Annotated in this window: 34 protein-coding genes and 1 pseudogene; 15 read left to right on the top strand and 20 right to left on the bottom strand. The window is 43.0% G+C overall.

All coding sequences use genetic code 11. The annotated features are described in order from the left end of the window. Nucleotides 1-200 precede the first annotated feature (200 nt). Both AB6E08_RS13930 and AB6E08_RS13925 read right to left on the bottom strand, forming a co-directional pair. The gene (locus AB6E08_RS13930; RefSeq protein ID WP_012600670.1) at nucleotides 201-695 is read right to left on the bottom strand and encodes a DUF1097 domain-containing protein; all 495 of its coding nucleotides are present in this window, start codon (nucleotides 693-695) and stop codon (nucleotides 201-203) included. Between the two features lie 467 nt (nucleotides 696-1,162). Then, complete coding sequence (locus AB6E08_RS13925; RefSeq protein WP_009845304.1) at nucleotides 1,163-2,068, bottom strand: LysR substrate-binding domain-containing protein; 906 nt, start codon at nucleotides 2,066-2,068, stop codon at nucleotides 1,163-1,165. A 272-nt stretch (nucleotides 2,069-2,340) separates the two neighbouring features. On the opposite strand from AB6E08_RS13925, the gene focA reads away from it, so the two are divergent. Then, entirely contained in the window at nucleotides 2,341-3,792 is a 1,452-nt protein-coding gene (focA, locus tag AB6E08_RS13920) for a formate transporter FocA (protein WP_009845303.1), read from the top strand. 351 nt (nucleotides 3,793-4,143) lie between these two features. Here the strand turns inward: focA and AB6E08_RS13915 are convergent, their stop codons facing one another. The 3 genes from AB6E08_RS13915 to AB6E08_RS13905 form a co-directional block, all read right to left on the bottom strand. After that, on the bottom strand, nucleotides 4,144-4,713 hold the full coding sequence (locus tag AB6E08_RS13915) for a YceI family protein (RefSeq protein WP_029222775.1): 570 nt from the start codon (nucleotides 4,711-4,713) through the stop codon (nucleotides 4,144-4,146). Beyond that, nucleotides 4,710-5,249, bottom strand: a complete 540-nt coding sequence (locus AB6E08_RS13910; RefSeq protein ID WP_017100530.1) for a cytochrome b — start codon at nucleotides 5,247-5,249, stop codon at nucleotides 4,710-4,712. The genes AB6E08_RS13915 and AB6E08_RS13910 overlap by 4 nt, the downstream gene beginning before the upstream one ends. 184 nt (nucleotides 5,250-5,433) lie before the next feature. Beyond that, nucleotides 5,434-5,679, bottom strand: a complete 246-nt coding sequence (locus tag AB6E08_RS13905; RefSeq protein WP_017059821.1) for a DUF2164 domain-containing protein — start codon at nucleotides 5,677-5,679, stop codon at nucleotides 5,434-5,436. 289 nt (nucleotides 5,680-5,968) lie between these two features. Between AB6E08_RS13905 and AB6E08_RS13900 the strand changes: the two genes are divergently transcribed. Further along, nucleotides 5,969-6,604, top strand: a complete 636-nt coding sequence (locus tag AB6E08_RS13900; protein ID WP_009845296.1) for a hypothetical protein — start codon at nucleotides 5,969-5,971, stop codon at nucleotides 6,602-6,604. A gap of 570 nt (nucleotides 6,605-7,174) precedes the next feature. Beyond that, nucleotides 7,175-7,912 (top strand): EAL domain-containing protein, encoded by a 738-nt coding sequence (locus tag AB6E08_RS13895; protein WP_122047319.1) that lies wholly within the window; start codon nucleotides 7,175-7,177, stop codon nucleotides 7,910-7,912. A 223-nt stretch (nucleotides 7,913-8,135) separates the two neighbouring features. On the opposite strand, the gene AB6E08_RS13890 is transcribed toward AB6E08_RS13895, so the two are convergent. Genes AB6E08_RS13890 through AB6E08_RS13880 form a run of 3 tightly spaced genes read right to left on the bottom strand, consistent with a single transcriptional unit; the run spans nucleotide 8,136 to nucleotide 13,335 of the window. Further along, nucleotides 8,136-11,195 (bottom strand): efflux RND transporter permease subunit, encoded by a 3,060-nt coding sequence (locus tag AB6E08_RS13890; RefSeq protein WP_372065399.1) that lies wholly within the window; start codon nucleotides 11,193-11,195, stop codon nucleotides 8,136-8,138. Then, complete coding sequence (locus AB6E08_RS13885) at nucleotides 11,192-12,247, bottom strand: efflux RND transporter periplasmic adaptor subunit (protein ID WP_371726702.1); 1,056 nt, start codon at nucleotides 12,245-12,247, stop codon at nucleotides 11,192-11,194. The genes AB6E08_RS13890 and AB6E08_RS13885 overlap by 4 nt, the downstream gene beginning before the upstream one ends. Further along, a complete protein-coding gene (locus tag AB6E08_RS13880) occupies nucleotides 12,247-13,335 on the bottom strand; it encodes an efflux RND transporter periplasmic adaptor subunit (protein ID WP_372065396.1) in 1,089 nt (362 codons plus the stop codon). The genes AB6E08_RS13885 and AB6E08_RS13880 overlap by 1 nt, the downstream gene beginning before the upstream one ends. Before the next feature lie 149 nt (nucleotides 13,336-13,484). Between AB6E08_RS13880 and AB6E08_RS13875 the strand changes: the two genes are divergently transcribed. Next, a complete protein-coding gene (locus tag AB6E08_RS13875; RefSeq protein ID WP_009845253.1) occupies nucleotides 13,485-14,216 on the top strand; it encodes a TetR/AcrR family transcriptional regulator in 732 nt (243 codons plus the stop codon). Between the two features lie 168 nt (nucleotides 14,217-14,384). On the opposite strand, the gene AB6E08_RS13870 is transcribed toward AB6E08_RS13875, so the two are convergent. From AB6E08_RS13870 to AB6E08_RS13860, 3 genes are all read right to left on the bottom strand, one after another. Next, entirely contained in the window at nucleotides 14,385-15,656 is a 1,272-nt protein-coding gene (locus AB6E08_RS13870; RefSeq protein ID WP_371707568.1) for a DEAD/DEAH box helicase, read from the bottom strand. Nucleotides 15,657-15,713: 57 nt separating this feature from the next. Next, on the bottom strand, nucleotides 15,714-16,325 hold the full coding sequence (locus AB6E08_RS13865) for an ACP phosphodiesterase (RefSeq protein ID WP_065678988.1): 612 nt from the start codon (nucleotides 16,323-16,325) through the stop codon (nucleotides 15,714-15,716). Between the two features lie 194 nt (nucleotides 16,326-16,519). Next, nucleotides 16,520-16,648 (bottom strand): hypothetical protein, encoded by a 129-nt coding sequence (locus AB6E08_RS13860; protein WP_017059831.1) that lies wholly within the window; start codon nucleotides 16,646-16,648, stop codon nucleotides 16,520-16,522. Between the two features lie 447 nt (nucleotides 16,649-17,095). On the opposite strand from AB6E08_RS13860, the gene AB6E08_RS13855 reads away from it, so the two are divergent. Then, nucleotides 17,096-18,319, top strand: a complete 1,224-nt coding sequence (locus AB6E08_RS13855) for an aromatic amino acid transport family protein (protein WP_017100524.1) — start codon at nucleotides 17,096-17,098, stop codon at nucleotides 18,317-18,319. Nucleotides 18,320-18,467: 148 nt separating this feature from the next. Continuing rightward, nucleotides 18,468-19,892, top strand: a complete 1,425-nt coding sequence (locus AB6E08_RS13850; protein WP_017100523.1) for a methyl-accepting chemotaxis protein — start codon at nucleotides 18,468-18,470, stop codon at nucleotides 19,890-19,892. A 448-nt stretch (nucleotides 19,893-20,340) separates the two neighbouring features. On the opposite strand, the gene AB6E08_RS13845 is transcribed toward AB6E08_RS13850, so the two are convergent. From AB6E08_RS13845 to AB6E08_RS13835, 3 genes are all read right to left on the bottom strand, one after another. Further along, a complete protein-coding gene (locus AB6E08_RS13845) occupies nucleotides 20,341-21,069 on the bottom strand; it encodes an HAD-IA family hydrolase (RefSeq protein WP_029222776.1) in 729 nt (242 codons plus the stop codon). A gap of 208 nt (nucleotides 21,070-21,277) precedes the next feature. Beyond that, nucleotides 21,278-23,086, bottom strand: a complete 1,809-nt coding sequence (locus tag AB6E08_RS13840; protein WP_017097955.1) for an HD domain-containing phosphohydrolase — start codon at nucleotides 23,084-23,086, stop codon at nucleotides 21,278-21,280. Between the two features lie 60 nt (nucleotides 23,087-23,146). Next, the gene (locus tag AB6E08_RS13835) at nucleotides 23,147-23,641 is read right to left on the bottom strand and encodes a hypothetical protein (protein ID WP_372065391.1); all 495 of its coding nucleotides are present in this window, start codon (nucleotides 23,639-23,641) and stop codon (nucleotides 23,147-23,149) included. 248 nt (nucleotides 23,642-23,889) lie between these two features. Here AB6E08_RS13835 and AB6E08_RS13830 point away from each other — a divergent pair, with 248 nt between their 5' ends. From AB6E08_RS13830 to AB6E08_RS13815, 4 genes are all read left to right on the top strand, one after another. Continuing rightward, a complete protein-coding gene (locus AB6E08_RS13830) occupies nucleotides 23,890-24,366 on the top strand; it encodes a CreA family protein (protein WP_017097956.1) in 477 nt (158 codons plus the stop codon). Between the two features lie 143 nt (nucleotides 24,367-24,509). Continuing rightward, a complete protein-coding gene (locus tag AB6E08_RS13825; protein ID WP_017097957.1) occupies nucleotides 24,510-25,814 on the top strand; it encodes an inosine/guanosine kinase in 1,305 nt (434 codons plus the stop codon). A 294-nt stretch (nucleotides 25,815-26,108) separates the two neighbouring features. Continuing rightward, nucleotides 26,109-27,857, top strand: coding sequence for a formate--tetrahydrofolate ligase (locus AB6E08_RS13820; RefSeq protein WP_017100522.1), 1,749 nt, complete (start codon nucleotides 26,109-26,111; stop codon nucleotides 27,855-27,857). Nucleotides 27,858-28,097: 240 nt separating this feature from the next. Next, nucleotides 28,098-30,002: a diguanylate cyclase gene (locus tag AB6E08_RS13815; protein WP_065678984.1), complete on the top strand. Its 1,905-nt coding sequence runs from the start codon at nucleotides 28,098-28,100 to the stop codon at nucleotides 30,000-30,002. Nucleotides 30,003-30,070: 68 nt separating this feature from the next. Here AB6E08_RS13815 and AB6E08_RS13810 read toward each other — a convergent pair whose 3' ends face one another. Beyond that, nucleotides 30,071-30,676: a beta-phosphoglucomutase family hydrolase gene (locus AB6E08_RS13810; protein ID WP_009845180.1), complete on the bottom strand. Its 606-nt coding sequence runs from the start codon at nucleotides 30,674-30,676 to the stop codon at nucleotides 30,071-30,073. Nucleotides 30,677-30,763: 87 nt separating this feature from the next. Here AB6E08_RS13810 and arfB point away from each other — a divergent pair, with 87 nt between their 5' ends. Further along, entirely contained in the window at nucleotides 30,764-31,174 is a 411-nt protein-coding gene (arfB, locus tag AB6E08_RS13805) for an alternative ribosome rescue aminoacyl-tRNA hydrolase ArfB (protein ID WP_372065386.1), read from the top strand. A gap of 176 nt (nucleotides 31,175-31,350) precedes the next feature. On the opposite strand, the gene AB6E08_RS13800 is transcribed toward arfB, so the two are convergent. Then, nucleotides 31,351-31,668: a helix-turn-helix domain-containing protein gene (locus AB6E08_RS13800; protein WP_009845174.1), complete on the bottom strand. Its 318-nt coding sequence runs from the start codon at nucleotides 31,666-31,668 to the stop codon at nucleotides 31,351-31,353. Nucleotides 31,669-31,866: 198 nt separating this feature from the next. Between AB6E08_RS13800 and AB6E08_RS13795 the strand changes: the two genes are divergently transcribed. Then, nucleotides 31,867-32,205: a hypothetical protein gene (locus tag AB6E08_RS13795; RefSeq protein ID WP_009845170.1), complete on the top strand. Its 339-nt coding sequence runs from the start codon at nucleotides 31,867-31,869 to the stop codon at nucleotides 32,203-32,205. Nucleotides 32,206-32,345: 140 nt separating this feature from the next. On the opposite strand, the gene AB6E08_RS13790 is transcribed toward AB6E08_RS13795, so the two are convergent. The 3 genes from AB6E08_RS13790 to AB6E08_RS13780 all read right to left on the bottom strand — a co-directional run bounded on the left by AB6E08_RS13790 (nucleotide 32,346) and on the right by AB6E08_RS13780 (nucleotide 36,044). Beyond that, nucleotides 32,346-33,503 (bottom strand): trypsin-like serine protease, encoded by a 1,158-nt coding sequence (locus AB6E08_RS13790; protein ID WP_017097961.1) that lies wholly within the window; start codon nucleotides 33,501-33,503, stop codon nucleotides 32,346-32,348. 313 nt (nucleotides 33,504-33,816) lie between these two features. Beyond that, nucleotides 33,817-34,950 carry a glycine cleavage system aminomethyltransferase GcvT gene (gene gcvT / locus AB6E08_RS13785; RefSeq protein ID WP_029222778.1) on the bottom strand — a complete coding sequence of 378 codons (1,134 nt, stop codon included), beginning with the start codon at nucleotides 34,948-34,950 and terminating at the stop codon, nucleotides 33,817-33,819. Nucleotides 34,951-35,420: 470 nt separating this feature from the next. Beyond that, on the bottom strand, nucleotides 35,421-36,044 hold the full coding sequence (locus AB6E08_RS13780) for a helix-turn-helix domain-containing protein (RefSeq protein WP_017097963.1): 624 nt from the start codon (nucleotides 36,042-36,044) through the stop codon (nucleotides 35,421-35,423). Between the two features lie 440 nt (nucleotides 36,045-36,484). Here AB6E08_RS13780 and AB6E08_RS13775 point away from each other — a divergent pair, with 440 nt between their 5' ends. From AB6E08_RS13775 to gcvP, 3 genes are all read left to right on the top strand, one after another. Then, nucleotides 36,485-37,777 carry a serine hydroxymethyltransferase gene (locus tag AB6E08_RS13775; protein WP_017097964.1) on the top strand — a complete coding sequence of 431 codons (1,293 nt, stop codon included), beginning with the start codon at nucleotides 36,485-36,487 and terminating at the stop codon, nucleotides 37,775-37,777. Nucleotides 37,778-37,828: 51 nt separating this feature from the next. After that, nucleotides 37,829-38,209, top strand: coding sequence for a glycine cleavage system protein GcvH (gene gcvH / locus AB6E08_RS13770; RefSeq protein ID WP_009845137.1), 381 nt, complete (start codon nucleotides 37,829-37,831; stop codon nucleotides 38,207-38,209). 89 nt (nucleotides 38,210-38,298) lie between these two features. After that, nucleotides 38,299-41,178: an aminomethyl-transferring glycine dehydrogenase gene (gene gcvP / locus AB6E08_RS13765; RefSeq protein ID WP_017102169.1), complete on the top strand. Its 2,880-nt coding sequence runs from the start codon at nucleotides 38,299-38,301 to the stop codon at nucleotides 41,176-41,178. Nucleotides 41,179-41,538: 360 nt separating this feature from the next. Here gcvP and AB6E08_RS13760 read toward each other — a convergent pair. Then, nucleotides 41,539-42,000, bottom strand: a pseudogene (locus AB6E08_RS13760) (hypothetical protein); the annotation flags it as partial.

Genomic DNA, 42,000 nt, shown 5'->3' with positions numbered 1-42,000 from the left:
AGCTGATCAGATCGTAGGTTCTTGATTTAGTTCCATTGAATTACGCAACAAAGCCCCAAAAAAGGCACACCAAGTGGTGTGCCTGTATAAATCGATATACAAATTAATTGGGGGTTATCTTGCAAGAGTTCACAGTGACTAAACTAAGGTTAGGTTAACGAATTAAGGTTAGGTTAACGAATTAAGGTTAGGTTAACGAATTAAGCCTTGGCTTGTTTAGCGTGTTGTTCAACCGCTTCCGAAGATTGAGTCGATTTTTCGTGAAGCCAAAGCCCCGTTGCTTTCATCAAGTATCCAAAGACACCACCAAGCAGTAAAGATGGCACGACAAGTTGCCAATCGCCGCCTGCTGCAAACGTCGCGCAGCAACCAATGAAGGTTCCTGGGATATAACCTAGCCACGCTTGTTTGGCTTGAATACACATAAAGAAAGCGACAACAGCGGTAATCATATAGCCTAATATCTCTAACCCTGCGAAGGTTGAGCTTTCGATAATCACCATTGCCCAGAATACACCTGTCATGTTGGTCAGTAAGCTGCCTGCTAGTCCTTTAACACCGCCCGTTGGCGAAGCAAAATAACTTGTGCAACCTAAGAAACCGGCCCATGACAGCAAGCCGAAAGAGATAGCTATCCATCCCCATAGACCTGACAAAATACCTGTTGTTAATGAAATCGCGACTAATGTACTCATACTATTTCTAAAGCCTAATTACGAAATTCATCGCACCGGATTTAGCCTCACTTAAAATCAAGTAAGCATATTATGGGAAGAACGCCTTCTTTTAGCCGATCGTGATCACATTAATAATGTACACGAATGTGCATTTATCACCAGATAGAGACCGGAATCGCTTATTCAACACATTGGGTTATAAGGGGCTGTTAACCTTTCGAGCTTTATTTTGCAGCTCTTGTGGGAAATTTATACAAGGCAGAGGCTTTGATGTGTAGTTAGCCTACATGAAAAGGCGATAACGCAGTAGAAATGAACCACAAGGACTGCCCGAAGGGTTCGGTTAAAATCGCTTTATGCTTTGTTGAAGAATATTTGCTTAAAATGACTAGGCTACATACTCTTCGCCGCGCCTAAAACGATTTTACCTCGAACAAAACTTAACCACGAAAGGTCAACAGCCCCTAGCCTTTATCAAATTACCGCTATAGAACCGACGGCTTACCTTTCATCATGCGCTTGCCTTCTCGCTTAATACATTCAGCAAGTGGGTTTTCTGCCATATCCGCACGCCAAATAAACGAAAGCGTACGTTCCATTTCAAGCTCAGGAACATTCAAAGTAACGAGCTGGCCAGATTCAACAAACTGCTCGACATCGAGATAAGGTAAACACGTTAAATATGGGCCGTTTGCTACCAAACTTCTTAAAACAGGAACGTGTTCATATTCTCGCCAAACATCAAGATCACCAATTAAATGATGAATAGAGCTATCAAAAACTTTGCGAGTACCTGAGCCATGTTCACGCAATACCCACTTCGCTTGTTCTAGTTGCGCCAAACTGACACGTTCACGCTTTGCAAATGGGTGATGAGCCGATGCAACCACCGTTAAATGGTCGGTACACCACACTTCTTGATGAACTCGGTTATCGTCGCAGCGACCTTCGATAACGCCAAGGTCATATTGGTAATCTAATACGCCATCTATAACCGCATCGGTACTTTGTACACCAAGCGAGATTCGCATCTCAGGAAAGTCGTTATCAATAATACTGATGAGGTCTGGAACCAGGTGTTCTGCCGGGGTTTGGCTCGCACCGAGTTTGAGCTCTCCACTCAATAAATGCTGCTCGTAAAACCCCATTTCAATTTGCTGTGCATCTTGCAGTAAACGCTTCGCTTTTGGCCTAAGCCACATGCCCCAATGAGTGAGCGCCATTTGCTTGCCCTGCCTTTCAAACAAAGGCCTGCCGAGCATTTTTTCCAACTGTGCAAGAGACATACTTGTCGCCGACTGAGTCAATGCAAGCCTATCAGCTGCCTGACTTACGCTTCCCGAATCTGCTACCGCGTCAAAGACGGCGAGCTGCTTTAATGAATAACGCAAAATCTATCCTTAATTCTTTTAATAACTTATGTCCTGCTGCTCGTTTTTGTTAAGCCGATGAGCAATCAATTTCATTCTACGCCTAACCAAATCTATATCAATATTTTTGATGTGGTTTCTAAAAATTATCAATTTTACCTCTACCCCTCAACCCCCTAATCTGGAATGGCAGGACACAACGAGCCCTGCAAAACATTACTGATTAACCATTACGGATTAACCAAGTCATTAACACTAGGAATTACACATGACGGATTGTTCAAGGGGGGGATATGGCAACCAGCACTTCTGAAAATCAGCAACTGTTCTCGCCAACAGAAATGATGGCGGAAGCCGAGAAATTTGCATTAAGCAAAGCAAATAAAACCAGCAGCATGACATTGAGTTTGGCAATCATGGCTGGCGCATTCATCGGGCTTGCTTTTTTATTCTACATCACGGTGACCACAGGTAGCGCTGATGCAGGATGGGGATTAAGTCGCTTAGCCGGTGGTCTTGCATTCAGCATGGGGTTAATCCTGATTGTTATTTGTGGTGGCGAGCTATTTACCAGTTCGGTGTTATCAAGCATTTCATGGGCTAATAAGCAGATAACCTTCACCAAGATGTTGTCTATCTGGGGCAAGGTATATGTAGGCAACTTTATCGGTGCCATGTTCCTACTGGCTTTGGTAAGTGCAGCAGGCTTATATCAACTGGATGGTGGGCAATGGGGCTTAAACGCTCTAAACATTGCTCAACACAAGCTACACCACAGCCCTGTTCAAGCTTTCGCTTTGGGTGTGCTTTGTAACTTACTAGTGTGTTTAGCAATTTGGTTAACGTTCAGCTCAGCTAACGCCATGACTAAAGCAATGATGACCGTATTACCCGTTGCAATGTTCGTTAGCTCAGGCTTTGAACACTGTGTGGCGAATATGTTCATGGTTCCATTAGGCATCACAATTCAAGCATTCGCACCAGAGAGTTTTTGGATGCAAATTGGCGCAACATCAGCCCAGTATGCAGACCTGAACATCATGAAATTTGTCACTGCAAACTTAATACCAGTGACATTCGGCAACATTGTAGGTGGTGCGGTATTGGTCGGCTTAGCCAATTGGAGTATCTACCGTCGCCCGCAGCTTAAAGCGGCAAAAATTACAGCAATAACTCAAACAACAGAAATTACGTCAGTTAAGGAAACCACTATGAACACTACAACTACTATCAAGCAAATCATGAACACTCAACCAATTACACTGAGCGTAGAAATGCCTACTTCAGTGGCGATTGATTCACTTTTAGATGCTCAACTTGTTAGCGCTCCTGTTTGCGATGTTGAAGGCCGCCTAGTAGGTATCCTCTCTGTTCACGACGTAATGGTTGACCTTTGGTGCCAAGACTACATTCCGACTAAAGGTCAGAAAGTGGTAGACCTAATGAGCCGTGACGTAGTGGCTATTGATGCAAACGACAAACTGGTCGATGTTGCTGAGTTCCTATGTATCGATAAAGAACAACTGTACCCGACAACAAGCATGGGCTATGCCACTCGCCTGACCTCTCTTTCTTTAGAAGAGCGTGCAAAAGCGATGAAAGTAAGCCAACCACATATGCTTCCAGTGCTAGAAAATGGCGTAATGGTCGGTGTGATGACTCGTACTGAAGTTATGCAAGCACTACGTCCAATCTATGGCGACCGCCTAAACGTGGTTCCAAAGGCTGAACTAGAAACGGCTTAACTAGCGACTGTTTACAAAGCAAGCGTTTCATTAGAAACAAAGTAACGAATCGTAGGCTGAACTATTAGGGATTAGTCGTTCAGCTAGATAACTCAGTCATTGCAACGTTGACTGGCAGAGGTAAATGGTGGCTTAAGACGCAGTAAAAGGTTTGACACAAAACAGACCTAAACGCGTGGCCATTTACCTCAATAAAAAAGGCGCAAAGTGAAAACTTTGCGCCTTTCTCTATATTCTAGCTGCTTTGCTACTTTCCATATTACTAAATAACCGGCTAACGCTGCCCTATCTCGTATCGACTAGGATTTTGATCTTTCTAAAATATGTTGATAGCGATTATTGATAGCTAGATTACTTCTTTACACCTTCGACATGCAGATCCATGTCTACATAGCTTGAAGCGCCCATTACTGGGATATTGAAGTCAGCAAGCTCTAGACGAGTTGTACCAACGAAACCAGCACGCTCACCGCCCCATGGGTCTTGACCAGCACCGATGAATTCAGCTTCGATAACGATAGGCTTAGTTACACCGTGAAGTTTAAGGTCACCCATAACTTCAAGTTTGCCGTCGCCTTTATCAACCACTTTTGTGCTGTTGAATGTCGCATCAGAAAACTTACCAGCATTGATGAAATCACCGCTACGGATGTGCTTATCACGCTCTGCGTGGTTTGAGTCAAGGCTAGTTGTATCAACCGTTACGTTGATTTTAGACGCTTCAACGTTGCTCTCATCAAATGAGAAGTCACCTGAGAATGTGTTAAAACGACCTTGGATAAAGCTGTAACCTAGGTGGCTAACTTTGAAGTTAACTGAAGCATGCGCACCTTTTGTATCAATCACGTAATCAGCGGCGTTCGCAGCGAAAGGCATTGCCATAGCAAATGCTAATCCTGTAGCGATAATTGACTTTTTCATTTTGAAGCTCCTATCATTTTTCGTAGCGTATCGTCTTTGTCGATAACGTGGTGTTTTATCGCCGCTAAGGCGTGCACTGATGCCATAATGATCAGTACCCATGCAGCATAGTAGTGAACCGTTCCTGCGAGATCAGATTGGTTTACAAATAGTTCACCCATACTTGGTACAGTGAACCAATTGAATACCTCGATCCCACGGCCATCTGATGTCGAAATCAAATAACCTGAAATAAATAAAACCGCTAAGTTAATGTACATAAATCCATGAGCGATCTTCGCCGCTACAATTTCATAGCTTTTACCTTCCACATTAGGTGACGCGGTAACTAGCTTCCAAAGCAAGCGGATAATGGTAACGGCAGCCAAAAGAATTCCTACCGAACGGTGGTAGTCTGGTGCTGTTTTGTACCACTCACTGTAGTAAGAAAGATCAACCATCCATAGGCCTACACCAAATAGGCCAAATATTGCGAGTGCTGAGATCCAATGCATTGCTCTTGCTAAAGGATTGTAATTTTTGACGTTGTTGTTCATGCATCTCTTCCGAATGTTAACGTGTCGTGTAGTTTTGAAAAGCGTACCCTACACTAAGTTTGCGTAACATATTATTTACCAAGTTTTACATTAGTTACATCATTTCAAATTAAACGAGTTATTCAAAAATTTTGAACAAGTTGCTTTATGGACAAATTTCTTTGTCGAACAATCGCTTGCTGAGTTATATTTCAACGATTTGTTCAATTTCATAGAGCTCATCTGATATGTCTAACATCTTACGTTCCATCACTTTTTGAGCGTCTTCTATCCCCTTGTTGTAATACACGGCTCCAAACTTTTTACTGATGAAGTCGACTAAGAATTCAGTGTCGAACTGACCAAGCTCTACATCGAGCTCATCTTGTAGGTACTTTTGAAGTGTATGAGTGAGTTCGGATTTTTGCTTTGAATCTAATTGAATGGTCATGGGTGTTTCCAAATAAAGAGTATGTAGAACAATTGTGATTAGCCGACTAAGCTATAATTTCGTTAGCTCACTGCAACTCTGCCAATCAGTTCAAGTTTTCTAACTAGCTATAATTCCTCATAATTTAGTTTACAGACCAGTAGAGTGCCAGTGCTATCCATAAAATCGCTCAGTAATGGTTAATTTTGATAGAGGGATCAAGAACTCGCACTTTGACAATAGGTAATGGCGCCGAAATTACCGTACTATTGCCCATCAATAAGATAGCAACCGTGTATAAGAGGCTTCATTGTTATTAGATCTGGTGATTAAAAGCGTCAATCAGTTTCAAGACGATTGCTTGAAACTTTGTGAGCGTCATTACCCTACCGTACACAATCAAGGGATCAGTGAACATCACATAGGCAAAGCGTTTGCGAGACGAATGGAGCACACTTTCGTTAGCTTCAATCATGCAAGCAACGTAAGCCCACTAGAAATGCTCTCTTCTGGTGAAACGCCACGACACTTCCGAATCTCTTCTGAAATTGGTACCGTTTGGATGATTAGCCACCATATGGTGAGCGCAGGAAAGACTTGTCGTAAAAAGTTGATGCTGGACATTCATAACTGGCAGCAAGAGTACGGATTTGCCATTCAACCCAATGACCTATTGATTATTGTCTCCGACCATTGGATAAGTCGAAGCAAAAACAGTGGTGAACTCTTGCATTGGTGGATGGGGGAACTCCCAGACCAGATTAGCGACTACAGCCTACAAGGTATCACGCTAAGAGAGAGTGATACTCAATTCGCAGATGATTTAAATAGTAACTTCAAAATCAGTCCGTGTTTTATCCGATTCGCTCACCCGCTAAAACGCTCTGGAAATCAACAACTAGTTCGTAAATACCTGCAACTTTATGCGGTAATACAATGGCAGTAAAATACAAGCCAATTTTCAATTTGATATATAACGTAAATAATTATACCAACACTATTATTTTATAAAATAACACCTATATTCCACTCATTTATTATCCTGATTCTCCAGTTTACTAATTAATAACTTAACAACCTCAATATTAATTTTGAGAGACAGACATCATTTTTATGTAACCACAAAGATCTATTTATTTTATTATTTTGATACTCCCCCAGAATGTAAGCCTTTAACCATATTTATTTTAGGTGTATACGTGTTAAGGCTTTATATTGATAGGGTTGATGTGATACAGGTTACTCAGACATCAAATTCACTGAACCTATTAAACAAGCTAATCAATATATATCCTTGATACATAATGACCTTTATCATCCTGATTTTTCGCTGACTTTAATTATTTAGATGTTACCGTGACAAATTAATTTTTATTAATTGACAATTTATCAACACCTGTCAATATTATGACAACTGTGATGTATATTCTCGTCACTGAATAAACACCTTTTATTAGCGATTATGATTTTGTCAGACAGAAGTGAATTTATTAGTTGTATATCTGTGGATGCCGATATGCAGTTTATTGCGAAATACCAAGACTTAACACTTACAAGTGTCTACCAACCTATATTTGATTCTTCTTTTACTCAGATAGGCGTAGAGGCTTTGGTTCGTATTTCCAATTGTAAAGGTGATGTCGTTCGCCCAGATCACTTCTTCCATTCAGACGAAACCTCATACACAGACAAAATCAACGTAGAGAGACTGAGCCGAGCCATTCACATCCGTAACTTCGCACAATCGACGGTCCGTCACTTAAACCTTTTTTTGAACGTACTTCCAAACGTTGGTGAGTTGTTTGCATCAGAAAAAGTAAAAGACACTCTGTTAGCTAAACGTCTTCACGAGCTTAACTTATCGTGCGAACAAATCGTCATGGAGTTGGTCGAACTTAATGTAGAGAGTGAAGAACGCTTAAAAAACGCGGCCCACTCACTTGCAGATAATGGTTTTCAAATCGCGGTTGATGACTTTGGAGCACAGGCGTCAACAGAGCAACGTGTTCGCCATATCACTCCTCATATCATCAAAATCGATCGCTCTGTGATGTTGGATTTTGAAAACGGTGATACTCAAAAAATGGAGTTAGTAGTTAAGCTTGCCAACCAAATCGGTGCAAAGACGGTCATCGAAGGGATAGAAACCCAACAGCAACTGACTGCGATGCAAAGTTTAGGCTTCGATATGTATCAAGGCTATCACTTAGCCATGCCAAAGCCGATTGAGTTGGATATCCGCCTAGCAATCTAGAATCTAGCCCCTATTCTCTATTATACCGGAAGCCGCTTTACCATTGGCTAACGACTCTATAAATACCTATCTTTTAAAACGATCCTTGTTAAGGCACGCATTGCTATCGCAACGTCCTCTTAGTTCGGACCTATCTTCGTCTTGTTTTATCAAATCATATCCGTAAAAAAGCCCAATCAAAATTGACTGGGCTGGCTTAAAAGAATCTTTTTTATATCAATCCCTAATAACCCGCAGTGGACGGTTTGATTCTATATAGAATGGCGAACATCACTGGTACTACTATTAGCGTTAGTACTGTAGCAAAGCCTAAGCCTGCCATGATGGTAATCGCCATCGAGCCGAAAAATGCATCGAATACCAAGGGAATCATGCCCAAGATAGTCGTTAGTGCTGCCATAGATACCGGTCGTACACGACTGATCGCGCTGTCGACAACCGCTAAATATGGGTCTTTACCTGTTTGTAGCTCACTGTTGATCTGGTCAAGCAGTACGATACCGTTCTTCAAAATCATGCCACTTAGACTCAATAGACCTAAGAACGCAGTGAAGCTAAATGGCATATTAGTGCCTAACAGACCAATCGAAACGCCAATGATAGAGAGTGGCACCGTAAACCAAATTACAAGTGGCTTACGAACCGAGTTGAACAGAAGCATAGTGATGATAAACATCAACAAATAACCCATTGGCAGTGAACCAAATAGAGATTCTTGTGCATCTTTAGAACTCTCGTACTCACCGCCCCAACTGATGCTGTAACCTTCTGGTAGAGCCAATGCTTCTACTTGTGGTTTTACGCGAGCAAACAAGCTAGCTGGTGTTTCATCACCCAATACATCGTGATCAGCCAGAACCGTTAACGTACGCTTTCTGTCACGACGTTGAATCAGTGGCTCAGACCATTGAAGCTCAACCCCATCGATCACTTGTTCTACAGGAATGTAGGTTTGCAGTGATGGGCTCCAGATCTTCACATTGTTCAGTGATTCAAAGTCAAAACGCTCTTCTTCAGGCAGGCGTGCCACGATAGGTAACATGTGCGTACCATCGCGCAGTAAACCGATGTTGTAGCCACCAAACGCCATCTGTAATGTCTCAGACAGATCCGTCTTTGAAATACCAAGGCGACGTGCCTTTGATTCGTTAAACAGTGGCACGAGCTCTTTGGTGCGTTCACGCCAGTCGTGACGCACATTTCGAGAACCAGGATCCGCCAACAAGATATCTTCTACCTCAACAGCTATGCTGCGAAGGATCTGCGGGTCTGCACCGCTAATACGAGCTTCGATTTTTGACGCTGGCGACGGGCCAAACTCAATCAATTTAAATTGGAACGTAGGTTGTTCAAATTTATTGGCCAAGTCCTTGTCTAGCCCTTCTAAGACTTTAAACATGGTGTCTCGGTCAGTCGTTCGTACCTGCAGTTGACTGTACGCTTCGTAACTTTTCTCGGGTTGGTATGTCAGCGCAAAACGTTGCATGCCTTGGCCAACTGTTGTAGTTACAAACTCAACGTCGTCTTGCTGGCGAATGTAGCTTTCAACTTTTTCTGTCTGCTTAATCGTTTCACGTACATCGGTACCTTCCGGCATCCACATATCGACGTAAAACATTGGCGTATTTGATGGCGGGAAGAACTGCTGCTTCACCATACCAAAACCAACAACAGAAACTGCTAATAGCGCGACCATACTTACTACGGTAAGCCACCTAAATCGAAGTGCTACTTTCAGACACGCGCCGAATACAACGAACAGAATACCTTTGTATGGGTCTTCGTTCTCATCGACCTTGTCTTCTTCTTTCAGCATCATTTCTGCAAGGAGCGGAGTCAGCGTTAGCGCTGTAACCCAGCTCAAGAACAATGAAAAACACAAAACCCAGAACAGTGAGCCCATGAATTCACCTGTCGCGTCTTTCGACAAACCGATTGGTGCAAAGGCCGTGATAGCAATAATGGTCGCACCCAATAGTGGCCATTGTGTTTGTGTCACGATGTCCTTCGCTGCTTGAAGCTTGGTTTTGCCTTTCTTCAAGCCAACCAGAATACCTTCAACGACAACAATCGCATTATCCACCAGCATACCGAGAGCGATGATAAGTGCACCCAGTGAGATACGGTGCAGTTCGACATCGTTGTAATCCATCAGGATGAAGGTTCCAAATACCGTCAATAGAAACACTAGACCGATGATCAAACCACTGCGTAAACCCATTGCAAAAAGCAGTACGATGATAACAATAGCAACGGCTTCTACTAGGCTGATTAAAAAGTCAGCCACTGATTTGTCTACTTCTTGCGCTTGGTTGTAGAAGTAGTTCAGCTCTACACCGGCAGGCTTAATGCTTTCTAAACGATCCAGTTCGGCATCTAACGCGTTACCAATTTCGACGACGTTTACGCCTGAAGAGAACGCAATACCAAGGTTGATTGCTGGTTTGCCGTTGTACGTTAATACATTGCCCGGTTTTTCTTGGATACCGCGAGTAACCTCAGCGACATCTTTCAAGCGAATCAAATTGCCTGTGTCACGACCATGAATGATCAGGTTTTCTAGCTCTTCAACCGTGCTCAATGTTCCGTTAGGTTTGATTGTTAGGCTTTGGCCATTCAACATTACCTCGCCTGCCGATACCACACTGTTTTGTTGTGCTAACAGTGACGTTACCATCGACATATCTAGGTTTAGCGCCGCTAAACGCTCAAGTGACATCTCAACAAACAATTGCTCTTGTTGGTCACCCGCAATACTTACTTTGCCAACACCGTCAACCAATTCGATTTCACGCGTTAGGTAATCTGCGTACTGTTTTAGCTCGACATAATCGTAGCCATCACCGGTCAGCATGATCATCACACCAAATACGTCACCAAAATCATCAATGATCTGAACTGAGTTAACACCACTGGGTAGTGTTGGCTGTAGATCGTTGATTTTACGACGCATTTCATCCCAGATTTGGGGCAACTCGTCTGGACCGTAGTCCATCTTCATGCTGACCATAATTTGAGACATACCATTCGACGACGTTGAAGTAATCTTGTCGATATAAGGCAGCTGTCGTATCTCTTTTTCAAGTGGATACGTTAACTCTTCTTCAACTTCCATAGACGTAGCGCCGGGGTAAGTTGAAATAATCATTGCATCTTTAATGGTAAAAGCTGGGTCTTCTAAACGGGATAGGTTGCCAAAAGACGACACACCGCCAATGGCCAAAATGACTAGAAACAGCCAGCTGATTACTTTGTTTTTTATTGAATATTCTGCGATGTTCATTCTGCTTTTCCTGACAATTCGATTCCGTCACGGAGTTTTCTTAGATTCGAGTTTACGAGTCGATCACCTTGCTCAACACCATGAGCGATTAATGCGCCTTGGCCACTGATTTTGTCGACTTCTACTTCGCTTTTGAATGCTTGTCCGTCTTCCATTTTCCACACATAGAACTGATTAGCTTCAGAGCCCGCTACTAGCGTTGTCATTGGTAACTGGTAACCTTGAACATCACTCAGACCCGCTTTCGCCATATCCACATTGACCGTGACGCTCGTGCCCGGCAGAATTTCACTTTCAGGCTGCTGCATCTGCATCCAAAACTCGTAGGTACGTGATTGTGGGTGCAATTCGCTAGTGTGCTCTAGATACGTCAGTGGATATTGCCCTGTGTGACCGCCAAAGGTCGCCTCAGGACGATAGCTATTTGAACGCATGTCTGGACTGATCGATGCCAAGATCGAATCTGATACTTGAATTCGTACATACACCTTATCGTTCTGGTACACGCTTAATAGTGTTTCACCCGGTGTCGTGTTTTCGAAACGTTGCTTGTCCACCGTAGAAACTGTCCCGGAAAATGGCGCTAAAAGCTCTGTGTAACTTAGCTTGCGTTTTGCAGCCGCCAAATTCGCCGATGCCAGCTTATAGTTAGCCGTTAGTTGGTCTAACTCTGACTGCGACAACATCTTGCTACCAAACATCTCCGTACCACGGGCCAACTGCTTGCTCGCCAGTTTGAATTGAGAGTTAGCATCAGTCAGATCTTGAAGGTACGTCGCGTTGTCTAAGGTCGCAAGTAACTGGCCTTTTTCGACGTTGTCACCGGCTTCTACCAAGACTTGTTGGATTTCGCCTGCGAGCTTAAATGCCAAGGGGGTCAATTCAGCGGGCATTACCTGTCCATTAAAACTTCTGAACTGATCAGTCAGCGGCGCGCCAACGTCAAAGGTAGAAACCAATAAAGGCGGTTGTTCACGGTGTACAGCTTCATTGTTACAGGCTTGAAGTAACAAAACCGACGCGACAACAACTGATAATTTTAAAAGGTTCATTAAATACCCCCCTCACGAAGCCAAGCTTTTACTTGCTGTCCGCCAGATAACACATCCACACCTGCTTCAACGATAAGATCACCAGAAGAAAGACCTTCTATAACTTTACCTTGCTCATCAAGCAGGACTTGTACTTTAGAAATCGATCGAGAGTCTGGGTTATAGCGCCATAGCTCGCCATGGTCAGCTTGTTTGGTTAGCCAAGCTGAATCAACAATGCCAATACCGTAGTCTGACTTACTCTTCTGAACTTCAACTTGCGCTGTCATTCCAGAAAGTAGATTGATGCCTACCGGCTTGTCGATAGATACAACCGCTTGGTAGCTGTTGGTGTCTTCATCTGGTTGTGTAGAGATCTCTCTAAAACGCGTTGGGATACGAATACCGCGGTGGCTATCCATTACAACCCACATGTTTGAGCTCGTTAGGTCTTGAATAGAACGGTCTTCAAGCTTAGATACCGGAATAGAGAACGTCACATCCATTTCACTGTGATTCAAAATATTAAGAACTGGCTGCTTTTCAGCAATTAACTGATATTGCTTACCAAACACCATCGATACCACGCCATCGAATGGAGCAACTAATGTGGTGTAACCAAGGTTTGTTTTTGCTTGTTCCAACTCAACGTCAGCGGCAGTAAAGGTGTTGACGGCTTGGTCGTAGTAATCGGTACTGACTAACTTTTTCGAATACAACTCAGAAGCTTGCTTGTATTGGCTGTTCGCCAAGTCAAATTTAGCTTGAGCTGCATCAACGGCAATACGGTAATCCGTCGCGTCTAATACGGCTAGCACCTGACCTTTCTTAACTTCTTGTCCCATACGAACATCGAAAGCTTCGATATCGCCACCCACTTGAAATGAAAGCGCAGCACGGTCGGTTGCATCCACTTTTGCGATAAAACTATCAAGCTCGATATCTGCCTGCAGAGGAATCTCAAATAACTTTACAGGCTTGATTACCTGCTCATTTTCCTCTGATTGCACTTTGTTACATCCAGTTAGAGAGCCTGCGAGCAATAGTGCGGCAATAACCGCGCCCGCACGCTTGGTCGGTATCGCTTTGATAGACAAATTGGATTGCATGATGCTTCTCCATCTAATTATTATGATTTATTACACAGATGGGCAGTATATTTATTATTAAAGAATCCTCAAGCTTTACTTTCCACCTGTGCAGTATTTTTTATTTCAAGAAAAACAGTGTAGAATGTGGTAATCCGGTAAATGTAGAAATGAAGATGACTGAAAAGAAACAAGGCAGAAGAAGCGCGAAAGACGCTGAAGAGACGAGATTTTTGATCATGGGTGTAGCTGCGGATATGTTCTGTGAGCATGGTTATGACAGTGTTTCTCTTCGTAACATCAGTGAGAAAGCAGGCGTATCTCATAGCCTTATTCGCCACCATTTTGGTAGCAAAGAGAAAATCTGGCATGCTATAAGTGATTGTTTACATGATTATTTTCAGTCATACATTGCTAAAATCGTAGAAGAGTTACCAAAAGGCGTCGCGCCAAATATTACTATCTATTTGTTCAGTATGCGCCTCTTTAGCAACATGATTCACTCACGCAAACCGATGCAACTTATCACCGACTCTGTTCGCCAAAAAGACAACTTGGTCGATTACTTTATCGACAATGTTGGTGATATCGAAAAACAAATTAATATGTTGGCAGATGAATATAATGATGCGAATCCAGATAATTTGATCAACATTTATGAAATTAAATGGCAAATGATCATGTATGCGCACGGAGCGGTATGCCTTACTCCTTTCATGGAAAGCACATGGAATGAAGGCGACATGCAATCGACACCTGAAGAAGCATTGTTAAATCATTGGCAATTGTTCAACAAGCAAATGATCAGTACGTTCAATATCAGTGATGAATGGGTATTGAATACGAGTTCGATTGAAGAGCTTATTTATGAAGTCCCTTGTGTGTGGAAATGCGAACACTAGCAAAACAAACACTAAAATCGCGGCTTTAAGTTTCATGCTTAGTGCTTAAAACGAAAACGAAAACGAAAATGCCCCGCTACTGAATATATCAGTAGCGGGGCATTTTTATGTCTGAGCAAGTCTGCTTATGTTTTTACAGTATCACAAACGATGCAACCGCCAGCAAGTTTAGCGACGTGCTTTACCGCGGTTTTGGTGAATCTTAAGTTTCGCTTTCATCTTACGTTTTTCTGATGAACGACTTTTACTGCGACCACCTCGATCGGGGGCTAGATCTTTTTCTAGGCTTGGTTCAAAACCCTCTAGCCACTCTTGAGGCAAGCGCGTATCCAGCAATCGTTCAATGTCACCCAGTAGGTAAGCTTCATCCTGGCTCATCAAAGAGATCGCTAAACCACTGTTGCCAGCACGGCCAGTACGACCAATACGGTGAACGTAGTCTTCCGCTTTAAATGGCATATCGTAATTCACAACTTGTTCTAGCTGCTGGATATCAATACCTCGAGCTGCCACGTCGGTTGCAATTAACGCGCGTACTTTGCCTGACTTGAAATCGTCTAATGCTTTTTGGCGCGCACCTTGGCTCTTATCACCATTGATTGATGCCGCTTTAATGCCATCTAGCTTAAGCTCTTTAACGAGAGCATCGGTGCCCTGCTTAGTCTTAGTAAACACCAACACTTGTTGCCAGTTCTTTGAGCCAATCAAATAAGCCAATAATTCACTCTTGCGCGATTTATCAACGGGATAAACCATCTGGGTAACGGTGTCAGCGGTACTGTTTTTTGGCGTCACTTGAATTTCGCTTGGCGACTGCATCATTCGATGTGCCAGAGCTTTAATTTTGTTATCAAACGTCGCAGAGAAGAACAGAGTCTGTCGCACCTCATTCATACGAGAAAGAATGCGTTTGATATCAGGCATGAAACCCATGTCTAGCATGCGGTCTGCTTCATCCAGTACCAACACTTCAGTGTGGCTCAACATGATGTTCTTAGTGAACATATGGTCGATAAGACGGCCCGGAGTCGCGACAAGAATATCAGCTCCCCCGCGTAGGTTTTCAGTTTGAACCTTCATACTAACGCCGCCGTAAGCCACCACGACTTTGATGTCGGTGCCCTTTGCGTAGCTGGTTACGTTATCGAAAACCTGTTGCGCTAGTTCACGTGTTGGTACCAACACAAGCACACGAACTAGCTTCGGGTTTGGAATAACGTTATCTTTTGTCTCGATTAATCTTTGGATAATTGGCAAACCAAATGCGGCCGTTTTACCTGTACCCGTTTGAGCACCAGCCAATACATCTTTGCCTTCTAATACCAATGGAATCGCTTGCTCTTGAACACTGGTAGGAGCCGTAAAGTTAAGCTCTGACAACGTAGCAAGAAGATGCTCAGATAATCCTAGTTGGTTAAAAGATTTTGTAGATTCAGACATAGTATGATGCTCAAAGATTAAATAGGCGCGGATTGTAGCAAACCTGCATTACGCTGTTTACCTTTCCTTTTGATTTTTCTTCATTTGAAGCGAATTAAACTGCTTCGCTTCTTCTAAAACACTAGGATAAAGCTCATTAAAGTGACACTGCAACGTGTTGTAGTGCTGTTCTAGGTCGTGATAGCAAGACTTAAGCATCCCAAGCTTTGGCCGTCTCAAAGCCATGCGTTGCAATACCACCTCAATGGAAGACATGTCTTGATAACTTAGCAACCAACGTTGTTCTGCCATTTTCTGGTGAACAGTAATGAAGTGCTCAGGCCAATGAGGCTCTTGGTGTTCAAAGATCTGTTGATGGCTGTCTACGCAAAAGCGCTCAAGTGATTGCGTTGAGAACTGAGCCCAATGATTGGCTAAGCAGTGATCCCAAAATACATCGAGTGCGATAGGTGCAAAGCGTCGTGTTTGGTGTGAGAAAAGCGATTTTGCAGAACGAGACACATCATGAAGATCAGTATAGCTATCAACGAATCGATGAAGTCTTATTCCGTCTGAAAGTGAGTTTGAATAGTATTTACTAGGGTCGCCTTTAACGAAGTCACCTAACAGATTACCCGCTAAGTTACTTTTACAATGCTTGGCGATGTGGAGGTGTGCGAGAAAGTTCATTGAACCTCATTAAAGTATCGAGAACTAAGTAACATGGTAAACGTACTCGTTTATCTTCGCGAACTTTAATGAGGATAGTTTTGTTATGACGTGTGAGCTAATGAGATTTGCTCAGTTTAAGAATTGTTTAATTTGAGAACGTTGAACTACAGAAACCTTTAGCTCAGTAAAACCTAATTAAAGATTTTAAAAACTTAGTTCGAAGACTTGAAAAGCTCTTCTGCTAATTGTTTAACCGTCTGTTCATAGTCAGATAAATCGATACCAATTTCCATAGCATCTAACAACTCTAGACTTTCGTCATTATAAGATTGGTCACTCATAGTGCCCCCTCTATTCCTTGGTGTGGACATGTTGTCCGATTAACTAGTGCACCATCTTGGACTTATATTATGTCACTTTGATGAACGCACTCTACTCTACCCATTCCATATTTATAGCTTGAAGCTACTCGCGATCATTAACGCTTGTTTACGCTAAAGGGGCATACGCGAACGACATATGTACTGTCACCTTACACCAATTACAACAAATTACCCTATAAATTTTGATGCAAATCACACTCAAACGTTTGCTTAAGCATTTTTAGTTCCTTACGCACCAACCACTGTACATATTAATATACAGTGGATATTTTTAATTACATTAAACATTGCATTTGGAATTAAACTCAATCAAGATACTTGAAAATCGAGATATTCTTTGGGTTTATTCTCTTAGACCAGAAGAAACACAACGAAAACCCACCCTAACGTAAAGAATTATATACAATGAATAAATCAAAGGTTTTTGGTAGTACTTTGATCATTGCAGGCACAACCATTGGTGCCGGCATGCTCGCTCTTCCACTCGCATCTGCAGGAATTGGCTTTTCAACCTCACTATTTCTAATGCTTGGCTTATGGGCTCTCATGGCCTTCACCGCATTATTAATGGTAGAGCTTCATCAATTCGCTGAATCGGACGCAACTCTACACACGTTAGCTCACACGATTTTGGGAACGAAAGGAAAGTGGATCGCAAGCTTCGCCGTGATGTTTCTTTTCTACGCTTTGTGTGCCGCATACATTGCAGGTGGCGGTGCGCAGTTTAACCAACGTATCTCGGATATCGCAGGGATTGAACTCAATGGCCAAGTCACTACACTCCTATTTACACTGTTAGTTGCGGGAGTTGTGACGATTGGTACACACAGTGTTGATAAAGTTAACCGCGTTTTATTCGGACTTAAACTGATTGCGATGGTACTGGTACTCAGTTTCCTTGCACCAAACATCACCTCTCAATACCTAATGAGCATGCCTTTGCATCAAGGCCTGATTGTTGCTGCGATACCGGTTGTGTTTACCTCTTTTGGTTTCCACGGCAGCATCCCTTCAATTGTTCGATACCTGGATGGTGACGTTCGCTCTTTACGTAAGGTCATGATTATTGGCTCTGCACTGCCTTTGGTCATCTATGTTTTCTGGCAGAGTGTTACGTTGGGTGTGGTTAGCCAAGAGCAATTATTGTCTGATACTAGCTTGGGTGCGCTTCTAGTCTCACTATCGCAAACTGTTCATCAATCAAACTTAAGCTTGATCGTGGGTGTATTTGCTGACCTTGCACTTCTTACTTCTTTTATTGGCGTGAGCTTGGGGTTATTTGAATTCATGGGGGACTCTCTAAGCAAGAAACTAGGCAATGCCAAACGCGTTAAGACGGCCGCTATCACTTTTTTACCACCATTAGGTTTTGCCTTGTTCTACCCACAAGGTTTTATCATGGCTTTGGGTTACGCTGCCATTGCACTTTCAGTGCTCGCAATTCTGCTGCCGACAGTAATGGTATACAAAGTTCGTTACACAGATTTAATAGTAAAACCTCACGCTACAGAATCAACTTACCAAGTGTTAGGTGGAAGCAAAGCGCTGTTTTTAGCGGGTAGCGTTGGCGTGTTTATCATTGCAATTCAAATCCTTATTTCAGTAGGGTTATTACCATCATTAGGCTAATAAACCCATCGAGAGCAAAAATACTTGATTGATGTCTCATGAACGATATATTGCTATCATTAACTTTCATAATTAGTCGATCGAAATCACATTTTTATTGAGGTCGGTTATTTAGAGTCCACGGTAAAGGATTTACCGTGGAGTTTTTATGAAAGAAGTACAATTTAGAACGATAGACAAACTGTTTATTAAAATGTCTATTAACGACAAGTTTTGGGTCATTTTCTTGATCTTTTTTGCCGCTGTGGCAAGCCTCGCTGGCCTCAACTACGTCAACAATATGGAACAAATTGACGCGAGTGCAAAACAGCAGGTTGAATATCAGTTGCAAGGCATTTTATCAGCGTCAGATTCCCCAGCTTCGGTTCGTTCTATTAGCCAACAAACACGCCTTCAAGAAACCACTATTTCAAACACGGGTTCGGTGACTGCTACGGCACTGGCACAAGATGGCAACTACTACTCTCTTACCGTTTCAACTACTGATACACAGAACCAAAAGCAGCAAGCTCTGTACACATTATTACTCAGTCTTTTATGGTGTTTGCCTTTTGGTCTTTTCTGTTACTGGGTTGCAACCTTCCTAGGTGGCGCACTTTGGGTTCTTTACTCAACCACTCAAAAGATTGGTGATGGTGATTTAACATCTCGCCTTGGCTTCCATCCGGGCCGAGATGAGTTTGGTACGATTGGTTGCGCCCTTGACCGTTCAATGGATACGCTAAGTGAACTAGTCAATAACGTAAACCAAAACGCAGCGACACTGAGTGAAACGTCAGCTTCTTTCGAAAAAGAGATGAAGCGCAGTGAAACACAGATTATGAGCCAGAATTCATCTCTAGACTCTGTTGCAACGGCAATGGATCAAATGACGGCATCAGCGAATGAAGTATCTAATATCTCTGCGCGCTCTACAGAGCAAGCAGAGCAAGATGCTCAACAAATCAATGATAGCCATGCTATGGTTCAGCAAGCAATCTCAGAGATAACCACCCTTTCTTCTTTGATTGAGCAAACCTCGTCTTCTGTTACGAGCTTGAATGTAAATACAAGCCAAATCAACGAAGTCATCACCACGATCAACGCAATTTCAGAGCAAACCAACTTACTTGCGCTAAATGCCGCGATTGAAGCAGCTCGTGCGGGTGAACAAGGTCGTGGTTTCGCCGTTGTTGCTGATGAAGTGAGAACGCTTGCTAGCAGAACTCAATCCGCTACAGTTGAGATCCAAACGATGATTGAACGCTTACAGCAAGAGAGTCAAAATATTGCTAAGATCACGGTGCAAACGGTTGATCAAGCGCAAACCAGTAGCCAACTCATTTCACATATCGGTGATGACGTAAACTCGATTGCAGATTCCGCACAAGCGCTAATTGACATGAGTCTACAAATAGCAACGTCAGCTGATGAACAAAGCAACGTAGCGAATACCATCGCTGCTGAGCTTAATGATATACGAGGCCAATCAGACGTAATCAAAGATGTCGCTCAAAACTCTTCAAAGGGCGTATCTAAGCTGACTGAAGCATCGGTTTCTCTGTCTCAAACTTTGGCAAGATACCGCACTTAGCACTTGGCAAATAACTATCAACTATCAACTATCAACTATTTGCACTTAATGCTTAATGCTTAATGCTTAATGCTCAGAATTAAGAACAAACCTAAGAAGGACTCATATAGAGTCCTTTTTTATTGGTGCTGATTAATAACTATGGTAAAACCATACTCCTCAGTTATTAACATGAAGTAAGTCGCAAAGGAGGGATTAAGAGGAGCCAAAACTGTCTAATAATCGAGCTTAGGGGTAATCTATTTGAACGGGTCTTATTTTCGCTTACCCTTTTGCTGCAGGTGACACATAATGAATAAAACAGATGCACCATACACCGACGACATCACATGCCCTTTATGCCAACATGACGAATATCTACTTTCAGAAAGTGGAGAGAAGTTCACTTGTGCTGCATGTGGTTTCCACACAACACAATTAAGCAAACTAGTCAGCCTTCAATTAGGCTTTACCCCACCAAAGCTCCAGAGTGCGGTATACCACCACTTGAGCAGCGCTTGCCATTAATCCAAATCGATATTTCTTCCAAACTGTAAATATCCTGAGCCGCTAGCTCTGCTATGTCGGCTTCGGTATTATCACTCAATGAACCTTCAAACGTTGGTCGCAATCTAAAAGATTGAATACCCGCACGAACCCCTGCTTCAATGCCTTTCACCGTGTCATCAACATAAATACATTCGTTTGGTAAAAAGCCCATATTCATTGCGGTATACATGATCAGGTCGGGCTCCGGTTTCCAGCTATTGGCATCAAAAGCTGAAAATACTTTGCCTTTGAAGTCGTCGAGCATTCCTGTCATTGCCAATGAGGATTCAACTCGATATTTAGGCGCATTGGAAGCGATACAAAACTCAATGTCTTGTTGCTTGAGGAATTCAATAAGCTCAATAGCACCATCCATCGGCTTTAAATGGCGTTGGAACAAGGCTTCTAATTCAGTGCGATAAAGCGGCTCGAGTGTATCGATGGAGATAGATAGCCCTAAACGTGCTTGCGTATCCATTAAGATGTCAGCTAGCTTCCCACCTTGAAAGTGCACATAGCAGTCATTAACGCTTAACTTAGCCCCAAAGCCAGAAAACACATTCACTAAGGCTTGGCAACACAGCTTCTCGCTATCGATGAGTGTTCCATCACAATCGAAAATTACACATTTAGTTTGTTCTAACCGCATAGCTCTCTCACTCGCATTGAATTCAAGTTTTATCCTATAGTGTTCTTTCAATACGCGTGATGATTAAGGTAACACTTTACCTATCGCCCCTTATTTCTCTACGCGAAATATGCAGTGGATCACTTTATGCTTAACCATAAGCAACAGCACTCATTAAATTAATATACTTTGAGCGTCACCAATCACGACTTTATTTGCCAATAAACCGTTAATTCACGGCCAATTCTTCAATAACAATAGGTTTATCCGTTAATTCAATGCGACATTCAGCGGTGATGGTATCTGGATACGAATCACGGATAGCAACAAACTCGGGTAAGTGGCTCAGTAGTAACTGAGTAAGCTCAGGGTCGAACTGACAGCCGCATTCTCTCTCGAACAAATCGATAACCATCTCTAATGGCCACGGCTCTTTGTAACAACGGGCACTGAGTAGTGCATCAAACACATCCGCGACGGCCGTAATACGGGCAAACAAGTGAATTTCGTCACCCACTTTGCCATTAGGATATCCAGCCCCATCCCAACGTTCATGATGCTCGTTGGCAATGATAGCAGCCAGATTGGTAATATCACCGGCTCCACTCTTCAGTAAGTTATAGCCTGCCGTTGTGTGAAGCTTCATCACTTCCCACTCTTGCTCGGTCAATTTACCTGGTTTATCCAAGATTGATTCTGGGACTGAAATCTTACCCACATCATGCATCGGACTGATGATCTCTATCATCTCGACCTCGCGATGGCTCAAGCCACGATACTTAGCAAGCAACGCAGACAACTTGGCGACACGTTTAACGTGATTACCGGTTTCGCCAGAGCGAGTTTCAATCGCCTCTCCGAGAACATGAATCATATCTTTTTGAATATTCAGTGTTTGTTTCTGGAGTTTTAAGATTCGTTTGCTCTTTTTAGCCAGTTCTTTCTTTTGGCGTAGAGTGACAAATTGCATCAAAATAATCAGGCTCAAACCTGCAATGACCATCGACAATCCCAATAGCAACTGAAAGTTTTTACGAATAAAGGATGAAGGCTCATTAATGAATACAGCCTCATCAGGTAGCGCACTCTCACGGATACCGAAATTTGTCATCGCTGGATAATTGAAAACAAAACGTTTGTTCTCACCTGGAGTTAAAGGTTCGTCGAAACCAAGAGGTAGGTACTTATCGAGCGCCTTAACCGTCTCTTCACCCATGCTTTGAGAGTGATTCACATAGCCACCAAGTACATCTCCCGAAATATAGAACTGCCACAAAGCAAACACTGGAGCAGCACTTGCTTTAGACAAAGTATCCGAAACCTCTTGATAAGTATGATACACGCCTCGATTCAATTCGGTATTGTAATGACTGAGCAAAACCGCGTCATCAGCAGAGATACCTTCCAAAAACTGACGGGTACGCACTAACGATAAATCGCGTATTTCAACCAATGTGATATTAGGGAACTCAGTCATCACGCGATTCATCTCTTTGCGAATTAACTCAGAAGTGACACTGTAATCATTGATGAAATACAGTATTTTTAGGTTAGGTCTTAACTTCGAAATTAGATCAATATTGACGTCTATCTGATCGTTCTCATAAAGCACGGTTGCTCTATCAGACACCGAATACATGTCGGTACTGAAATCGTTAATACCGGCAGCAACGACAGGTGTGGAGCGATCGATCAAACTAGGCAGAGATTCAAGGAAGTTAGCCGCGTTGTCGTCAGTCGCGATTACACCATCAAACTTATAATCTGCATATTTGGTACGTAAGTAGTTTGCGATAGAATCGTAGTACTCAGGGCTATGGACGCGCTTTGAATCCAAATACTCGATTGAGAGTTTAACTTCGGCTTGAGATTGGCTGAACGCACTGTCTATCCCTTTTTGGAAGTCAGCGGTCCACTGATAAGAAGGTTCGTATGAGTGTAAAACTAGGATGCGTTTGATATCCCAGTCATTAGCAAAACTGAGTGAAGAATAAGCGCTAACACACAATACAGCGATTGAGAACAATAGCTTGTACATACAATACCCTTTAAATAAGAAGGGGTATTTTACTTAGATTAACGCTTTCTCAAAGAACCTTTAGTTCTCGACCCACACTTTATCGCGAGAAGCATGATCTTGTGCCCAAAAATCAAGGATCTGCTTAGCAAAAGCGTTGATACTTTGACCACTTCCAACCACAACGTCTGAGATTAGCAGAGAATCCTCCGCTTCTGTAACGATAGCGCTCGCTGCTACATCACCATTTTGAGTCCCTATGTATAAGACATGTTCGTCAGATAACATAATCTGACTCAAAAACTCTAACATGTACGCCCTTTCGGTTTCATCTTGGTAAACGCTGGCTTGGTTAAGTGAAAAAAGTACGGTCAGTTTATGGAAGTCGACTTTATGCAGTTCATCAATTTGGGAAGGTGTTTGATCTTGGGTGAGGAGTTGGTATGTCTTGGACGGGAGTTTGCTTTGATAAAGTTCTCGGCCTAGCAGGCTCTCTTTTGCGGGGTAGGCAATATCGAGTTGACTAAACAGCCATTGGTTTTTCTTCTGTACAATTTCAGGTATTTCGTTATTCATTCTTTTAGTACCTACGGTTAGTATCCCCAAATGTCACAGCTATTTGGAAGACATATATTCGACTGAGGTGCCGAGCTACAAGCACAGAGCATACAGAGCATGACCAAGGCCAACAAGTACTTTAAATGCTTCATATTTTCCATTATCCAACAACATCCTTTAAGAACTTAACGAAAAGCTCTACACTCGTATTCAAGCTTTCAATATCCTTATAGTAAACAGAACTCTATAAATAAAAAGGACTTCTTATGAAAAAAGCCTTAATAGCAGCGGGTATCATCACAATGTTGGCTGGCTGTTCGGACAACGAGGTTGGCGACGTCTCTCTTGGATTCTTCACAATGAAGGATATCAAAATGTCTTCTTTAGATGATGATAAAATCGCAGGTGTGACTTGTCATATCGCTTCAATCGAAGCAAACCTTAGCCTTTCCGATCCAAGCGATAGCTCTATTTCTTGTCGTCAAACCGGTGAAATTACATCAGAAATGATTGCTAAAATAGACAAAAGCAAATCTGGTGAAGTGGTGTTCAAACAATCAAAAAGTATCTTCTTTAAAACAATGAAGGTTCGTCGTATCTACGATGCAGAGAATCAATCGCTGCTTTACTTGTCATACACCACCAAAGAAACAGAAGGCAGTTTCAAGCATAGCCTTTCAACCGTTCCCCTATGGGGTACTGAGGCTTACGTTGATCCAGCAACACTCCTCCCAGCGGAATAGGCTCACGTAAATGCCCTCAAGCGAAAAGTAAAACGAGTCACCTGTACAGACATCGTACAGGTGATTCTAAATGTAATAAAAATGAAAGAATCAGAAACAAAATGTGATATCATTCGGCAAAATTTTTTCACTGTATTTTTCATATGAAGTTTCCTGGACAGCGTAAATCTAAACACTACTTTCCAACTCACGCACGTGATCCGTTGGTCAACCAAATGCAACAAACGCCTAAGCTTCACCGCGCAACAATTGTCGGTGTTGGTCAAACGATTGTTGATATCGAAGCCCGTGTTGATAACGCGTTCCTTGAAAAATATGAGCTGAGTAAAGGTCACTCACTGGTATTGGAAGAGAGTAAAGCAGATGCGCTGTACGAAGAGTTAGTTGAGCGCGGTTTGATCACGCATCAATACCCTGGCGATACTATCGGCAACACACTGCACAACTATTCCGTACTTGCAGACAGTAAATCTGTATTGCTCGGCGTTATGTCTAAGAAGATTGAAGTTGGCTCATTTGGTTATCGTTACCTTTGCCGCACTTCTTCTCGTATGAATCTAAATCACCTTCAAACGGTTGATGGTCCTATTGGTCGTTGCTACACGCTTATTTCTGAAGATGGTGAACGTACGTTTGCAATCAACGAAGGCCACATGAACCAACTGCTTCCTGAAAGCGTTCCTGAAAAAGTGTTCGAGAAAGCATCAGCATTGGTTGTGTCGTCATACCTAATGCGCGGCAAACCTGAAGATCCGATGCCAAAAGCGGTACAAAAAGCGATTGAATACGCGAAAGCGCACAATGTGCCAGTTGTACTAACACTTGGTACTAAGTACGTGATCGAAGGTAATGCGGAATGGTGGCAAGAATATCTGAAAGAAAACGTAACCATCGTCGCGATGAACGAAGACGAAGGTGAAGCGTTAACGGGTGAAAAAGATCCGCTTCTAGCTGCTAACAAAGCACTTGAGTGGGTTGACCTCGTTCTCTGTACTGCAGGCCCTATCGGTTTATACATGGCTGGCTACACTGACGAGCCTGCGAAACGCGAAACCACTCTGCCATTATTACCGGGTAACATTCCTGAGTTCAATAAATTCGAGTTCAGCCGTGCTATGCGTAAGCAAGACTGTCAAGATCCGGTAAAAGTCTACTCTCACATTGGCCCTTATCTTGGTGGCCCGCGCGAAATTAAAAACACCAATGGTGCTGGTGATGGTGCACTTTCTGCACTTTTACACGACATGGCAGCAAACAGCTACCACCACGTGAATGTACCAAACTCAGAAAAGCACGAGCACTCGTGTCTAACGTATTCTTCTCTGTCTCAAATTTGTAAGTACTCAAACCGTGTAAGCTATGAAGTGTTGACTCAGCACTCTCCTCGCCTTTCTCGTGCACTACCTGAACGCGAAGATAGCTTAGAAGAAACATACTGGGATCGTTAAGCGACTCTATTAGGTAGTTAACTCTTAGAGGTTAACGCCAAGTTGGATTACCCATTCCTTGAAGGGCTGCTATATGCAGCCCTTTTTGTATTCAACACCAATATAACGGCAGCTGAAGGTAATCAGATCGAATATTTTTCTCGTTTAAGATTTGATCTCGCGCAATGACTCTTTAGATCTGTTATCTTCCAGCACATAATTGATGTGGTTTGCCTTTACTTGGCAAATTTATACAGTACTATCGCCACGCAAACGTTTACGTACCACCTTTCGGTTCTGATATAAGGATCAAATATGCTGTCTGATATTGATATTTGTCGCTCTACTCCCCTTAAAAACATCAGTGAAGTTGCCAAGCAAGCTGGCCTGCACCACAACGAACATCAGCCATTAGGGCAATACAAATCTAAAGTGTCTCTCACATCACTTGAACGCCTCGCTAGCCAACAAGATGGTAAATTAGTCGTGGTTACGGCCATCACACCGACGCCTCTTGGTGAGGGCAAAACCGTCACCACTATCGGACTAGCACAAGGTCTAGCAAAGATTAACCAATCCGCTATGGCCTGCATTCGCCAACCTTCAATGGGCCCGGTATTTGGTGTAAAAGGTGGTGCAGCCGGCGGTGGCTATTCACAAGTTGCCCCAATGGAGCAATTGAACCTTCACCTGACTGGCGACATTCATGCCGTAACAGTCGCTCATAACCTCGCATCTGCCGCTATTGACGCTCGTTTGTATCATGAGCAACGTGAAGGGTTAGAAGCCTTTGAGGCTCGCTCAGGCTTAAAAGCTCTGGATATCGACCCACGCAGAATCGTGTGGCGACGTGTACTTGACCACAATGACCGCGCACTGCGTATGATCACGGTTGGCAAGAACGAAGCAGACAAAACAATTAATGGCTTTGAGCGCGAGGATGGCTTTGACATCTCAGCCGCTTCAGAGCTGATGGCTATTCTTGCTCTCACTGATGACCTCCAAGATTTAAGAAAGCGTATCGGACGAGTGGTACTCGCATACAACAACCAAGGCTTGCCATTAACTGCAGATGACTTCAACGTAGCAGGTGCTATGACAGTCACAATGAAAGACTCCATAGAGCCAACATTGATGCAAACCCTTGAAGGGGTTCCTACCCTAATCCACGCGGGGCCATTCGCTAACATCGCACACGGTAACTCTTCTATTATTGCCGATAAGGTTGCGTTAAAGCTAAGTGACTTTGTCGTGACGGAAGGTGGCTTCGGCTCAGATATGGGTTTTGAGAAAGCATGTAACATCAAAGTGAAAGCATCGAAAAAAAATCCAGATTGTGCTGTTATTGTCGCAACATTACGTGGTCTAAAAGCCAACTCAGGTTTATACGATTTGAGACCAGGAACTCCGCTACCAGATTCAATCTTTAATGATGACCAAGACGCGCTTATTGCAGGGTTTGAGAACCTTAAATGGCACATCAACAGCGTTAAGCAATACCAAGTGCCTACCGTTGTTGCGATCAATCGATTTCCACAAGATTCAGCTCAAGAGCTCGATGCTTTGAAACAGATGATCACCGACTTCGACCCAAGCGTTAGTGTTGAAGTAAGCGAAGCATTTGGTCAGGGTGGCGAAGGGGCGACTAAATTAGCTCACGCCGTAGTAAAAGCTTGCCAAAAACAGAGTGAATTTAAGCCGTTGTATCACTCAAAGCAAAGCCTAGAAGAAAAACTGATGGCCGTCGCTGAAGTTGGCTATGGCGCAGCAAGTATCTCGCTATCTCCACTGGCTAAAAAACAACTGGCCGAATTCAAACTGCATGGCTATAACGACCTATCGGTTTGTTTAGCAAAAACACCACTATCGATCTCGACAGAAGCACACGTAAAAGGTGCACCATCTCAGTTTGACGTACCCGTTAGGGAGCTAAAACTGTGTGCTGGTGCTGGCTTTATTTACGCGCTGTGCGGCAATGTAATGACCATGCCAGGCCTACCGGATAAACCGGCTTTTATGTCGTTGGACATTGATAGCAAAGGAAACATCGTTGGCTTAAGTTAATTACGACCAGACATAGGCTAAAAATCCGCTTTATCTAGAATAACCTGTCCGTACTATGCTCCCCATTATATTTGCGGACAGGTCTCGTTTCTGATACCTAATTGCTCAATTAACACCCCAAGTGCAATAAATTTCATTAAAAACGAAATAATATGCACATCTGATTATAAGTTTTGGGTCAAGATCACATTAATAGGCCTACAAAATATATAGTATTGCGCTGATTTTTCGAGGACAGTGATGAATACGAGTATAAAAAAACTGATCAGCCAATTTCTATGTACCTTGTTTGTCCTAGGATTAGTCCCTGCTCTCTATATAAACTCTGAATTTGAACGGGTTGAAGCCCAGTATGCGCTAAACATCAAACAGTCTAATCAAAACCAAATCGAATACAGCTTCCATCAACTCGCTATTATTGTTGAGCAAATATCAAACGCGGTTCCCTCTATTGCCGCCTCACAGACCCTACTTCGTTCCATTTCCGAGCCTTCAGTTACTAACAAACAAGCACTGCAGGATCTGTGGGTTGTATTGGCACACGGGCAACAATACTACTCTCAACTGCGTTTCCTAGATCTAGACGCTAATGAAGTATTCCGCGTCAACTATAAAGATGGCCACGCAAGTGTCACTCCAGACCACGAGTTACAAAACAAATCCTCTCGCGATTACTACAAAAAGCTACAAGAATTAGAGATTGGAGAAGTTAAAGCTACAGGCATTGATCTAGAAGTTGAAAATGGAGAGTTAGTTCGCCCCTTTTCGCCGACACTTCGCATTATGACGCCTGTCACTGTAGGGGAGCACATTATTGGCTATTTCATTGCTAACCTAAATATGCGCGAGATCTATGATCGCTTACATTACCAGATAGGTACATCAGCGACAGTTCCGGTCATCCTTAATAATACTGGTCATGTCATCATGGGTCCCGACCCTGAGGATTCATTTGGGCATGTGATTGAATCACGTTCAGACAAGACGTATGCAAAACTAGCCCCAGGCCTGTGGCAGAATATTCAAAGCGGCACCTCATCCAGCTATTTTGATGGTAAAAACTGGTATTTTCACTCTGACATCAGCCCTAAGATTAAGCAGTTTGAAGGACCAATTTATATGGTTCTTCATATTGAAGAACATCAATTTAACACTCAGTTTCAACAAGAAAATCACGCCATAGTCGTTCAGATAATCATACTCTCGATATTGATTTCAATGATATCTGCAGGTTTCGTACTGTGGAACAGAAATCATAAAAAGAACAGTATCGAAAGCCAACTCGCCAAAGCGGCAATGAACGGTATGTCTGCCCTATTAATCACAGACAAAAATAACCGAATCATAAAAGTAAACCAAGAGTTCACCCGTGTCAGTGGCTACGAGTTAGAAGATGTAAAAGGTAAACAGCCTTCATTGTTTAACGCTGGCCGATATAATGAAGAGTTCTACACTAAAATGTGGAGCGTCATTAAAGAGACAGGGATGTGGGAAGGCGAAGTGGTGAACCGACGAAAGGATGGCACCTTCATCACGGAAATTCTTCGAATACAAACCATCAAAGACTCAAAAGATGTGATTCAATTTTATGTTGCATCATTTGTTGATATCAGCAAACGCAAAGAGCTCGAGAATAAATTGAGAAACCTTAGCGAAAAAGATGCACTATCTGGCTGTTGGAATAGACGAAAGTTCGACCTGGAGCTTCGTGACGAGTGTTCTCGCGTTAGTCGTTACCCTACTCGCGAGCAATCTTGCTTAGCCATATTGGATATTGACCATTTCAAACGCATTAACGATAGATTTGGACATGATTATGGCGATAAAGCCATACAAACCGTAGCACAGGTACTGCAACGTGAATGCCGAGATACCGATTTCGTGGCTCGTATTGGGGGAGAAGAGTTTGGGGTTATCTTGCCTCACACGACACCACAAGAAGCCGACTATGTGCTTAATAGGCTGAGAATCGCGATCAGTATCGAGTTCGACAACGTCGTTACAATAAGTGGCGGAATAACCAACCTAACAGGTGAACCTGCACTCAATTATAAGTGCGCCGATTTAGCTCTTTACGAAGCAAAAGCAGTAGGTAGAAACAGTGTATGTTTGTTCCTTGATAGCGAAATGAGCGAAATTGCATAGTGGGAGCCTGCATCGCACCACCGCCCCGCTAACTTATTCATTTCACTCTAGAGTCGTTCACTCAACAATCAACTTGGTGCGGGGTAGAACTCCAGCGTATTCCCTTCGACTACCAGAATGCAATCCATATTCGCAGCATGGGCTGCCTGCTTACCAAGGTGAGTATCTTCAAACACAACACACTGCTTTGGCTGTAAACCCATACCAAAACAAGCAGCTAAGAAAGTATCAGGGTTTGGTTTATGATTCTTCACATCTGTCGCTGTCACTAAGATATCCAACTTACTCAAGATATCCGTTTTATCTAACAGTTGTTCTGCGCTCTTGCGTTGACTGCCCGTTCCAACCGCAATCTTCTTGTCACCGAGATGGTCTATCAAAAGAGAATACGTACAAGGGATAATATCTCCTTTGTCTTCAATAGCTGCAAACGAAGCCATTTTAAACGTAGAAACCGCTTGTGGGTCGAGCGATAAACCGTACTTACTATTTACCTCACCAGCGATCTTATAACTCGGCATTCCACCTAAGCTATGCAGCCAAGACGCTTCGAAATAAAAGCCGAACTCTTCCGCCGTTTGTTGCCATGCTTTCACATGTGCTGGCATTGTATCGATCAACGTACCGTCCATATCAAAGATTAATCCTTCATACGCCGTTAAATCAATTTTCATCACTACTACCACTCTTTAAGAAAGTTACTGATACCATACCCAATATTCAGTATCATGACCCCATATTACTGTTCAAAATGGATGTTTATGTTACAAATATCTAACTCTGTTTCAATTCAAGACTGGGAACTCCAGCTAACCGCGATCAGAGCTCAAGGAGCCGGAGGTCAAAACGTCAATAAAGTATCGAGTGCGATACATTTACGTTTTGACATAAAGCACTCAACCCTACCCGATTTCTATAAAGAAAAACTCCTGGCACATAAAGATGGTCGTATCACTAAAGATGGTGTGATTATCATTAAAGCTCAACAGTACAGAACTCAGGAGCAAAACCGAGACGATGCTTTGGTACGTTTGAAAGAGCTGATCTTAGAAGCAACAAAAGTTCAAAAAGTGAGACGAGCAACCAAGCCAACACGCGGCTCTCAAAAAAGACGTTTAGAAAGTAAAAAGCAAAGAAGCACCACCAAACAACTTCGCGGAAGAGTAGGCTAATTGTTTCATGTCCGTAGTGAGCACCTCACCATGAAACAATCATTTTAGCTCTAACTAGCTGGACAAAAGACGATACCTGACATTATTTATTCGTAGACAATTTATTCGAAGACTGGTTGTTTGAGGCTACGTATTTAAAACACTATTGATTAGAAAATATCTATTGGAACAAAACGCTACTTCTGTTTTTTGACCGACAAAATCAGTTTAATCAACAGCATTCGCTCTTCACTGGTTAACAAACGACTAGCAGCAGCTACATCTTCCGCTGCTGCTTCAGACGCTCCTACAACGTCGAGTACGACATCCAAGTCCGTCACTTTCAAAGTTCTCGTGATCGAACGATACTGAGACATTTTGATATCAGCCTCTCCGCGCTCAATTCGTTGATAGGTTTTCAAGCTCATTCCTGCGCTAGCCGCTAATTTTTCTTGAGACCAATTGCCTAGCTTCCTACGCTCAATCAGCGCAATGACTATAGGTTCTTGTGACATAAGCACCTCCAGAATAGACAGTTATGACCTAATTTCAGCAAGAAGCAGACCATATTGACTTAGAACAGTTTACATAAGCGATTAAAGGCATATTATTCGGCCGATAAAAACGTTACGTTTCATGGACTTTCACACTTACAACGACGTTAACTCGCGGGTAGATAAGTTTGAATTATCAGAGCTAGGAAATAAGAAAAATTGCAAATTGCGAATAATGATAGCGTGAAATTGGAAATTGCGAATCTCTATAAATTGGCATTTCCTTGCATACAACAGGCTTTAGAATCAGAAGATACCCGTAATGAAATTGTTGCGGTACAGCAGAGGTTACTGACTTACAAAGAAGTACTGTTACACGGAAATATGCTGGAAGATAAAGAATTAAAACAGGCTTTTTCTGCATTGAACCAAAGCGAGAAAGGTGTTGTACAAGGTGGTATTCAAAATATCAACGATGCAATAAAGCAAATGGATGAAATTGTCGAAAGGTATAGCAGGAAGGCGAAAATCAATAAGCAGGCTTATCGACAAGTTTGAAGCGATAGTACTCCGAAATAACCAAGTCGACGCTGATGCTTTTTAGCGTCGACTTAATCTAAGACTTCTTTCATTAATGCTTAAATGAACAACCTGTCGAGGTATAGCCCTCAATCATGCTGATGAACGTCTACTTAACTTTAAATAGATTGTCTTCTTAAAATAAGTAAACCAAGCGCGAATATCGACAAGAATCCCAAAGAACCGCCGCTACTAGAGCCTGAGTTGGTGCCTGAATTAGACCCGCCCGATAGGCTTATCTTCGGCATTGACGTTTCATTTAACAAAGCAGAAGATGAATCAACGGTTTCACCATCGCTCACTCGTACGAGAACACGAGAACTCGGTGTACTTCTAACTTCAAAAGTTGCGTTTTCAGTGCCTGAAACAACTCGATCTATCCATCCTGCATAATCATAAACTTCCGTAAAAACAGACGTGTATTTTTCAGTAAGGCTTCCACATGTAGCTGGCCCGTAACTCGTAATGCCTATTTGCTGATAGCTAACCCCATCCCACCAATAGACAGGACCGCCTGAATCACCATTACAGGTCGAGTTTTTGTATCCATTGAACTGCGCTCCATCAAAACAAAGCTGTTTGTCTGTTGAATTACAGCTATTTGTAGCATCGAAGGTTAAATTCGCTTGATTTACTACATTGGTAGCAGTTCTAGAAACAGTTTTGCCTTGGTCATCTGTTATATGACTCGTCAAGCCTCGGCCAACTGCCTTAAACGTATCTTGACCACGATTCAATGCATAGACATTGTCGAATGTAGAGTTAATTGAAGAAGAGTAGTCTCGTACATTTAAGGCTGTTTTGAGTTTCAAGATAGCAATATCGTTTGGTAATACTTTCCCGTTGATGGGATCAAGATTATTACTATAGTCACTTGGATAATATATCTTTTCGACTCGTGCTGATTGGTATCCACCGTTGTTATATTTTGTTTGATCTGCCATTCCTGGAACAACCCAAGTATTAAGCATCCACGCGTAACTTTCATACACACAATGGGCAGCGGTAAGCACGAATTGTGCATCTATAATGGTTCCACCACAGTAGTTAGAAAATTTTGAACCATCATGAAAGTACAGGCTAGTAAACGTTGGATAAGTATTAGTTAGTTCTGCATCTGTTGTGGGGCTACCATTGATAATATAAGGTGAAACACCGACATTAGGAGCACTTTCGACCGAGTTTTCCGTCGCCATAACACTTGATGTGTAAATCAATGGAGCTAACAGCCCTAAAACGGCTTTACGAACCGGACTCATTGTATGGTTAACATTCATAGATAACTCCTTGTAACCCCTACTACTTATTTACAAAAATGATGAATCGTCACCATAACACGTACCACTAATATTATAGTAAGCAATTTTAATGATATAGCCATATGTCTCGTTTTAAAAAACGAACTTTCAGGTATCTGGGCTTGTAGCGATATAGAAAGTTATACGATCTTAAAATTAGATACGTTTATAAAAATAGATACGTTCATAAAAAGGGAGACAGGCTTAAACAAAAAAGCCTACCATTGAACTTCTCTATACAGAGAATCAAACAGTAGGCTTTGTTTAGCTTAATAGTTGCTCTTAAAAGAGATTAGCCACGGTAGTAACGTTGAGGTACGAATGGCATTTTTTCTACTGTCATTGGTAGCTTCTTACCACGAACTTCAGCGAATACTTCAGTGCCAATTACTGCTAGATCAGTGCGTACATATGCCATAGAAACAGGTTTGCCTGCATTAGGCCCCGCTGTACCGCTTGTTACAACACCAATCTTGTTGTCTTCAGCATCGAACAGCTCAGCGCCTTCACGTACTGGCGCTTTAGTTTGACCAACAAGACCAACACGCTTACGTTGAACATCTTTGGTTGCGATTTGCTCAAGGATGATATCAGCGCCAGGGAAACCGCCTGCACGTTCACCGTCTGTACGACGCACTTTTTGAATACCCCATAGAAGGCTAGCTTCTACTGGAGTAGTTGTTGTATCTAGGTCATGACCGTATAGACATAGACCACACTCAAGACGAAGTGAGTCACGAGCGCCAAGGCCAATCCACTCTACTTCAGCTTCTGATGTTAGCTTGCGTGCCAGTGCTTCAGCGTGATCGTTAGGAACAGAGATCTCGTAGCCATCTTCCCCCGTGTAACCACTGCGGCTCACGATGCATTCAACGCCGTCGATATCAACTTTTTGAACGTCCATGAAAAGCATGTCAGCAACGCTTGGTTGGAAACGAGCTAAAACTTCAGACGCTTTAGGGCCTTGAAGTGCTAATAGAGCGCGATCATCAATCACTTCCATTTCTACGTCAGCTGGAAGGTGCGCAGTTAGATGGTCGATATCTTGTGTCTTACATGCTGCGTTCACAACAACAAACAGGTGATCACCTAGGTTAGCAACCATCAGATCATCCATAATGCCGCCCTGCTCGTTAGTAAAAAACGCATAGCGCTGCTTACCAGAAGGAAGGTCAATAATATCTACAGGAACCAAAGATTCTAAGACAGCAGCTGCGTTTGCACCATGTAGACGAAGTTGCCCCATGTGAGAAACATCAAAAAGACCAGCAGCATCACGAGTATGTAAATGCTCTTTCTTTACACCAAGCGGGTACTGGACTGGCATATCGTAGCCAGCGAAAGGAACCATCTTTGCGCCCTCTTCAACGTGAAGTGCATGCAGTGGTGTTGTTAGTAGGTCTTGATTAGCGTGTTCTTGAGTCATTTTATTCTCCATGAAGCGTTGCAGGCTGTCCAAAATCGAGTCTGCCGCTTATATCTCTATTTAGAGTCGCCTCTAACGATACTGGTTAACGTTAGAAACAGTAGATAGTAAAAAGTGATGTCCTTTATATAGGCTTATATCGTTGGCTCTATAAATTATGAATAACTGTACAGAACCCATACAACTCACTTTCTAAGAATTCACTTCAGTAAACTTCAATCAACATGAGTAAACCATGTTCACTATAATAAACAAGCCTGCGTCAGTTTTACACCCTTAACAATAGTCAAACAGCTCAAAATGTGACATTTAACAATTTAAAAACAATTGTTCGGTACATGCAAAAACGCGATATTGATGATTTTCGCATCAATATCGCGTCTATTAGCTAACGTTCAAAACAAAAGCAAACGTTTGCATCCACTATAAGAAATTCAAAACTTGTTAGCTTATTTTGCTGTGACCTACAGTTATTTTGCAGTCACCCACAGAATGAGTGCATCTTCAGCACTAGTTGAAATCAGCATATGACCCATATTCGCATCGTAATACATGCTATCGCCTTCACTCATTGGCACGGGTTCGTAGAATTCTGAGTAGAACATCACATCACCCGATATGATCATTAAGAACTCTTCACCATCGTGGCGCACCCAATCGTTATACTCTTCAAAAGTACGAGCTCTCACTCGACTCTTAAACGGCATCATCTTCTTATTAGAGAGCTCTGTGGCAAGCAATTCGTGTTCATAAGTGGGTGTTGGGTGTGGTTTACCTTGGCCTACTTTGGTTAAATCACGACGTCCTGTAGCGACTTTTTTTCTTGGTGGTTCAAAGAGTTGCGGCATATTTATCTGCAACCCCATAGCCAATTTCTGCATCGCTTGAAAGGTCGGAGAGATCTGTTCATTCTCTATTTTACTGAGCGTAGAACGCGCCAAGCCTGTTCTTTGGCTTGCTTCTTCTAGCGTGATCCCAAGCTTACCGCGGATGTCTTTAATGCGCTGGCCAAGCCTAAGTGGTTCAATATTCTGGTCTAACGTTTCCTTCGCCAACGTTAGAGATGGGTACTCATCATAAATGTCTTCTGACATAGGTCCCTCACTAATTTTTTACTTCCTGTCTATTAATTTCATTGTTGCATAAAGCGCTTTGTTGATTAAAGAGCACACAGAGAAATAAAGCGTGCTCCCCGTAGCAAAACAAGAAAATCTGTTTCCTATTGGAAATTTTTGTTGAAAATTGATTTTAACGGAGCTATGTTATCGACTTGTTAGATGAAGAGATGCTACTTCGGCTTGCCGCAAATGATAGATTTAACATTTGTAAGAGCTGTTTTTTACCCGATTTTTTGGGAACCAATTCGTGCTGCATTGACCCTACAACGATCGCTTAGACGCTGTAAGAGTATATTTAATACGCAATCAACGTATGTCTGTACCTATATAGCGCAAACGATACCGATGCAGAAATCAACGTAAGACCTAATGGACTATAAAAACAATCACCATTAGCTTAATGAAAGGTCTCGACAATGAACGCTTACCAAAACCACAGCTTAGACAGTTTTTTCTCTACGAACCTATCAGGCACTGACGACGCCGTATTTGCTGGAATCCAAGCAGAGAACACTCGTCAAAACGAACAAATCGAACTTATTGCTTCTGAGAACATCGTTTCTAAAGCAGTAATGCAAGCTCAAGGCACTTGCCTAACCAACAAATACGCAGAAGGCTATCCAGGCCGTCGCTACTACGGTGGTTGTGAGCACGTAGATACCGTTGAAGCTATCGCAATTGAACGTGCTAAACAGCTGTTCAAATGTGAGTACGTAAACGTGCAGCCTCACTCTGGCGCTCAAGCAAACGGTGCAGTAAAACTTGCCCTACTTCAACCCGGCGACACAATCCTTGGTATGTCTTTAGATGCTGGTGGTCACCTCACACACGGTGCACGTCCTGCAATGTCTGGTAAGTGGTTCAACGCAGTTCAATATGGCGTAGACCGCGACACACTTGAAATCGATTACGAAGCAGTTCGCGCATTAGCTGTCGAAAGCCAACCTAAAATGATTATTGCAGGTGGTAGTGCTATCCCACGCGTTATTGATTTCGCTAAGTTCCGCGAAATTGCTGACGAAGTTGGCGCTATCCTAATGGTCGATATGGCACACATCGCGGGTCTTATCGCGACAGGTGCTCACCCTAGCCCACTACCACACGCACACGTTGTTACCACAACAACGCACAAAACACTTCGTGGCCCACGCGGCGGCATGATTCTTACGAACCACGAAGACATCAACAAAAAGATCAACTCTGCAGTGTTCCCTGGCCTTCAAGGCGGCCCACTAATGCACGTTATCGCGGCTAAAGCAGTGGCGTTTGGCGAAGCACTTGGCCCAGAATTTAATACTTATATTGATTCAGTGATCGACAACGCAAAAGTTCTCGCTGAAGTGTTGCAAACTCGCGGTTGTGACATTGTGACTGGCGGTACAGACACACATCTAATGCTGGTTGACCTTCGCCCTAAAGGCTTGAAAGGTAACGTAACTGAAGAAGCATTAGAGCGTGCAGGGATCACATGTAACAAAAATGGCATACCATTCGATACAGAGAAGCCTATGATTACTTCTGGTATCCGTTTAGGCACGCCAGCTGGAACCAGTCGTGGTTTTGGCACTGAAGAATTCAAACTTATCGGTGAATGGATCGGCGATGTACTTGATGGCTTAGTTGAAAGCCCTGAAGGCAATGCTGAAGTTGAGCAACGTGTTCGCAAGCAAGTTAAAGAGCTTTGCAAACGCTTCCCTCTTTACCGTTAAACCAATTTTAAGATTTAAATTAAAACCTCATAAATTTTTGGAGAATAAGCAATGGACAATACACTAAAGTTTGCAGACAGCCACGAGTGGGTTAAAGACAACGGAGACGGTACTGTAACTATTGGTATTTCTGAGCACGCTCAAGAGCTACTAGGTGACGTTGTGTTTGTTGACCTGCCAGACACTGAAGACGAAATTGAAGCTGGCGAAAGCTTCTCTCTGGTTGAATCAGTGAAAGCAGCTTCTGATATCTACGCACCAATCTCTGGCGAAATTGTAGAAATCAACGAAGAATTAGAAGATAGCCCAGAGCTAATCAACGAAGAACCTTATGAAGGCGGTTGGATTGTTAAAGTGAAGATGTCTGATGCGTCTGAACTAAACAACCTTAAAGATGCGGAAGAATACCTAAGCTCTGTAGAAGAAGACTAATAGGTAACCTCATTACGATAAAGCTGCTCTTTGGAGCAGCTTAATTTTAGGGGCTAGCTCACGGCTCCAGAGAGAAAGTAGAACATATCATGACTGAATTACTTCAAAGCCAATTACTGAAAGACTTGGGTACGCAAAACGAGTTTGTTGCTCGTCATAACGGCCCTAATAAAGCAGACCAGCAAAAAATGCTTGAAGCGATCAACGCGACTAGCCTAGACGCACTGATCGACGAAACGGTTCCTGCACAAATCCGTCTTGAAAAACCAATGACACTTGCTGCGCCACTGAGCGAGATGGACATGCTGACCTCTCTTAAAGAGATCGCTAACCTAAACCAAGTGAAACGTACTTTCATTGGCCAAGGCTACTACAACACATTCACTCCAAACGTTATTCTACGTAACGTTTTAGAGAACCCCGGCTGGTACACAGCTTACACACCATACCAACCAGAGATTTCTCAAGGTCGTCTTGAAGCTCTACTCAATTACCAACAAATGGTAATGGACCTAACCGGTATGGAAATCGCGAACGCATCCCTTCTTGATGAAGCGACAGCGGCTGGCGAAGCAATGACTCTGTGTAAGCGTGCTGGCAAAAGCAAGAGCAAAGTATTCTTCGTTGCTGACGATGTTCACCCTCAAACACTAGAAGTTGTTAAAACTCGTGCTGAGTACATCGGTTTTGAAGTAATGGTTGGTGCTCTTGAAACACTTCCAGAGCAAAACGTATTTGGTGCGCTTCTTCAATACCCAAGTACAACGGGTGAAGTTCGTGACCTAACAGACATCATTGCGAAAGCTCAAGCTAACAAGACTCTTGTAACCGTTGCAACTGACCTACTTGCTTCCGCTCTACTTAAGCCTGCGGGCGAAATGGGCGCAGACGTAGTCATCGGTTCAGCGCAACGTTTCGGCGTTCCTATGGGTTACGGTGGTCCACACGCTGCATTCATGGGTACTCGTGAAAAACATAAGCGTACAATGCCAGGTCGTGTAATCGGTGTATCTATCGATACTCACGGTAACCAAGCGCTACGTATGGCAATGCAAACTCGTGAGCAACACATCCGCCGCGAGAAAGCGACATCGAACATCTGTACAGCTCAAGCACTTTTAGCAAACATGGCGTCGTTCTACGCGGTTTACCACGGTGCAGAAGGCCTACGTACTATTGCTCGTCGTACACACCACATGACAGCTATCCTAGCGGCTGGCCTGACTAAATCGGGTTACGAACTAACGAACAACAGCTTCTTTGATACCATCACGATCAACTCTGAAGAGAAGACAGATGCACTGTACGCGAAAGCGCAAGCAGCAGACATCAACCTTCGCCTTCTTAAGGGTAAAATCGGTATCAGCTTAGACGAAACAACAACGATCGACGACGTGAATGCACTATTCGCAATCTTCGACGTGAAAGAAGACGTTCAAGCACTATCTTCTGACATTGCATCAAATGAGTTTGCAGCAATTCCAGAAAACTGCCGTCGTGAATCAGAGTTCCTAACTCACCCAGTATTCAACACGCACCACAGCGAAACGCAAATGATGCGTTACCTAAAACAGCTTGAGAACAAAGACTTCTCACTAACGCACGGCATGATCCCACTGGGCAGCTGTACGATGAAGCTGAACGCTGCTGCTGAGATGATTCCAGTAACATGGCCTGAGTTTGGTTCAATTCACCCATTCGCACCTCTAGAGCAAGCAGCGGGCTACACAGCGCTAGCGAAAGATCTTAAAGAGAAGCTATGTGAAATTACCGGTTACGACGATTTCTCACTACAGCCTAACTCTGGTGCATCTGGCGAATACGCAGGTCTAATCGCGATTCAACGCTACCACGCAAGCCGCGGTGAAGCTCACCGTAATGTTTGTCTGATTCCAAGCTCTGCGCACGGTACTAACCCTGCAACAGCATCTATGGTTTCAATGAAAGTAGTGGTTGTTAAGTGTGATGAAGATGGCAACATCGACATGGCAGACCTAGCAGCGAAAATCGAGAAGCACAAAGACAACCTATCAAGCATCATGATCACTTACCCTTCTACGCACGGCGTATACGAAGAGCAAGTGAAAGAAGTGTGTGAACAAGTACACGCAGCGGGCGGTCAGGTTTACCTAGACGGCGCGAACATGAACGCTCAAGTAGGTCTAACTTCACCTGGCTTCATCGGTTCAGACGTATCTCACTTGAACCTACACAAAACATTCTGTATCCCACACGGTGGTGGCGGTCCGGGTATGGGTCCTATCGGCGTTAAATCGCACCTAGCACCTTTCCTACCAGGTCACATCGAAAACGGTGTACAAGGTTCTGACTACGCGGTATCAGCGGCAGATTTAGGTAGTGCTTCAATCTTACCTATCTCTTGGGCTTACATCGCAATGATGGGCGAACCTGGCCTAACAGACGCAACGAAAGTAGCGATTCTGAACGCGAACTACGTGATGGAAAAACTACGTCCTCACTACCCTGTTCTTTACCGTGGCACTAACGGCCGCGTAGCGCACGAATGTATTATCGATATTCGTCCACTTAAAGAAGACACAGGCATCAGCGAAGAAGATATTGCTAAGCGTTTAATGGACTTCGGTTTCCACGCGCCTACTATGTCTTTCCCAGTTGCTGGCACACTCATGGTAGAGCCAACTGAATCTGAAGATTTAGAAGAGCTAGACCGTTTCTGTGAAGCGATGATCGCAATCCGTCACGAAATGGCAGCAGTGAAAGCGGGTGAATGGCCACTAGATAACAACCCTCTAGTGAACGCACCGCACACACAAGTTGACCTTTCAGGCGCAGAATGGGATCGCCCTTACTCTCGCGAACTGGCTTGTTTCCCATCAAAAGCAACCAAGAACTCGAAGTACTGGCCTACTGTTAACCGTGTAGATAACGTATACGGCGACCGTAACCTAATCTGTTCTTGCCCAAGCATCGACAACTACGAAGACTAATTCGTAGCGGCGCTAAGCAGAACAACATAACAAAAGGCGAACCGAACGGTTCGCTTTTTTGTTTTTCGGATTCCAGATTATATGACTAATAAAGCATTGACCTTACCGTAAGGGAAAGGTTTAAGGTGAAATGAATCCAATGAAGAATGAGGAAACAATTATGGGATGTTGCAATAAAGCGCCAAAAGGTGGGGCCCCTCTTAGCTTACTTCTAAAGGTCACGCTTGGGATTGGTCTTTTTGTGTTTCTGCTGGCGTTGTGGCAGTAGAAAACTTATAGGGCTTTAGCTTTAAAGCTAAAAAGTGATGGTCTATAAAACAGGAATAGCGCCTAAATAGCCATTGACGCCATAGTCGTTTGTTAAGTGCCTGTTATTGCTTTAGTAAACCCGTACATATCAACTACTTTAGCTTTTGTATAAGGTAACGTAGTATCAACGCCTGAATTAAAATCAACTGTCATTCTATTTGATGAAACTTGGTCTATTACAAGTTTGTTTGATTGATAAAACCGACTTAAACAGTCCAATGACTTTGTATTAATGCTACTGAAGCCACATTCGCCTTTGAAAATGTCTCCGAAAGTCTGTTTGAAAAAGCGGTCATTTGCTGGCACAGAACCAAAAACACCAAGCATTATTTTTGTAACTAATGTCAGGTGGCTAGTATTTTGAGGAACTAAGATAGTTCTAATCTCGTTATATTGATCTAATAGAAACTCAATATTTTCACTAGTATAAGAGTCAACATCAATAGACCAAGCACAAGTGATCCGCACCAGCAGTTTTGGACACTGAGTTAAGTGAGTACAATCACTAATGAG

It is taken from the genome of Vibrio sp. 10N.247.310.24, assembly GCF_041467175.1.
GTDB classification, from domain to species: domain Bacteria; phylum Pseudomonadota; class Gammaproteobacteria; order Enterobacterales; family Vibrionaceae; genus Vibrio; species Vibrio tasmaniensis_A.
This window is presented reverse-complemented; position numbering and strand designations above follow the sequence as displayed.

Bases quoted from the DNA above. Each gene is read 5' to 3' on its own strand.
- AB6E08_RS13930 (WP_012600670.1), bottom strand. From the start codon at position 695: ATGAGTACATTAGTCGCGATTTCATTAACAACAGGTATTTTGTCAGGT.
- focA (WP_009845303.1), top strand. From the start codon at position 2,341: ATGGCAACCAGCACTTCTGAAAATCAGCAACTGTTCTCGCCAACAGAA.
- AB6E08_RS13915 (WP_029222775.1), bottom strand. From the start codon at position 4,713: ATGAAAAAGTCAATTATCGCTACAGGATTAGCATTTGCTATGGCAATG.
- AB6E08_RS13910 (WP_017100530.1), bottom strand. From the start codon at position 5,249: ATGAACAACAACGTCAAAAATTACAATCCTTTAGCAAGAGCAATGCAT.
- AB6E08_RS13905 (WP_017059821.1), bottom strand. From the start codon at position 5,679: ATGACCATTCAATTAGATTCAAAGCAAAAATCCGAACTCACTCATACA.
- AB6E08_RS13895 (WP_122047319.1), top strand. From the start codon at position 7,175: ATGCAGTTTATTGCGAAATACCAAGACTTAACACTTACAAGTGTCTAC.
- AB6E08_RS13890 (WP_372065399.1), bottom strand. From the start codon at position 11,195: ATGAACATCGCAGAATATTCAATAAAAAACAAAGTAATCAGCTGGCTG.
- AB6E08_RS13885 (WP_371726702.1), bottom strand. From the start codon at position 12,247: ATGAACCTTTTAAAATTATCAGTTGTTGTCGCGTCGGTTTTGTTACTT.
- AB6E08_RS13880 (WP_372065396.1), bottom strand. From the start codon at position 13,335: ATGCAATCCAATTTGTCTATCAAAGCGATACCGACCAAGCGTGCGGGC.
- AB6E08_RS13875 (WP_009845253.1), top strand. From the start codon at position 13,485: ATGAAGATGACTGAAAAGAAACAAGGCAGAAGAAGCGCGAAAGACGCT.
- AB6E08_RS13870 (WP_371707568.1), bottom strand. From the start codon at position 15,656: ATGTCTGAATCTACAAAATCTTTTAACCAACTAGGATTATCTGAGCAT.
- AB6E08_RS13865 (WP_065678988.1), bottom strand. From the start codon at position 16,325: ATGAACTTTCTCGCACACCTCCACATCGCCAAGCATTGTAAAAGTAAC.
- AB6E08_RS13860 (WP_017059831.1), bottom strand. From the start codon at position 16,648: ATGAGTGACCAATCTTATAATGACGAAAGTCTAGAGTTGTTAGATGCT.
- AB6E08_RS13855 (WP_017100524.1), top strand. From the start codon at position 17,096: ATGAATAAATCAAAGGTTTTTGGTAGTACTTTGATCATTGCAGGCACA.
- AB6E08_RS13850 (WP_017100523.1), top strand. From the start codon at position 18,468: ATGAAAGAAGTACAATTTAGAACGATAGACAAACTGTTTATTAAAATG.
- AB6E08_RS13845 (WP_029222776.1), bottom strand. From the start codon at position 21,069: ATGCGGTTAGAACAAACTAAATGTGTAATTTTCGATTGTGATGGAACA.
- AB6E08_RS13840 (WP_017097955.1), bottom strand. From the start codon at position 23,086: ATGTACAAGCTATTGTTCTCAATCGCTGTATTGTGTGTTAGCGCTTAT.
- AB6E08_RS13835 (WP_372065391.1), bottom strand. From the start codon at position 23,641: ATGAATAACGAAATACCTGAAATTGTACAGAAGAAAAACCAATGGCTG.
- AB6E08_RS13830 (WP_017097956.1), top strand. From the start codon at position 23,890: ATGAAAAAAGCCTTAATAGCAGCGGGTATCATCACAATGTTGGCTGGC.
- AB6E08_RS13825 (WP_017097957.1), top strand. From the start codon at position 24,510: ATGAAGTTTCCTGGACAGCGTAAATCTAAACACTACTTTCCAACTCAC.
- AB6E08_RS13820 (WP_017100522.1), top strand. From the start codon at position 26,109: ATGCTGTCTGATATTGATATTTGTCGCTCTACTCCCCTTAAAAACATC.
- AB6E08_RS13815 (WP_065678984.1), top strand. From the start codon at position 28,098: ATGAATACGAGTATAAAAAAACTGATCAGCCAATTTCTATGTACCTTG.
- AB6E08_RS13810 (WP_009845180.1), bottom strand. From the start codon at position 30,676: ATGAAAATTGATTTAACGGCGTATGAAGGATTAATCTTTGATATGGAC.
- arfB (WP_372065386.1), top strand. From the start codon at position 30,764: ATGTTACAAATATCTAACTCTGTTTCAATTCAAGACTGGGAACTCCAG.
- AB6E08_RS13800 (WP_009845174.1), bottom strand. From the start codon at position 31,668: ATGTCACAAGAACCTATAGTCATTGCGCTGATTGAGCGTAGGAAGCTA.
- AB6E08_RS13790 (WP_017097961.1), bottom strand. From the start codon at position 33,503: ATGAATGTTAACCATACAATGAGTCCGGTTCGTAAAGCCGTTTTAGGG.
- gcvT (WP_029222778.1), bottom strand. From the start codon at position 34,950: ATGACTCAAGAACACGCTAATCAAGACCTACTAACAACACCACTGCAT.
- AB6E08_RS13780 (WP_017097963.1), bottom strand. From the start codon at position 36,044: ATGTCAGAAGACATTTATGATGAGTACCCATCTCTAACGTTGGCGAAG.
- AB6E08_RS13775 (WP_017097964.1), top strand. From the start codon at position 36,485: ATGAACGCTTACCAAAACCACAGCTTAGACAGTTTTTTCTCTACGAAC.
- gcvH (WP_009845137.1), top strand. From the start codon at position 37,829: ATGGACAATACACTAAAGTTTGCAGACAGCCACGAGTGGGTTAAAGAC.
- gcvP (WP_017102169.1), top strand. From the start codon at position 38,299: ATGACTGAATTACTTCAAAGCCAATTACTGAAAGACTTGGGTACGCAA.